This is a genomic window from Pseudoalteromonas sp. EB27 (assembly GCF_001974875.1).
Lineage (GTDB): Bacteria > Pseudomonadota > Gammaproteobacteria > Enterobacterales > Alteromonadaceae > Pseudoalteromonas.
Window position 1 is genome coordinate 115343 of sequence record NZ_MTQD01000007.1, and the last position, 57671, is coordinate 173013.

General features: G+C 38.7%; 55 protein-coding genes (1 of these 55 cut by a window edge). 22 read left to right on the forward strand and 33 right to left on the reverse strand.

The window, feature by feature from the left end:
- Positions 1 to 139: 139 nt before the first annotated feature.
- The 14 genes from BW142_RS09550 to BW142_RS09615 all read right to left on the reverse strand — a co-directional run bounded on the left by BW142_RS09550 (position 140) and on the right by BW142_RS09615 (position 10936).
- Positions 140 to 679, reverse strand: a complete 540-nt coding sequence (locus BW142_RS09550) for a DUF3833 domain-containing protein (RefSeq protein ID WP_024598106.1) — start codon at positions 677 to 679, stop codon at positions 140 to 142.
- 1 nt (position 680) lies between these two features.
- Complete coding sequence (locus BW142_RS09555; RefSeq protein ID WP_076924719.1) at positions 681 to 1169, reverse strand: chalcone isomerase family protein; 489 nt, start codon at positions 1167 to 1169, stop codon at positions 681 to 683.
- Positions 1170 to 1224: 55 nt separating this feature from the next.
- Positions 1225 to 1725 (reverse strand): DUF2878 domain-containing protein, encoded by a 501-nt coding sequence (locus tag BW142_RS09560; RefSeq protein ID WP_076924720.1) that lies wholly within the window; start codon positions 1723 to 1725, stop codon positions 1225 to 1227.
- The gene (locus BW142_RS09565) at positions 1703 to 2965 is read right to left on the reverse strand and encodes a cyclopropane-fatty-acyl-phospholipid synthase family protein (protein WP_076924721.1); all 1263 of its coding nucleotides are present in this window, start codon (positions 2963 to 2965) and stop codon (positions 1703 to 1705) included. Before BW142_RS09565 ends, BW142_RS09560 begins: the two co-directional genes overlap by 23 nt.
- Positions 2966 to 3002: 37 nt before the next feature.
- Positions 3003 to 3740, reverse strand: coding sequence for a DUF1365 domain-containing protein (locus BW142_RS09570; protein ID WP_076924722.1), 738 nt, complete (start codon positions 3738 to 3740; stop codon positions 3003 to 3005).
- On the reverse strand, positions 3733 to 4989 hold the full coding sequence (locus BW142_RS09575) for an FAD-dependent oxidoreductase (RefSeq protein WP_076924723.1): 1257 nt from the start codon (positions 4987 to 4989) through the stop codon (positions 3733 to 3735). Before BW142_RS09575 ends, BW142_RS09570 begins: the two co-directional genes overlap by 8 nt.
- Positions 4986 to 5696, reverse strand: coding sequence for an SDR family NAD(P)-dependent oxidoreductase (locus tag BW142_RS09580; RefSeq protein ID WP_024598112.1), 711 nt, complete (start codon positions 5694 to 5696; stop codon positions 4986 to 4988). The genes BW142_RS09575 and BW142_RS09580 overlap by 4 nt, the downstream gene beginning before the upstream one ends.
- Positions 5697 to 5698: 2 nt before the next feature.
- Positions 5699 to 6127 (reverse strand): nuclear transport factor 2 family protein, encoded by a 429-nt coding sequence (locus BW142_RS09585; protein ID WP_007580706.1) that lies wholly within the window; start codon positions 6125 to 6127, stop codon positions 5699 to 5701.
- Between the two features lies 1 nt (position 6128).
- Complete coding sequence (phrB, locus tag BW142_RS09590) at positions 6129 to 7523, reverse strand: deoxyribodipyrimidine photo-lyase (RefSeq protein WP_076924724.1); 1395 nt, start codon at positions 7521 to 7523, stop codon at positions 6129 to 6131.
- A complete protein-coding gene (locus BW142_RS09595; protein WP_076924725.1) occupies positions 7523 to 8476 on the reverse strand; it encodes a DUF523 and DUF1722 domain-containing protein in 954 nt (317 codons plus the stop codon). The genes phrB and BW142_RS09595 overlap by 1 nt, the downstream gene beginning before the upstream one ends.
- An 8-nt stretch (positions 8477 to 8484) precedes the next feature.
- On the reverse strand, positions 8485 to 9165 hold the full coding sequence (locus tag BW142_RS09600; RefSeq protein ID WP_076924726.1) for a ChrR family anti-sigma-E factor: 681 nt from the start codon (positions 9163 to 9165) through the stop codon (positions 8485 to 8487).
- Positions 9158 to 9781, reverse strand: coding sequence for a sigma-70 family RNA polymerase sigma factor (locus tag BW142_RS09605; RefSeq protein WP_076924727.1), 624 nt, complete (start codon positions 9779 to 9781; stop codon positions 9158 to 9160). Before BW142_RS09605 ends, BW142_RS09600 begins: the two co-directional genes overlap by 8 nt.
- Before the next feature lie 68 nt (positions 9782 to 9849).
- Complete coding sequence (locus BW142_RS09610) at positions 9850 to 10428, reverse strand: LON peptidase substrate-binding domain-containing protein (RefSeq protein ID WP_076924728.1); 579 nt, start codon at positions 10426 to 10428, stop codon at positions 9850 to 9852.
- 235 nt (positions 10429 to 10663) lie between these two features.
- On the reverse strand, positions 10664 to 10936 hold the full coding sequence (locus tag BW142_RS09615) for a hypothetical protein (protein ID WP_076924729.1): 273 nt from the start codon (positions 10934 to 10936) through the stop codon (positions 10664 to 10666).
- 299 nt (positions 10937 to 11235) lie between these two features.
- Here BW142_RS09615 and BW142_RS09620 point away from each other — a divergent pair, with 299 nt between their 5' ends.
- On the forward strand, positions 11236 to 12927 hold the full coding sequence (locus BW142_RS09620) for an alkaline phosphatase D family protein (protein WP_076924730.1): 1692 nt from the start codon (positions 11236 to 11238) through the stop codon (positions 12925 to 12927).
- A gap of 60 nt (positions 12928 to 12987) precedes the next feature.
- Here BW142_RS09620 and BW142_RS09625 read toward each other — a convergent pair whose 3' ends face one another.
- Both BW142_RS09625 and BW142_RS09630 read right to left on the reverse strand, forming a co-directional pair.
- Entirely contained in the window at positions 12988 to 14466 is a 1479-nt protein-coding gene (locus BW142_RS09625; RefSeq protein ID WP_076924731.1) for a cellulase family glycosylhydrolase, read from the reverse strand.
- 399 nt (positions 14467 to 14865) lie between these two features.
- On the reverse strand, positions 14866 to 15216 hold the full coding sequence (locus BW142_RS09630; protein ID WP_076924732.1) for a hypothetical protein: 351 nt from the start codon (positions 15214 to 15216) through the stop codon (positions 14866 to 14868).
- Between the two features lie 185 nt (positions 15217 to 15401).
- On the opposite strand from BW142_RS09630, the gene BW142_RS09635 reads away from it, so the two are divergent.
- From BW142_RS09635 to BW142_RS20720, 4 genes are all read left to right on the forward strand, one after another.
- A complete protein-coding gene (locus BW142_RS09635) occupies positions 15402 to 16031 on the forward strand; it encodes a hemolysin III family protein (RefSeq protein WP_076924733.1) in 630 nt (209 codons plus the stop codon).
- Positions 16032 to 16360: 329 nt separating this feature from the next.
- Complete coding sequence (locus tag BW142_RS09640; protein ID WP_076924734.1) at positions 16361 to 17065, forward strand: toll/interleukin-1 receptor domain-containing protein; 705 nt, start codon at positions 16361 to 16363, stop codon at positions 17063 to 17065.
- A gap of 163 nt (positions 17066 to 17228) precedes the next feature.
- Positions 17229 to 17879, forward strand: a complete 651-nt coding sequence (locus BW142_RS09645; protein WP_143475928.1) for a hypothetical protein — start codon at positions 17229 to 17231, stop codon at positions 17877 to 17879.
- A gap of 448 nt (positions 17880 to 18327) precedes the next feature.
- The gene (locus BW142_RS20720; protein ID WP_165722958.1) at positions 18328 to 18504 is read left to right on the forward strand and encodes a hypothetical protein; all 177 of its coding nucleotides are present in this window, start codon (positions 18328 to 18330) and stop codon (positions 18502 to 18504) included.
- 214 nt (positions 18505 to 18718) lie between these two features.
- Here the strand turns inward: BW142_RS20720 and BW142_RS09650 are convergent, their stop codons facing one another.
- Positions 18719 to 19612, reverse strand: a complete 894-nt coding sequence (locus BW142_RS09650) for a LysR family transcriptional regulator (RefSeq protein WP_054981793.1) — start codon at positions 19610 to 19612, stop codon at positions 18719 to 18721.
- Positions 19613 to 19713: 101 nt separating this feature from the next.
- Between BW142_RS09650 and BW142_RS09655 the strand changes: the two genes are divergently transcribed.
- The 8 genes from BW142_RS09655 to BW142_RS09690 all read left to right on the forward strand — a co-directional run bounded on the left by BW142_RS09655 (position 19714) and on the right by BW142_RS09690 (position 26153).
- Positions 19714 to 20706, forward strand: coding sequence for a zinc-binding dehydrogenase (locus BW142_RS09655; RefSeq protein WP_076924736.1), 993 nt, complete (start codon positions 19714 to 19716; stop codon positions 20704 to 20706).
- An 85-nt stretch (positions 20707 to 20791) separates the two neighbouring features.
- On the forward strand, positions 20792 to 21067 hold the full coding sequence (locus BW142_RS09660) for an antibiotic biosynthesis monooxygenase (protein ID WP_171972321.1): 276 nt from the start codon (positions 20792 to 20794) through the stop codon (positions 21065 to 21067).
- 148 nt (positions 21068 to 21215) lie between these two features.
- Entirely contained in the window at positions 21216 to 21440 is a 225-nt protein-coding gene (locus BW142_RS20925) for a VOC family protein (protein ID WP_347154940.1), read from the forward strand.
- Positions 21441 to 21638: 198 nt separating this feature from the next.
- A complete protein-coding gene (locus tag BW142_RS09670; protein ID WP_216351713.1) occupies positions 21639 to 22268 on the forward strand; it encodes a type 1 glutamine amidotransferase domain-containing protein in 630 nt (209 codons plus the stop codon).
- A gap of 73 nt (positions 22269 to 22341) precedes the next feature.
- Positions 22342 to 22953 carry an NAD(P)H-dependent oxidoreductase gene (locus BW142_RS09675; protein ID WP_076924738.1) on the forward strand — a complete coding sequence of 204 codons (612 nt, stop codon included), beginning with the start codon at positions 22342 to 22344 and terminating at the stop codon, positions 22951 to 22953.
- Positions 22954 to 23387: 434 nt separating this feature from the next.
- Positions 23388 to 23672 carry a hypothetical protein gene (locus BW142_RS09680; RefSeq protein ID WP_076924739.1) on the forward strand — a complete coding sequence of 95 codons (285 nt, stop codon included), beginning with the start codon at positions 23388 to 23390 and terminating at the stop codon, positions 23670 to 23672.
- A gap of 97 nt (positions 23673 to 23769) precedes the next feature.
- Positions 23770 to 24276 (forward strand): hypothetical protein, encoded by a 507-nt coding sequence (locus BW142_RS09685; protein ID WP_076924740.1) that lies wholly within the window; start codon positions 23770 to 23772, stop codon positions 24274 to 24276.
- 977 nt (positions 24277 to 25253) lie between these two features.
- Positions 25254 to 26153 (forward strand): SDR family oxidoreductase, encoded by a 900-nt coding sequence (locus tag BW142_RS09690; protein WP_076924741.1) that lies wholly within the window; start codon positions 25254 to 25256, stop codon positions 26151 to 26153.
- A 293-nt stretch (positions 26154 to 26446) separates the two neighbouring features.
- Here the strand turns inward: BW142_RS09690 and BW142_RS09695 are convergent, their stop codons facing one another.
- From BW142_RS09695 to BW142_RS09705, 3 genes are all read right to left on the reverse strand, one after another.
- Positions 26447 to 26998, reverse strand: coding sequence for a hypothetical protein (locus tag BW142_RS09695; protein WP_029753163.1), 552 nt, complete (start codon positions 26996 to 26998; stop codon positions 26447 to 26449).
- A 554-nt stretch (positions 26999 to 27552) separates the two neighbouring features.
- Positions 27553 to 27864 carry an MGMT family protein gene (locus BW142_RS09700; RefSeq protein WP_076924742.1) on the reverse strand — a complete coding sequence of 104 codons (312 nt, stop codon included), beginning with the start codon at positions 27862 to 27864 and terminating at the stop codon, positions 27553 to 27555.
- Positions 27854 to 28750, reverse strand: coding sequence for a LysR family transcriptional regulator (locus tag BW142_RS09705; protein WP_076924743.1), 897 nt, complete (start codon positions 28748 to 28750; stop codon positions 27854 to 27856). Before BW142_RS09705 ends, BW142_RS09700 begins: the two co-directional genes overlap by 11 nt.
- Before the next feature lie 122 nt (positions 28751 to 28872).
- On the opposite strand from BW142_RS09705, the gene BW142_RS09710 reads away from it, so the two are divergent.
- Positions 28873 to 29955 (forward strand): efflux RND transporter periplasmic adaptor subunit, encoded by a 1083-nt coding sequence (locus tag BW142_RS09710; RefSeq protein ID WP_076924744.1) that lies wholly within the window; start codon positions 28873 to 28875, stop codon positions 29953 to 29955.
- A 2-nt stretch (positions 29956 to 29957) separates the two neighbouring features.
- On the forward strand, positions 29958 to 33026 hold the full coding sequence (locus BW142_RS09715) for an efflux RND transporter permease subunit (protein WP_076924745.1): 3069 nt from the start codon (positions 29958 to 29960) through the stop codon (positions 33024 to 33026).
- A gap of 110 nt (positions 33027 to 33136) precedes the next feature.
- Here the strand turns inward: BW142_RS09715 and BW142_RS09720 are convergent, their stop codons facing one another.
- Positions 33137 to 33469: a PBPRA1643 family SWIM/SEC-C metal-binding motif protein gene (locus BW142_RS09720; RefSeq protein ID WP_010552992.1), complete on the reverse strand. Its 333-nt coding sequence runs from the start codon at positions 33467 to 33469 to the stop codon at positions 33137 to 33139.
- A gap of 242 nt (positions 33470 to 33711) precedes the next feature.
- Here BW142_RS09720 and BW142_RS09725 point away from each other — a divergent pair, with 242 nt between their 5' ends.
- The gene (locus tag BW142_RS09725) at positions 33712 to 33879 is read left to right on the forward strand and encodes a hypothetical protein (RefSeq protein ID WP_253188815.1); all 168 of its coding nucleotides are present in this window, start codon (positions 33712 to 33714) and stop codon (positions 33877 to 33879) included.
- A 135-nt stretch (positions 33880 to 34014) separates the two neighbouring features.
- Complete coding sequence (locus BW142_RS09730; RefSeq protein ID WP_076924746.1) at positions 34015 to 34599, forward strand: hypothetical protein; 585 nt, start codon at positions 34015 to 34017, stop codon at positions 34597 to 34599.
- A gap of 190 nt (positions 34600 to 34789) precedes the next feature.
- Here BW142_RS09730 and rluF read toward each other — a convergent pair whose 3' ends face one another.
- The 10 genes from rluF to BW142_RS09785 all read right to left on the reverse strand — a co-directional run bounded on the left by rluF (position 34790) and on the right by BW142_RS09785 (position 50387).
- Positions 34790 to 35827, reverse strand: coding sequence for a 23S rRNA pseudouridine(2604) synthase RluF (gene rluF, locus BW142_RS09740; protein WP_076924787.1), 1038 nt, complete (start codon positions 35825 to 35827; stop codon positions 34790 to 34792).
- 86 nt (positions 35828 to 35913) lie between these two features.
- On the reverse strand, positions 35914 to 36984 hold the full coding sequence (locus BW142_RS09745) for a DUF418 domain-containing protein (RefSeq protein ID WP_076924748.1): 1071 nt from the start codon (positions 36982 to 36984) through the stop codon (positions 35914 to 35916).
- 30 nt (positions 36985 to 37014) lie between these two features.
- Positions 37015 to 38229: an HDOD domain-containing protein gene (locus BW142_RS09750; RefSeq protein ID WP_076924749.1), complete on the reverse strand. Its 1215-nt coding sequence runs from the start codon at positions 38227 to 38229 to the stop codon at positions 37015 to 37017.
- 89 nt (positions 38230 to 38318) lie between these two features.
- Positions 38319 to 39854, reverse strand: coding sequence for a glycogen/starch synthase (locus BW142_RS09755; protein WP_076924750.1), 1536 nt, complete (start codon positions 39852 to 39854; stop codon positions 38319 to 38321).
- Between the two features lie 83 nt (positions 39855 to 39937).
- Positions 39938 to 41239, reverse strand: coding sequence for a glucose-1-phosphate adenylyltransferase (gene glgC, locus BW142_RS09760; protein WP_024598134.1), 1302 nt, complete (start codon positions 41237 to 41239; stop codon positions 39938 to 39940).
- A gap of 14 nt (positions 41240 to 41253) precedes the next feature.
- Positions 41254 to 43791 (reverse strand): glycogen/starch/alpha-glucan phosphorylase, encoded by a 2538-nt coding sequence (locus BW142_RS09765; RefSeq protein WP_024598135.1) that lies wholly within the window; start codon positions 43789 to 43791, stop codon positions 41254 to 41256.
- The gene (glgX, locus tag BW142_RS09770) at positions 43784 to 45847 is read right to left on the reverse strand and encodes a glycogen debranching protein GlgX (protein ID WP_076924751.1); all 2064 of its coding nucleotides are present in this window, start codon (positions 45845 to 45847) and stop codon (positions 43784 to 43786) included. The genes BW142_RS09765 and glgX overlap by 8 nt, the downstream gene beginning before the upstream one ends.
- A complete protein-coding gene (gene glgB, locus BW142_RS09775) occupies positions 45840 to 48080 on the reverse strand; it encodes a 1,4-alpha-glucan branching protein GlgB (protein ID WP_076924752.1) in 2241 nt (746 codons plus the stop codon). Before glgB ends, glgX begins: the two co-directional genes overlap by 8 nt.
- Positions 48081 to 50075, reverse strand: a complete 1995-nt coding sequence (malQ, locus tag BW142_RS09780; RefSeq protein WP_076924753.1) for a 4-alpha-glucanotransferase — start codon at positions 50073 to 50075, stop codon at positions 48081 to 48083. It abuts the gene before it with no gap.
- Positions 50076 to 50084: 9 nt separating this feature from the next.
- A complete protein-coding gene (locus tag BW142_RS09785) occupies positions 50085 to 50387 on the reverse strand; it encodes an isoamylase early set domain-containing protein (RefSeq protein WP_076924754.1) in 303 nt (100 codons plus the stop codon).
- A gap of 383 nt (positions 50388 to 50770) precedes the next feature.
- Here BW142_RS09785 and BW142_RS09790 point away from each other — a divergent pair, with 383 nt between their 5' ends.
- On the forward strand, positions 50771 to 51715 hold the full coding sequence (locus BW142_RS09790; protein WP_076924755.1) for a hypothetical protein: 945 nt from the start codon (positions 50771 to 50773) through the stop codon (positions 51713 to 51715).
- A gap of 29 nt (positions 51716 to 51744) precedes the next feature.
- Here BW142_RS09790 and BW142_RS09795 read toward each other — a convergent pair whose 3' ends face one another.
- Positions 51745 to 52173: an Lrp/AsnC family transcriptional regulator gene (locus BW142_RS09795; protein ID WP_076924756.1), complete on the reverse strand. Its 429-nt coding sequence runs from the start codon at positions 52171 to 52173 to the stop codon at positions 51745 to 51747.
- A gap of 195 nt (positions 52174 to 52368) precedes the next feature.
- Between BW142_RS09795 and BW142_RS09800 the strand changes: the two genes are divergently transcribed.
- Genes BW142_RS09800 through BW142_RS09815 form a run of 4 tightly spaced genes read left to right on the forward strand, consistent with a single transcriptional unit; the run spans position 52369 to position 56973 of the window.
- Positions 52369 to 53574 (forward strand): aspartate aminotransferase family protein, encoded by a 1206-nt coding sequence (locus tag BW142_RS09800; RefSeq protein WP_024598141.1) that lies wholly within the window; start codon positions 52369 to 52371, stop codon positions 53572 to 53574.
- Between the two features lie 50 nt (positions 53575 to 53624).
- A complete protein-coding gene (gene astA, locus BW142_RS09805) occupies positions 53625 to 54659 on the forward strand; it encodes an arginine N-succinyltransferase (RefSeq protein ID WP_076924757.1) in 1035 nt (344 codons plus the stop codon).
- A 7-nt stretch (positions 54660 to 54666) separates the two neighbouring features.
- Positions 54667 to 56133, forward strand: coding sequence for a succinylglutamate-semialdehyde dehydrogenase (gene astD / locus BW142_RS09810; RefSeq protein ID WP_076924758.1), 1467 nt, complete (start codon positions 54667 to 54669; stop codon positions 56131 to 56133).
- Between the two features lie 36 nt (positions 56134 to 56169).
- Positions 56170 to 56973, forward strand: a complete 804-nt coding sequence (locus BW142_RS09815) for a DUF1338 domain-containing protein (protein ID WP_076924759.1) — start codon at positions 56170 to 56172, stop codon at positions 56971 to 56973.
- Between the two features lie 70 nt (positions 56974 to 57043).
- Here the strand turns inward: BW142_RS09815 and BW142_RS09820 are convergent, their stop codons facing one another.
- A protein-coding gene (locus BW142_RS09820) for a flavohemoglobin expression-modulating QEGLA motif protein (RefSeq protein WP_008169642.1) crosses the window boundary here: on the reverse strand, positions 57044 to 57671 show its 3' end. The gene runs 653 nt beyond the window's last position; 628 of the gene's 1281 nt are visible here — the last part of the coding sequence; its start codon lies beyond the right edge, outside the window; it ends in the stop codon at positions 57044 to 57046.

Genomic DNA, 57671 nt, shown 5'->3' on the forward strand with positions numbered 1-57671 from the left:
CAGCAAATTGCATTTTTTGCTTAAATTCTTAAAAAATGAGTAAAATTTAAATAATTCTCGGTAAAATACAGCATGTTGGGTTAACAAAGACTTAATTTGAGTACAATTTTGGCGCAAGTTAAGCAACTGGGTAAATAAGCTATATTTTTTCGATAACTAAGGTCACTTCCCCGACCTCGACTCCAAACTTAACAATAGACGTGCGGTTTATCAAGCGCGATTGTGTAACCAAGTACATCCAATCGTCAAAATTCACTTCCAAAGTACTGCCATCGTATGGAAGTTCAACATCATAATTCCAGTGAAATACACTGCCATCACTTTTACCTTTTGCAGTACCTATAACATCAGCTGCCGACCCCGTTAAACTATTGTCTTCATTTAACGTTATTTTCCAGATTCGCTTTTGGGTTTCACCATCATCATAAACAAAGTCTTCTTCAATAACGCCCTGGTTACCGTCCCAAGTCGCATTCATATCTACGACAAGCTTTCGGGTCAATTCGCCTTTAAAGTCTTGTACAACACCATAGGCTTTCAAATTTCCGCTAAAAAACGTTTTAAAGTCGAAATTTGGCGATGTATTTTTATAATGTTCAACATTTGGTGCCGAACAGCTAATTAAAAGTAGAGCCGAGACGGTCATTACAGCTGCTTTCAACGTGTTTAATATGTTCATATTAATTCCCTAATAGTTGCTTTCGTAGTTTTGGCTCAGAGGTTTTTTTATCAAGCCAAATGGCTAAAAAGTCACTCGAAAATTGAGGCTCATTAATTTCACCAATTTTTTCATTATTATGATAAAAAGTGCTCATACCTTGCTCATTTGTGATTAACGTTAGCGAGTCACCCTTTTTTATATCAGGCCAAATAGACAACAATTTACTGTCGTATTTGTCAGCTAATTCCTTTTTTCCAAGATGTTGCCACTGCTCATTTGTTGCTTTAACTATTTCTTTAGCTTCAAAGTCGCGTAAATAGGTAAGCTTAAACTTAACAGGATGTGTTCCTGCGCTGTAATTACCTGAAGGGGTAAATAGCACAGCGTCATATACATCCCAAAATAAATACTCCATTCGTGCTTCGCCTACTTTATTAAATTGTGTGTTAGCTAAAACAATTGAAGTTGTAAGCAAATAAAAAGTAACTGCCTTTAGTAAAAATTTCAAAATAAGTTCCCTTTGAATAAGTGAGTAATGTTGCAAAATGTAAATTTGTGGGCGTTCAGCGATTAATAAACAACTTAATTTTTTGGTTTATAAAAAGGATAGCGGTAAACACTGCAGACCATATCGCTCCGTAAACAAGCCAAAATTGCCATAAAGGTAATCCTAGGCTTATTACTTCAAAACGAGCACCTGCCCAATAACTTGCAGGCGCAAAAGCAATACATACCAAAAAGGCCTGCCAAAGTTTTAATCTACTTAAAAAGACCATAGAGGTATTTAAAGAAAGTAATAATGCAGCCCATAAAAAAGCGAGCCATAGGGGGAAGGGATATACTTTAAATTCTAACAAGCCTAGCTTTACCGCTATAAATTCTAATAACAGGGCTAAAGGTAGGGCTTTAATTAATAGTAAGGAGTCTTGTTTTTTCTGCTTTGACAACAAAAACATTAAAACAATAATCAAGCCACTAAAAATTAGCGAATCAGCTTCAAGCAGTAATGATAAAAACCACACTGCTTGAAACAAAACAAAATTAGTAATTGAGCGCAATATCATCGTTATCGCTAATAAAACGTGGTTTACGCGCCATTAAATGCACTGTACTTGTTGCTCTGGCTCTAAATGCACCTTCACAATAAGCAAAATAAAATAACCATAAACGATAAAAACGTTCATCAAATTTAGAGCGGTCCAAATCAGGCCAGCTTTTTATAAAACGAGTACGCCAATCCGCTAATGTTCGTGCGTAGTGAGCGCCAATATCATTAACAGTGTGAATAACCATATCGGTATTATTCTTGATTTGCTCACTCATTTCGTTAAGTGATGGCAAGCACCCACCTGGGAAAATATACTGTTGGATAAAGTCAGAGTTTTTTAAGTAGTGCTTATAACGCTGATCGCCAATAGTAATTGCTTGTATAAGCATTGCGCCGTCGTCTTTTAAGAGCTCACCACACTGAGTGAAGAAGCTAGGTAAATAGTCATGACCAACCGCTTCTATCATTTCAATAGAAACAAGTTTGTCGTATTTACCTTTTAGTAGTCTGTAGTCGAGCTTGAGTAATGTTATTTTACTTTCAAGACCAAGTTCAACAATCTTGTTAGCTACATAATCATGTTGCTCATCAGATATGGTGGTGGTTGTTACATGGCAATCGTAATGTGTGGCTGCGTATATAGCAAAAGCCCCCCACCCTGTACCAATTTCAATTACTGAATCATTTTTTTGAAGCTCAACTTGCTCACAAATGCGTTTAAGCTTGTATTGCTGCGCATCTTCAAGTGTTGCTTCTTTTGTAGGATATACAGCACTTGAGTAAAGCATTTCTTTACTTAAAAATGATTCGTACAAATCATTACCTAAGTCGTAATGAGCAACAATGTTCTTTTTAGAACCCGATTCTGAATTTTTATTTTTTATGTGATTAAATCGGTGTGCGATATTACTAAAAAATGCGAATTTTTTTTCAAACTCATCGAGTTGCTTTTCGTTTATAGCAAATATTTCTATAAATGAAGTTAAGTTGTCACAAGACCAGTGACCCAAAATATACGCTTCACCAGCGCCAACGCTCCCAGATAACGCAAACGCTTTATACATAGCTTTATCGTTAACTGTTACTGTGGCTTTTAACGCAGACGATACATCGCCAAAAACTGTACGCTCATTTCCTTCAATTAAAACAACTTGACCTGTTTCAATTGACGAAAATGCTTTAGTAACTAGTTTTTTATATATATTAGTTAACCAACTAGTGCTTTGTTCGCAATTTAAGCTCGACACTTTATCCATTAAAATACCTATTAATTGTCCTGACTACCTATGTGCTTTATGGCTTACCTGAGTGACCTAAAAAAGGCACTCGTTTTAAAAACAACTTTAATGCTTGATAATAAATACCTTTGAAAATAGACCATGTCATGGCCGGAAAACGTTTAAACAACTTATTAATCTCTTCGTTAGTGAGTTCTTTACGTTTTAAGCGAAGTGTTGCATCAAATAATAACTCTTCATTTCGCTTATTTTCAATGTGTATCAATGTTTTATCAGGCGATTGTTTAACATGCCAATGATAGTTCATATCCAGATTCATAAAAGGTGATACGGAAAAAACCTTCTTAAAGTTCACTTTTTTTTCTAAAGGGACTAAATAATAATGACGTTCGTTCCATGGTGTATTACTCACTTCAGCAATCATATACTTAAAACGAGTATCGTTGTGGCCAAAAAAATAAAAATTAACAGGGCTAAAATACACACCAAAACAACGAAATTGCCCTAGCATGTAAATATGAGAAAAGGTTTCGGTAATACCTAAATTGGCAAGTTGTTCATGTGCACGCTCAATAAGAGGTCGTTTAGCAAGTTGTGAGGTGCCTTTAAGATAATCAGCTTCATTAAATTTTAACGCTTTTAATCCTGACGTACCTATGTGTTTATGCACACCATTTAGTTGTTGAGGATTATTTAAGTCTACCCACATCATATACAATGGATAACTAAAACGATGTTCTTTAACAGCAAAACGGCGATGTTTTACATCGCCTAAATACACTGCACTAGTCAAATTCGACCCCAAGTTGCTTGGCTACATCTACACCACTGTGTACGCCATCTTCATGAAAACCATTGTACCAATAAGCACCACAAAAATAACTATTGTTTTGTCCATCAATACTGTGTTTAAGTTTTTGAGCAGCAATTGACTCTTGGTTAAATACAGGGTGATGATAAGTAAACTCGCGCAAAATTTTACTTTGGCTTATTCCTTCAAGGTGATTAAGCGTTACACAAAACTGTGTATCCGATTGTATACCTTGCAAAATATTCATTTGGTAAGTAACAACAGCTGCTTTATCAGTGTTGTTATTAAGTAGGTAGTTCCAACTTGCCCATGCTGCTTTTCTATCTGGTAAAAGGTTTGTATCGGTGTGCAGCACCACTGAATTCTCAGTGTAAGCTATTGCACCCAATACTGACTTTTCTTGCTCAGTCGCATCACCAAGTAGTGCAAGCGCCTGATCTGAATGACAAGCAAATATTACTTTATCAAACTTACTTTGCTCACCACTGGCAAACTCTATTGTTACTTCATCATTTTGACGTGTAACAGATTTGATGTTTGTATTGAGTTTAATTTTATCGGCAAAGCCTCTTATCAGCGGCTTAATATACTGACGAGAGCCACCTGGTACTACATACCACTGTGGTCTGTTTGTTACATCTAAAAGGCCATGATTAAAGAAGAACTTAACAAAAAATTCAACGCCTACATTTTCCATTTCTTTAATGCTGGTAGACCAAATAGCCGCGCCCATCGGAAGGATATAATGGTATTTAAAAAAGTCATTAAAGTGATTGTCGCTAAGCAACTGCCCTAATGATTGATCAGACTGGTAATCATCTTTTTCATGTAGTGCTTTACACAGTTTGTTAAACCTAACAATGTCGTACAATAATCGCCAAAACTTAGGTCTAAAAATATTACGTCGCTGTGCAAATAGGCTCGTAAATGTATGACCATTGTATTCAAAGCCAGTGGCTTCATTATGAACACTAAAGCTCATTTGCGTTGTCTGTTTATCTACACCAATACGCGATAGTAACTTTTCAAAGTATGGGTAAGTTCTGTCGTTAAATACAATAAAGCCAGTATCTATTGCGTATTTTATGCCGCACACATCAACGTCAACCGTTGCAGTGTGGCCACCTATATAATCATTTTTTTCAAATACGGTTACATCGTAATGTTTGTGAAGCAAATGCCCACATGTTAAACCAGATACACCAGTTCCTATTATTGCTATTTTTTTCAACGGGCTAATCCTTTTGCGATTTTAAGCCAAATTGGGAGTGGTAAAATACGTAATGCTTTTAATATAAGTGTAAAACGGTACGGAAAGTGAACATCTTTTCGGCGCTTATGTATTCCCTTAATCATGTAGTCAGCTGCTTTTTCAGCGGTAACAGCCATAGGCATCGGGAAATCATTTTTATTAGTGAGCGGAGTTTTCACAAAACCAGGGTGAACTAAAGTCACATCAACATCATCTAAATCAACAGCTAAGCTTTTTGCTAAATAACTTACACCCGCTTTTGATGCACCATAAGCTTCTGAACGAGGTAGCGCAAGATAGGTAACACTTGAGCTAACTAAAACAAGCTGGCCGCCTGAATTTATTTTAGGAAGTAGCGCTTCAAGGCAATACCCCATAGAGAGTAAATTCACATTAATTACACGCTCAAACAATGCACTATCAAAATTTCGCGCGTCATCTATGTATTCACAGTTACCCGCGTTTAAAATAACACGGTCAAAATGAGGGAAGCCAATAGTAGACTCTTTAATGTCATGTAGATTAGTCGCATCAAATTTACATGCTTGAATATTGTCGTATTTAGCAAGCTCAGCGAGCTTTTCACTATTACGGCCACAAGCTATAACAGTGTCTCCCAACTGCGCATATTTAATTGCTAACTGCTCACCAATACCTGAAGTAGCACCCGTAATTAATGTGATCATAATTAACCTGCCCTTTTATCAATTAGCTTTATAACACTACCAAGTAAAGGAATATGCTTATATAACAACTCGCCTACATTAAAGTAATCTCTGTGCTTGATAATTTTGCCATTTTCAAAAATAAGCTTACTATGACCTTCTACCGAGATAGTTTTACCTGATGAAAGTTTTGGATGTGCGTAGTGCATAGTCCAATAAATAAAAGCATTGTTTCCGCTATTAAACGAATCACTAATATCAAACTGGCAATGCTTAACATTACTATATAAGTTAGCAAAGTACCTGCGCAATTCTACAATGCCATTAATTTCATGCATCGGGTCTATAAACTGTATGTTGTCACAGTAAATATCACTCAATAAATCAAGGTTTGTGCTATCAAGCTGTTGGTATATTTCAACAAATTTATCTACTGGTAACTGGTTATCCATATCACACCTTAAATGCAGCAAGTGCACGTTCTCGTGCCGCTTTATGATCAACTATTGCTGGCCAGTAACATTCCTTATCTTTACCTATTGCGGCTAAATAAGTGTGTGGAAAATGAATGTGTTTATCTGGCACGTTTTCAAGCTCTGGCAAATACTTACGGATAAACTTGCCAGTTGGATCAAAGCGCTCGCTTTGTCTGATAGGGTTAAAAACTCTAAAGTAAGGCTGAGCATCACACCCGGTACTTGCAGCCCACTGCCAGCCACCATTATTTGAGGCTAAATCGCCATCAATTAGGTGCTGCATAAAAAAGCGCTCACCTTCGCGCCAGTCTATTAACAAATGCTTAGTTAAAAAGCTCGCAACAACCATTCGTAAACGATTATGCATCCAACCGGTTTGCTTTAGTTGTAGCATTGCAGCATCCACTAACGGGTAACCTGTACGCCCTTCACACCATGCTGTAAATTCATTTTCGCTTTTACGCCACACTACGGCGTTATACTTTTCGTTGAAGTTATCACCGCGCGAAAGCTTCGGAAATTCAGCAATTAAATGCCTGTAAAATTCGCGCCAAACAAGCTCGTTAATCCACGTAAACGTTTTACTTTTTGACGTAGTTAAAATATCAGGATAACGCTGCTGAATATTAATAAGCAGCTGTTTTGTGCTTACAATACCCAATGCTAAATACGGGCTTAAACCTGATGTGCCTTTTACGCTAGGTATATCACGCTGATCGTCGTAGCTTGTAAGCTTGTCACATATAAAGTTATCGACCACGGTAGACAGTGTATCGTCGTCAACCGGCCACTTATCTGAGCATCCATCACTTTTTAGTAAGTCGCTTTCATCAAATTTTATTGGATCAGAAGTTAGAGGCCATTGAGGCAAACTAAAATGTGTATCTTGATACTGCTTTAGCCATGCTCGCTTAAATGGAGTAAACACTTTATACATTTCATTACTTTGATTTTTAACCGTTCCAACAGATGCAATCAAATCACCTTCGTACAAAGTAAAAGTAATAGAAAGCTCATCGCATTCGTGCAAAATTGCTTTATCGCGGTTTACTTCATTTAGCTCATATTCTGTATTAGCAATTACGTGTTTTACATCGTTTGATTTACAGAAATCAATAAGCTCACGCGTACAATCGCCAAAGCTTGGCGCTTCAATAACATGTAAAGCAATGCCGTAATCAGCAAGCTGAGATTGAAGGTAAGTAACTCGGCGCTTGAGTAAGTCAATCTGAATAGGCGCAGTTTGGTGTTGTTGCCACTGTTTTTCAGACACAAAAAAAATGGCGTGTTTAGCGCCATTATTTAGCGCTTGAATTAACGCTTCGTTAGAAAAAAGGCGCAAATCGCGCCTAAACCAAAATAATGTATCCATTAAATACCAAATCGTAGTTTTAAATCGTGAGGGTAAGGGTTAAAAAACACTTGTTTTTCAAGGTACTCATTTGGGTGAACCTTCAAATGATGTTTTAGCAAAGTAAGTGGTACATACAATGGCACCAATCCTTCGCGGTATTCATCTATTGCATCACGAAGTTCTTGTTTTTCAACCTTCGATAAAAATGTTTTAAAGTAACCTTGTAAATGCATTAGCGTGTTGCAGTTATTTCTTCGAGAAGCTGGCTTTTTAAGACCCGTCATCAAACCTAAAATATATTCATCAGCAACTGCGCTTATATCGTCGCCTACATATGTTCCCAGCAGGTTACCCAAATCGCGATAAGCTTGATAATTATGAGCCATTAACAAGTACTTATACTGAGAATGAAATTGAGTAAGCTTATGAACCGTAAGCGGCTCTTGTACTAATTTTTGCCAGTTTTTAAATACGTAAATTCTCATTACAAAGTTTTCACGTAAGTGCATGTCATTTAAACGTCCGTTTTCTTCACATGGCAATAATGGGTTGTGCTTCATTATTTGCTCAGCAAAAAAACCAACACCTTCTGAGGTGTTACCTGTTCCTGCTTCATTGTAAATTTTAATGCGCTCCATGCCGCAACTTGGGCTTTTAGCACAAAATACAAATCCACTTAGTTCTTTAGCTTGTTCAGTTGCAACTTTTTTACCATATTCAGTAAGTTGCTGGCCTACTTCACCGGTGCCATCTGGGCGGCATACTTTAATAGTATCGCCCACTTTAACCTGGCGAATAGTTGGACGGGGTATTGGTAAACCTACCGCTACTTCCGGACAAAACCGTGTGTATTCAACGTGTTTACCTAGCTCATCCATGCAAAAATTTGACTTTTTATGTCCTGTGTCAAATCTAACTTTTTCGCCTGCTAAGCAGGCGCTTATGCCTATTTTTATTATATCTGTATGCATATATTCTCTTAGTAAATCAAATTACCTATTGGATTGAGTAACTTGCTGAAGCCCTTATTAAAATGTAGCGCACTACTGACAACTGTAAAGCATAAACATCCATCTTTTGTTAAAGGTGTGTGTTGATGACTACCATCTTGCCAAATAAAGTCGCCTGGTACGTAATTACCATCTTCATCACTAAACTCACCGTCTAGTAGTAAAGTAACTTCAAATCCGGTATGTGTATGCTCAGGAATTTCGCCGCCAGCATCAATATGTAGCAAGCTAGAACGCAGCGCACCGTCATCTAATGCAACACGAGAACGCGCTAACTTACCAACTTGTGTAAACTTACTATGAGAAATACGTGTTAAAGCACGTGGAAGTTGATAGTTATGCTCATTCACTTTAATAGATACAGGCTCTACTTCGTAAACTTCATCAATAGAATCATCAGACATGATCATATCAAGTACATTTAGTTCAAATTCTTCAAGTAAATCAGATTTCTCAGTTTGAGGTTTCTCAAATTGAGCAGGCTCTTCACTAAATAATGCATTTGCATTACTTGTTTCAATTTTAGCTACTTTAGCTTGGCACACAGGGCACATGTCTACGTGAATAGAAACGGCTAAACTCAATGATGTAGCAAGTGATGCATCGCAATACTGTGTCAGTAAAGTTTCACTCGGGTGATGTTTAATCATGCTGATCTCCCATTTCATTACGTAATTTTTGCAAGGCCAAACGTAACCGTGATTTTACCGTGCCTACTGGAATATTAAGTTGATGTGCAAGTTGCTCTTGCGACATGTCTTGGAAATAAACGCCTCTTACCACTTCGCGTTGAGCAATTGGTAATTTGTCTAAGTAGCGCTTAATTTGCTTATCTTCTAAATGATCACTGTATTCGTGATGCGTATCTTGTGAGTCATTTAGTAACGGCCAAATATCTTCGCTTATATTTTCTTCTTTATTACTTTTCATCTTACGAAGCATATCGAACGACGCGTTACGCATAACGGTATAAACCCACGTAGTCGCTGCACCTTTATCACTGTGATACAAATGTGCTTTACGCCAAACAGAGGTTAGCGTTTCTTGCACAAGCTCCATTGCTTGAGCTTCAACACCAAACTGCTTTATTCCAAAGCGTTTAATTTTTGGCGCAAAGTATTCAAATAAATAAGAAAACGCTTTTTTGTCGCGTGATTGCGCAACATCTAAAAGCGCTTGCATGAGCTCTTTACTCGGCGTTTCTGGCATGGCAGTGTACTTACCTGTATTAGGTTCACAACGTGGTGACTGTTGTTGACTTACCATAATAATTTATCCCGTTATTGCTTTTGTATTAAGTAATACGGGCAATAATTAATTTAGGATCATAAAATTTAGGCAAATTCGTTATTAATCACAGTATGGAGGAAATTCAGTAAGTTATCAAAATTCGTTTCAAATGCAAGTTGCTGTTTTTTCTCAATAGAAACAGGTAGGAGTTCAAGCCAACGTGCTGCAATCCAAGGAAGCTTGTCAAAATGAGTTTTCTTGTACAACAAATTAAGTTCCGTATTACCATCAAACACGTTTTTAAGCGCGTCGTGTAATAGGTAATGTTCACCAATTTGATTGTTAGAATCTTTGTACCAATACGGCGTATTACAAGGCGATACTAAGCCGTGACGTAATTCGTCTTCGTCTTGATAAACGTCATTAATTTGCACGTGTTGTGATGCAAATACATCAATTAATAATACATCGTTATCGTCTTGGTCAAAATCAATAATATCAACAAGGCAACCTTGGGCGCTTATATTAAAAGGCGTGTCATGCTCAAACGTACAAAGCACAAACCCTGTATTATTTTTTAATGCGGTTTTAACCATATTTAAATAACGAGGCTCAAATATGCGTAATCGCGTATAACCTTCAGGTAACATAAAAATGGGTAATGGAAAAATCGCACGTTTCATAAAGTCTACTTATTTCAAACACTCTGCCTTTATTTACGTGCGCTTTTGCTAAGTCGATCAGCTTTGTATGAATCGAATTAATTACCAGCTATATAATTGGCTAAAGATTAAACCAACCTCCCATAGCTTTAAACACTTGTACCGAGTAATAAGCGCTAATCATGCTGACTACGGGTGCTAACATTAATGCAAATAATCCAAGTTCACTGCTCATCGTTTTAATCCTTTAAATGATTTATTTTACGTTTTTAATACTAGTGTCAGTACTTTTAAGCGTTGTGCTATCTGTTAAAGCGGGCTCATCTAATAAACTCTCTAAAACAGTTTTGGCATCAAAATAAAGCGTTTCCTTTAATGATTTTTCAAGCTCGATTGAAGTTTGCTTAACATAGCTTGCTACACTTTGAGTTAATATATCAGTTACATCTAGGTCCACCTCTACTGCATGTACTTGCGCAGAACCTAATACTAATAAACTTGCCATAGCGATTTTAATTGAATGTTTCATAATGGTATTCCTTGTTTGTGTATTGTTTAGACGTAATTACATACTCAAGGGTTGTGCCAACATAAAAATAAAATTTAAATAACTGTAATTAAAGAACTTTATACAAATAGCTTTAATTTAAAAAATTCATCTCTTGTTAATTTAACCATTAAATTTAATTTTTTGACTACTTTTTAGTTAATAAATAAAAGAGGTTTAAGTGTATTAATATCGTCACACTAAATACATTTAGCGTTTATAAAAACGTCATATCTAATCGTTAAAGTGCGGACCACTATTAATAATTAAAAAAGTGCAGTATGACTCTTTCATCACGTCGAAATTTTTTAAAAACCTCAGCAGCAAGTATATTTACCGTCGCAGTATCGAGTGCCATTACAGGTTGTGCTCAAACATTAATAAACAAACCTCTATCGGCTATTGAATTTAAACACGGTGTAGCGAGTGGCGACCCGCTTAGCCATGCTTTAATTATTTGGACACGCGCAACCACTGCTCAATCAAATTTTGAAGTTACTGTTGCTTGGGAGTTGGCAAGTGATTCTCAATTTAAAAATATTATTCGTAGTGGGCGAGAACAAACAGATAAAAGCCGCGACTTTACAATAAAAATAGATGTGCAAGACCTTACTCCAAATACAGAATACTTTTATCGGTTTATGGGTTTGAATACACAAAGCCCAATTGGCCGGGCTAAAACACTACCAATAAATAATATTGAACAAATAAAAATGGCTGTTGTTTCGTGCTCAAACTACCCTGCTGGGTACTTTAATGCATACACTGATATCGCTAAGCAAAAAGATTTAGATGTAGTACTGCATTTGGGAGATTATATTTACGAATACCCGATGGGTGGATACGCTACCGAAAATGCTGAAAAAATTGGCCGCCAATTAGCAGCCGATAACAGCGGTGAAATTATTACCCTTAGCGACTATCGCAAGCGCTATGCTATTTACAGAACAGACCAAGGCCTTCAAGCACTTCACGCTGCAGCACCATTTATCGCAATATGGGATGATCACGAAGTTACCAACGATACCTATAAAAGTGGTGCTGAAAATCATACCCCTGATGAAGGTGACTTTTTTAAGCGCCGCGCAGCAGCTATTCAAGCGTATTACGAATGGCTGCCAATTAGACCACCCATGGGCGAGCAAAGCCCGCAAATATACCGTACCTTCGATTTTGGTAATTTAATAAGCTTACACATGCTAGATACTCGCGTAATAGCACGCGATAAACAACTCGCTTACAGCGACTATAAAAACCTAGAGACCAAACAAATGGATGTTGCTCGCTTTGCCAGTGATTTAAATAATCCAAAAAGGCAGTTACTAGGTAACACACAACTTAACTGGCTTACGAGTGCAATAACTAAATCAAATGCAAAGTGGCAAATATTAGGCCAGCAAGTATTGATGACTAAAATGTGGCTACCTACTGAAATATTCTCGCAATCCGATCGCACCAAAATACCCCAGGTATTAAAAGAGCTTGTTGCCATTAAAAAAGCCGTGTTAGCAAATAAAGCGGTAACACCCGCGCAACTTGCACGCGTAAATACTTTAATGCCTTACAATTTAGATGCGTGGGATGGTTACCCAAGCGAGCGCGAAGCATTATACAAAAGCGTTACTGCATTAAATAAAAAGTTAGTCGTGGTTGCAGGTGATACGCACAATGCGTGGCATGGTACATTAAAAAATGCAAAAGGCGAAAGCGTAGGAGTAGAGTTTGCAACACCAGGTGTTACATCCCCGGGTATGGAGCATTATTTAGCGCTTAATACAGCACAAGCAAAGCAAATGGCTGACTCGCTTTCATTGTTAATAAACGACTTAAACTATTGTGACTTATCACACCGTGGATATATGTTACTGACGATTACTAAAGAGCAAATCACAACCGATTGGCGTTATATAGATAACATAAACTCCCCAAGTTATAACATAGTTAACCAGCATCAAAGTGTTTATAAAGGCTAATACTTTTAAAAAGAAGGTAAATGTATTATTTACCTTCTTCGCATATTTTATAAAACGTGCTTAATTACAAGTATAAAGAAGCGTCCACGAAGCATCACTTCCTGGAAGGCTATTTGTATACCAATTTGCGCTGTATGCATTGCCTTGATATTGCATTTTATCGTCGGTGTTATTGTGAGTAAACGGCCCACCTGAGTAATCTTTGTTCACCCAATTAGGGTATGTATTAATGCCATTACAATCGGTTGAACTTACAACACTGCATCCATTTGTATCAACACTTGTACCAGCGGGTGTATCTGGGCACTGATCAATATCATCATTCACACCATCGTTATCCACATCGCTTTGTGGTTCAACTACTTCAACAACACAACCTACATTATTAACAGTTTCACCTGCAGGTGTATTAGGGCATTGATCAACACTATCGCTAATACCATCACCATCGCTGTCAGTTACTGCACAACCAATACTATCAACCGTTGTACCTGCAGGAGTGTTATCGCACTGATCGTTACTATCACTTATACCATCGCCATCAGAGTCTAAAGCAACCGTACTACCACCCCAACCTTGAATGATCTCTTTAACTTTAGTGCCTGACGCGGTTAGTGAATTCCAACTACCGCCTGGAGTAAATAACGATGCACCTTCGTTTTTATCGTTTAAAGCCCAGTTAGCGTGGCTAATATTGTTTGTTTTAAAAAATGCCATCCATGCATCGGTTTCATTAATATTAACACCACCATTGCCATCAGCATTAACTGTTCCCCACTCTGTGGCGAATAGTGCAATACCGTTATCGAGTGCAGTTTGTGCTTTATTTCGATACGATTGACCATGCGTGCCAGCATAAAAATGCAGAGTGTAAGCAATATTGGCGCGATCAATTGGGTTTTGTGATGCCACATCCACATCTTGTGACCACGTAGGCGTACCAACCACAATTAAGTTATCAGGGTCGATTGCTCTAATTTTATCAATAACTGTTTCTGCGTAAGGCTTAATATCGTTAACCCACGAAATTTGTAACGGCTCATTATAAATTTCATAAATAACATTGTCGTACTGCCCATATTTGGTCGCTACGTCTTCAAAAAAGCGAATTGCAGTTGCTTGATCGGTATGTGCTTCATGGCTATGAAAATCAATAATAACGTACATATCTTCGTTAATAGCTGCGTTTACAACAGTATCAAGACGGCTCATATTGCCCTCCCAATCAAAGTTCAAACTACCACCGGTACTCGTACCATGGCCAATAGCTGCACGAATTAATGTTGCATTAAATTCAGTTTTTGCCTTTGCTACTGTTTCTGCGGTGTAAAATTTTTCAGCGCCCCACCCCGTATTACTCCAAAATAGGCTAGGTCCTGCAAAGCTTGTGTTTTCTCCACCCGCAAGAATTTGATTTCCACTCACCGTTAACTTTTCAACAGCGGCATTGGCCATTGTTGAGCATCCTAATAATAAAGCTAACGATAAGCTCGCCACTTTAAAATCCTTTCTTTTGTGATTATTTGAACTGTTATTCATCGTATTTCCTTAAATTGAAATTATCAGTCGTCATTGCTTGACGTAATAAATTGACACCAAACCAATACTTAATAGCTAAACAAAGTTAACTTGGTGAGCAGAAAGTATCATTTATTTATTAACATTAAATGAATAAAAAGGTACAAGGAGAAGGAATTTAATTAACTAAATATCAACAAATGAGCAATTTAACGAGGTTTGAGGATTTTACTGGGTATATACAGGCATTTACACGATGTTTACATGATGCAGGCAAAAAATCTCGGTTACAAAAAATATATATAAAAATGAAAAGGCGGTAATAATAATTATTACCGCCATTAATAATAGCTAAATATCAGGAATAAATATTAGGGAGGCAATTAATAAGCCAACCAAACCTAGCTCTAATTAATTGGCTTATTTTTTTGTGGGAAGTACTTTTCTGCCCAAACGGTATGCATCCATCATGCTCAGCACCCAAATTATAATCATTAAAGGTACATACTTATATTCAGCGAGTTTAGCGCAGGCGTCGGAAGGTTGTTGCGCGGCTTTTAAAATGGCCGTAACCGACATGGGGATTTTACCGTGTACAATTTCATTTGCAGTACACTGTGCAATCGCAAATATATCTTGAAAGGTTAAAATTAAAAAAACAGTAAATACACCCGCAAAAATAGCGCCTATTAGGTGTTTTTTTAGAGAAAAATGCCCCGCTCCAGGATAAACAATGGCGGTAAGTAAAGCAGCTTTTAGATCTTGTTTCATGGTTATTTCAGCTCGTAATATGTATTACACTAGACACCAACATAGTGAATTAATTCTCTTTAAAATCAAGTAAAAGCTAAAGTAGCGTATCAAATAAAGTTATTTAGAATTACTCACAGCTAAGATTGAAACTTTCAGCGTACAGTTGTACACTGAAATTAATTCCAATAGTGGTAGGAACAGTTATGTCGTTAGAAGCGCCTTATTCCCGTAAAGAAGAGAAATTAAACGTAATCAGCCATGCACTCGGTATTATATTTGCCGTATTTGTAATGTGGGATTTATTTAGCCAAGCCACCAGCACTAAAGCATATATTAGTACTGCAATTTACGGCAGCAGCCTATTTGTGCTGTTTTTGTCATCCACTTTGTACCACGCCAGTATTCAACCGCGCTTAAGAGCCTTTTATAAAAAGTGCGATCACTGCGCCATATACTTATTAATTGCAGGCACCTACACTCCCTTTTTATTAATCTCGTTAACCGGTGCTTGGTCATGGGCCACACTTACATTTATTTGGGCGGTGGCACTGGCGGGCGTAGCGTACAAAGTATTTGTAAAAAACGGTAATAAAAAAATATCACTCGCCACCTACTTGCTCATGGGTTGGTTTGCACTGGCTATTGTATATCCGCTTTATTCAAGTGTTGATGTGAAGGCACTTTACTGGCTACTTGCCGGCGGCATTTTTTATAGTTTAGGTACATTATTCTACAGCGCTAAAAGCACCCAATTTAGCCACGCTATCTGGCACTTATTTGTTATTGCTGGGTGTGTTTGCCATTATATTTCAATTAGCAATTATGTTTATTGAGCCTGTATAGCCAATTAGAATGGTCTGGTTTGAGCGATTACCGGTCATTGGGAAAGTTAAATTTATTCCTGTGTTTTGAGTAGAAATCTAATTTTGTCCAATAACATTATTAAACGCCGTTTTGGGGGGAAATAATATGATTAATTTCTAGCAGTTTTAATTACTTGTTTACAAAAGTAATTATTGGTGAAATTATTATGGTATGTAATTTACGCTATTCTGGTGTGTTATAAACCACCAAAATGGTGTTCAATAAGCTGTTAGAGCGTATGCGATGCTTAGCGCATTCCATCAAATTTTAAGAAGTATAAAAAAAGGATATTTTTAACATGGCAAGATGTACAGCACCTAGTAATGGTCATCGTACTGCGAGTGGGGTTGCGAATTGTCCCGCTTGTAGTAGTCGTAGTCGCGGGTATGGCGGTTACTCTTCTTACACCTCACCGTCATATACCTCATATGGTTCTAGTTCTCGTAGTACTAGCACTCGTGGTAGTTCATCAGGCTCTAGTAGACCCAGGTGGTCTAAATCAAGTTCTTCTGTTTCATATACTCCTACACAAATTCAATCACTTACTCCAATTCGTGAAACTGTTGAAGCTAGAGCGGCAGCTCAACCAGATCTTAGAGATGTATTTCTTTGTCACGCATGGGGAGATCGTAAGGAAGCAGCAAAAGAACTAAACGATTTACTTGTGGCGTCAGGTGTAAAAGTTTGGTTTAGCGAGAAAGATCTTGCTCTTGGTATACCAATGATGCGTGCAATAGATAAAGGGTTGGCAAATTCACGAATTGGTCTTGTGCTTGTTACTCCAGCGATGCTTGAGCGCCTTCCTAAAGAGAGTGTTGCCGACAAAGAACTATCTGCGCTTTTGGCAGGTAACCAACTTATTCCTATTATGCATAATGCTACATACGAAGACTTGCGAAATGTCAGCCCATTACTTGCCTCTAGAAGCGGGTTGGATACTGCCGAAGATTCAATGGCAGTAGTTGCGGAGAAAATTGCAGAGCTAGTTAATATTGAGTTTTAGTGAAAATACGCTCTAGTAAGTTGCTTAAATGGACAAAACAACAGCTGGCTTTTTACTCGTTCCTCGTTAATTTTGGCCAGCTACTTTATTGCCGCTTAGCAAACCGTTATGTTTACGGAGATGTTTGGTGAAAAATATACCTAAATTGGTATTCATAATATTAGTGCTAAGTATTTTGTTAATGCTTAAATCGAGTAACGAACCATTTTTATTTAACAGCCAATTTCCTATATTCAATCAATTTCCTATCGGTAATAGTATTGTATTGAATATTTCATTAGGTCTTTTTGTTAGTGCTTTATTTTACTACTTTACAGTGTTTATTCCCGACTACCGTAAACGTAAAATTATTAAGAACAATTACCTAAATCAATACAAACACTTTAAACAGAACATGATTAGTCACTTTTTAAGTGCGTGTGAAACATCTTATCCGTCAGACTTGGTAGACACCTTATTAGACCAAAAAGAATTTAAAAGTTACTTCTCGCTGAAAGCAACAGATTCAGAAGATAAGTGGCATGTTGTTTTGAATAAAATGGATCATGAACTTTTAGAAATTATGCTACTAGAATTTGAGGCTTTTAAAGAAAGTACAGGCTACGTTCTAAATAATATTGAGTTTAATCAACCAGAATCATTTGAATTTTTCCATCACTTTAATAAGCAAATTGTTTTATTAAAAAACATCACTGATGATTACGATGAAATAAAATCATTTAGTAGGTTTTTGTGGTCACTATTCGCAGGTTGGTGCTGGATTGAAGGTTATGCTGAAAAAGATAGATTTCAAGAAATGATAGACAGCATATAAGAAAACATAATAAGGCATTTAAACAGAAGTTGCTCCTCACCCGTTTTAGTGGACACCTCCTCAACATTTTAGCCAACATTTTTTTGCCCATTATTAGGGCGTTACCACTGTCTGCAATTGGCACTTAGCAGCCATAAATATGCGAATCAAACATCAACAAAAAGGTAAGCAAATGAGGTCGCCTTTGCTAATTTCTATTTAAATGACAGCAAGTCGCACTTTGCTGAAGCGTGCTGTGAGCGAGAACCAGTCATTGAGTGAGTAATTAATTAATGACTACTTCCCCCCTTTTTTATATGTTCAAATAACCCATCATAAGCATAATATATATAGCTAGCAATAACTTATGCTTTTTGCTATTAATAGAAGCTAATAAAATAAGGACGTTTTCGCTTAAAAATAGAGAAAGAGTCCTCTGATAAAGCATTTATATTTAAAGGAGTGTTACATGGAGTATAAGTTTATTGCAGTTTCTCAAATCTGGGCTACAGGTGGTATGTTAAATAGAGCAAACGCTAAAGCAAACGAGTTGGCAAGAGATGGGTGGGTGTTATCAAAAATGGAAAAAGGCTTTAGTGGTTTTTTATTTGCAACTTTATATCTAGCCTTTGAGCGTAAAATTTAAATATAACAAGCGACTAAGGTTTCGATTATCCGATCATGGCACATAGCCCCCTTCGGATATAAAGTATTTTATCCACTAAACACATACTCCAAACCACTATAAAGTGTAATTTATATCTTGCTCTTTTTTAAAGTTTGGTAAATGGCTCTAGGTGGAGTTAGCTAATTTGCTACCAGATGAAGTTAACTGTAGTGAAAACCCTAAGAAGTTAAGTCTATTTTGAAAGGGGATTGCTTTTTATCCATTCTTTCAAGTGGTCAATGAAGTTCCTAACTATTATCGATTGGTTTTTCCTAGACGGATATAATAGGTTAATTGAAATTGATGGGTCACACTCCCAATCTTCTAAAATAACCTTTAAGCGCCCTTTTTCAACACGTTCTTTAATATGCCAATCTGACAAGAGTGCAATACCATGATCTAATTCCACCATACCCAAAACGCTGTCCCCTAAGCTAGAAGAAAAGCTGGGGTTTAACTTAACTGTTTTTCGTTCACTTTCTCTAATGAATGACCAGTTAGTTTCATTCCCAACGGTTAATAAACTATGATCAGTTAAATATTCAGGTGATTGTGGTACTCCTTTTTTTTCTAAATAACTCGGCGTTGCACATAATATTCTCTTTGTATCAGATAGCTTTTGACCAATTAATGATGAATCTCGCGAAGGGCCATGTCTAATTGCCAAATCAACACCTTGTTCAGTTAAATTAACTAAACTATCTGTAGAAATGATTTCAATATTAACTTGCGGGTAACTTTCTAAAAAGCTGCTAATCACAGGTAATAGATAGCTTTGTGTAAAAGAAGCTGACGCAGTTATTTTTATTTTTCCTTTTAACGTATTTGTTGGGTCGAGGTCATGTTCAATCTCATCGCTAATACTTAAAAGTCTTTGCGCATGGTTATATAGCTTCTCACCCGTAAATGTCGGACTAAGGGTCCGTGTTGTTCTATAAAATAATTTAGCACTCAGTCTGTTTTCGAGCGCTATCAACCTTTTACTCACTGCTGCAGCCGTTAGGTTGTGAGCATCAGCAGCCATTCGAATAGATTTAAGTTCAAAAATCGTACTGAATATCTTTAGTTCTTCTATTGAATCAATCAAATTATCAACCTTTTGGAATTAATCATTAAACTTTTAGTGTGTTTTTGGTTGTTAATTATGTTGATAACATCACTTTCGTCAATAACAAAGAGGAAATTATTATGAAAGCAATAGCTATTAATGGTCATGGTAACGTTAATGTTTTACATGAAATCGAAGTTGATGCGCCAAAATCAAAACGCGGTCACGTCGTAATAGATGTAAAAGCGACAAGTGTTAACCCTGTTGATACTAAAATCCGTCAAGGCAGTGAAGGCACTGCTGGTATGACTTATCCAGCAATCCTTCACATGGATGTATCGGGCGTAATCAGTGAAGTAGGTGAAGGTGTAACTAACTTTAAAATTGGTGATGAAGTATACGGTTGTGTCGGCGGTATCGTTGGCATTCCGGGTACTCTTGCAGATAAGGTTGAAGCTGACGCTGTATTATTAGCACATAAACCTAAAACGCTTAGCTTTGGTGAGGCGGCTAGCTTGCCTTTAGTAGCAATTACTGCATGGGAAGCAATTATTGGTCGAGCTGAAATCCAGCCGAGCGATAGAGTGTTGGTTCATGGTGGTACAGGTGGCGTAGGCCACATTGGCCTTCAGCTTGCAAAAGCACTAGGTGCACATGTTACAACGACTGTTGCAGATGAAGCTCGCGCAGAAATTGCAAAACAATTAGGCGCAGATGAAACGGTTCTATTCCCTACAGAAGAGCCAAAGGAATATGTTGAACGACTAACCAATGGTCAAGGCTTCGATACGGTATTTGATACAGTGGGCGGGCCCGTTTTACAAAACTCATTAATCGCTGCAAAACTGAAGGGGCATGTTATCTCTACAATTGGTTATGCTGATTATAACTTAACTGAAATGCACTTTAAGGCTCTAAGATTAGACCTAGTATTTATGGCGATTTCAATTATTCATAACATCGATAGAGAGACTCACGGTGACATTCTACGCCGACTTGCTGGGCTTGTAGATAAAGGTCAAGTTAAACCTCTTATCGATAGTGTTTTCCCTTTAACTTTACAAGGAGTTAAAGATGCTCACACTCGTCTAGAGTCAGGGTTAGCCACAGGTAAAATCGTAATCGAGCGTTAAATTTCTGCTATTTAATTAAAGGCTGTGTAAGCAGCCTTATAAACCAAGATAAAGGTTAAAAATGGACAATGAAGTAATGATTGTTGTGGATATTCTATGTGAAACACAACATTACAGCACCGTATTAAATGCAATTTATGAATGTTCGAGTGACAGTATTCTTGAAGATGGATGCGAGCGTTATGATGTTTTCCCTGATGTTAATGGGTCACAAAGAATCACATTAATTGAAATGTGGCGTGACATAGATACTTTAGAGCAACATAAGATACTGCCTCATTATCTTCAATTACAAACGTCTTTAGAAGGTAGAGTGCTATCAGTCGATATTAAAGCAGCTCGTGTGTTTGAGGGCTTGTGATAAATGAAATATCTTCGCATATCAGATATTAAAGCAAACTAAGATTTTGCTATGAGGGTCTAGGGTTGAAAGCTCTAAAAAGGAAAGGCTACTTTGAAGCAAAGTTTTCTCTTATCTTTTAGCTGCGCAAGGTGATGAAAGCGCTCAAATTGAACTTACTTATAACTGGGAGCCTGAGTATCTAAATACAGGGAGAAACCTCGGTCATATAGCCTACAGAGTTGAAAATATATACGAGACATGCGCTCATTTACAGGAACTAGGCATTGAAGTAAATCGACTTCCTCAAGACGGTCAAATGGTTTTTTTACGCTCTGCGGATAATATTTCCGTCGAGTTGTTACATGCAGGTGAGCCGCTACCAAAAAACTGAGACTTGAGCTCCAATGCCTAACAATGAAAGTTTGTAGCTTATTTTACAAGTAACCGACAAATCGGTTGGTTTAATTTATATGAGAAAGATAGTATGAAAATTTTATTATTAATGACACTAGTTTTCGCGGCTCCAAGTTTTGCTGCGGATAAAATCCTTTTCGTACTGACTAGCCACAATAAAATGGGTTCGTTAGATATGAAAACTGGCTTTTGGTTAGGTGAGTTAACACATCCTTATTACGTCCTTGCTGATGCAGGCTTTGAAGTTGATGTTGCTAGTATTGATGGTGGAATGGCCCCAATAGACCCTAAAAGTCTAGATTTTTCAGATGAAAACAATGCTAGGTTTATAAATGATAAAAAGCTCATGGCTTCAATTATAAATACTAAAGCGATGGAAGATGTAAACAGTGAAGATTATCAAGCAGTAGTTTATGTAGGCGGTCACGGTACCATGTGGGACTTCTCGAACAATGAACGTATCAATAAATTAACTGTTTCAATATATGAGCGAGGCGGTATTGTAAGCGCGATTTGTCATGGCCCAGCAGCTCTTACAGACGTAAAGCTTAGTAACGGACAATACCTCGTTAAAGGAAAAAAATTAGCTGCATTTACTAACGAGGAAGAGTCAAATGTAGGGCTAACAGAAGTTGTTCCTTTCTCACTACAGGATACATTAATGTCCAAAGGTGCAAAGCACATTTATGGTGCTGCATGGACGGTAAACGTTGTGAATGATAGGCGAGTTATTACTGGTCAAAACCCGCAATCAGCTCGTAAAGTGGGCGAAGAGATTCTAACTGGATTAAAAGGCATCAAATAGGCATTTAATGTCAGACACTTATCAATTCAAGGTTTTTAAGTGAATTTCAATAAAGAATGGGTAGTAGTACATAGTGAAAAATATCTTAATTTTAAATGGCGGTAAATGTTTCGCTCACTCTAAAGGTGAGCTTAACAATTCGCTCACAGCCTTTGCTGAAAGCTTCTTTGTACAAAGTAACTGTAATGTTCGTAACACAACTATTGATAAAGGATATGATGTCGATGAAGAAATTTCTAAATGGCTGTGGGCTGACTTGGTAATCTTTCAAATGCCCGCATGGTGGATGGGGCCTCCTTGGACTGTGAAAAAGTACATGGATGAGGTGTTTACCAAAGGGCACGGTAAGTTATATGAAAGCGACGGTAGGTCTAGAAGTGATATTTCAAAGCAGTATGGATCTGGAGGCTTACTTCACGGTAAAAAATACATGCTTTCTGTCACGTGGAATGCCCCAATAAATGCGTTCATTGATAGTGAGCAGTTTTTTGAGGGGACTGGGGTAGATGGTGTGTATTTACCCGTGCATAAAGCAAATCAGTTTTTAGGAATGAAGCCACTAGAAACTTTTGTTTGTAGCGATGTTATAAAAAATCCCCAAATAAAAGCCGATATGGAGCGATATAAACTACATTTAGGGGCAGCCTTAAGATCTGATTTATCATTGTTAAGTATTTGTATATAGCTCTACTCTATGGACCTTATGCCTCATAAAAACACCTTGTTCTTACGTACATGGTGTTTTACCTAGATAGTCAGCTGATTACAGCTCTGTTGAAGGTTACCAATGGCCGCCCAATAACTTTCAGAAAGAGTAAAAGAAGGTTTTGCTTTAAAAAAACGTGGGGTGTAAGCGAGTGCTATGTGAATGTCCGCTTCTGGCACTGAGCCGAACTTTGGCACAGAGCGATAACCGACCATTCAGGTGAGTCGTCATTAACTTAGTAAGAATAAGTGAAAACCTCCCTCTTTTTCACATAGTAAAATAACCTTTCCTAAGCTTAATATTTATAGCTGGCAATAACTTACACTATTTGCTATTAATAGAAACTCATACAATAAGGACGTTTTCGCGCTAAAAAAGGGAAAGTGTCCTCTGATAGAGTTGTTAGGTTGCATATGAGCACTGAGATTGAACCAATGTATGTTGATTGTGGCGAACATGGTAAGCGAGTTGCAGCCGTCGTCTGTTGCCATTTGTTGAAACCAGAAGGTGTACCTGTAGGCTTTATTGGAAACTCTAGCGAACCTAATGACCTTCAAGCGTGGTGTTCCAAATGTGAAGCCTTGTTTGATGAAGAAGATGGTATGACTGAGAAGTTTCGAGCCTTTAATAAAATGTCAGTTGTGTGTGTCAATTGTTATGAAACATCAGCTGATTATCACAGCGTCGAGGCTCAATAGTGTTTGTTGTAGACCAGCAACCTAACAAGCCAAGTCAGCGGGAATTTTACTCGCTGAAAAACGCTCTTAAAATCCCCTGCTTGGGGCGTTAGCAGCCATGAAGATCCCAGCATTTTTAGTTATTTTTTTCTTCTCTATGGAAATTAGTGCGGAAAAATTTGGGAATTGGGAATATTTTATTCCTCAGAATAGCCGCTTTTCGCTCAATCCCATTGATAACGGGTTATATCTGCAATTTTTCGGAGAGATTACTTTCAATGCTAAAATCGTCGCAACGATAAATGAAAATGGCGAAGCTTATATTCTGGCGGCGATTCCACCTGACGAAATAATCCGGTTGTTGCCGTCAAGGAAAATTGGAAATATTCAGTTGCCTAAATATATTCAATTGTTAAATAACGAAGAAATGTTATCGTCTCTGAACATGATTAAATATGAAAACGCAAAAAATTCAAAAATCATTATAGGTAGCGCAAAAGTTACAATAACTAGTTTACAAAGTGGAGCTGATTGTGGTGTCGCCAATTTTTTTGCCTTTAATAATTCAATCACCAATCTCGAGTATTACAAAAGCTATGAGGTTGTTAAAAGCCCGAGCTACTAACAAAACGATGAAGACGGATTTGTCAGAAGAGCGCTACCAAACCGCTTATCGTAAGTTTTACCACCGTCCGCTCATGGCACTGAGCCGAACTTTGGCACAGAGCCATGAGTAGCCACTCAAAAACTGTAATGTAAGAAATCAAGATTCTTCCTTTTTTAATTGATTTATCTTCAACCTAGGCTCTGCGGTGTTCGTAAGACCTACCTGTAAAGTGGTCTTCGCCTCATAAAAAAAGCACGGTGCACGCACAGTGATAAAAAGTAATAATATTTTGTATTAAACAAACTTACTTGACGTTTTACTGCAATTACCCTGAAACTCCAGTTTGTTTTTTAAACTAAAGAAAAGCTGACGTCGAAAAGTACAAAATTTAATTCGAGTGCCACGCTTACTTGCGATAGGTGAAAATTTTATATTTGGCTTCTATAATTTTCGGGGGGATTAGCATATCACTTAATGATACATTTTAACGTACTGCTATTTTCTGGCTTAATTATAAGCCCATCAGTGTAGCAATAAACGCACCTTCCCAACTTGATTGGCTTAATGAACGGTGTGTAATATTTTCGGTACTAATATCCACTTTTTACCCGTCATCCGCTCTTATATTTTCTCCAGTTTAAATATAAACACTTTAAAATAAGTAACATAGCTTAATATTTAAAAAGCACCTCTGTGGCATATCTATTGCTTTTTATAAAGAAGGCGGTGTACGTAAACAGCTAAAATGTAAATTTTAAAGGAGAGAAAGAGTGGGAGCATTACAAGCTAACTATAATATTGCTATTCGTGCTAAATCAGTTAGTCGCTCTTTAGCTTCGACATTTTACAACCACACACGCCTCTTATGTTTTTTACATCACCCAATTCACGCTAAGCAAAGAGAAGTAACAGCATTGCTGTGCTGTCTGAGATTACGCTCTTTGTGATTACATGCAATTAATCGAACTTATACTTTACGTTGAGGAGACTTTGATATGCCAACTAATCAATTTACTATGCAAGATCCTAGAAGCCAATATCAGATGGGACGTACCGAAAAAGACAGTAATCAACCGGACCCAGGGCTAGATGAAATTTTAAAACCTAAAGCAGATCATGGCGAAGACACCTATGAGGGCCACGACAGGTTAAAAGGCCGTAAAGCTTTGATCACAGGCGGCGACTCTGGGATTGGAAGAGCCGTAGCCATCGCATTTGCAAGAGAAGGTGCGGAAGTTGTTATTAATTACTTACCCAGCGAAGAAACCGATGCGAAAGAAACACTCGATATACTAAAAGCCAGCGGTAACAAGGCTTGGGGTATTGCAGGTGACATATCTGATGAAGATTTCTGTAACAGCCTTGTCGCTCAAAGCGTTGAATACTTGGGGTCAATTGACATACTAGTTAATAATGCTGGTAAGCAACAATTTGTCGCCGAGTTAGAAGATTTATCTACCGAGCAATTTTGCCAAACATATGCAACAAACGTATTTGCTATGTTTTGGATAACAAAGGCCGCAGTAAAGCATATGCCACCCGGGGCAAGTATTATTAACACAACCTCTATCCAATGTTACCAGCCTTCTGCTGGACTTCTTGATTACGCATCAACTAAAGGCGCAATTACTAGCTTTACTAAAAGTTTAGCAAAAATGGTAATAGATAAAGGCATTCGGGTTAATGGTGTTGCTCCAGGGCCAATTTGGACTCCGCTACAACAAAGTGGCGGCCAACCGGCGAAAAAACTTCCCGAATTTGGTGATAACGTGCCGCTAGGTAGACCAGGCCAACCTGCCGAACTAGCCCCAACATATGTATACTTAGCTTCGCAAGAGTCAAGTTACATTACCGCTGAAATAATGGGCGTGACAGGTGGGCAACATCTACCTTAATCATAATGACTAACACATTAGTTAATCTCAACAGATGACTTTAAACAACATAATAGCGGCGAGAATACGCCGCTTTTATTACCTATTCTTTTCGCATCACATCTAAACGAAGTCCACTAAGTATTCGTGAAACTGTGGTTATAAACACCCTAAAAGCCTGAGCTACCCACTGCACTATTTGACTTAGTACGAGGTTGAGTGACCCTATTTAAGCACGCATAAACAAACTGCTTAAACAACTAGAGCTGCTTAAGCAGTCAACTTAGGCTTTATACCTATTTATCGAACTGGCTTTATGCGTTGTCTTTTTTAGCACGTATACCGCGAATGAACTCTTCTAAATAAGGCATAAACTCTAGCACGAGTGATATAAATAGCACTGTTATCAAGTAAGTTATTGGTATAGGTGACTCTTTTAATTGGAGCGTAAATTCAGGAGGAAAGCCCCCGGGAGTAAATAATGCTGTAAATTGCTCCCAGTGCCGCGCAATAATTAACACTAAAGCCAACAGCGGTATCATTTCTAAAAAGCTATGTATATGCTGCTCTATTGGCCCTACTCTACGTTTACTTACCGCGTAAGTTACATCCCACATTGCTGTAAGTTCATGAATAAAAAACAACAAGATACTAATAGCAATAATCAAGCTATTAACTTCAAAAATTAAAACAAGAATTAACGGTATACCCACTTCGGCAAACATTAATAGATGAATAAACGACTCTTTTGCACCACTTGTTGTAGAAATATTACTACGTCGATGACAAAACCAATCCGCAATGCCAGCTACAAGCCAAATAGGGATCACAAAGTACATTAAAATAACTAAAGTAGGGTCAGTCATATTTGGTTAGTCCTTAAAATCAAGTTTTTAAAAATTGTCACACTCAAAACTAAATATATACGCTTGGTCATTTCGATAATTAATAACGTACCGATAAGCATAAACCGTGTTCTTCAAACACGTTCTTAGCCACTTTTATTATAGCTTTAAGAATTTTTTTACTTAGCTGTATATGAGATACCTTTTGAAGCGAGCTCTTGAACCACCACGGGTATGCTCATTATTTTCTACGACAGATTGTTACTTCAAGTGGTATGCCAAACTTTTATTTTTAGTGGATTGCATGAAAACGCAGGTATAAGTAGGTGTGGAAGAGTTTTAGGCTCATCTCTTTGTATTTTTGATGGCTAGAAAGTAGAAAATATGCCCCTTTTTTGTAACTTTTTCATTTATCGATAATCTAGGTTAGTAAGGAGCTTGTATTGAAGATAAAACTAAATGCTCAAATATCAGGTTATTTATATGTATTGCTAAACTTCATAAATAAAAAAGTGGTCAACATGCTTGGCTTGGTAACAATGCTTAAATACTATTATTAAGCCATTCCTTGTCTTCTACTGCCACCGGCACTCGCGCATATTCACTTTGTCGTTTTTAAACAATACGCCTTCTGATAATAGCTTTTCGCGCTGTTCTTGGTATTTTTCGCTACCCGCTGGAAACGATATTTTACCTTGGCTATTCACTACCCTGTGCCAAGGTATAACCGAGTCGTTTGGCATCATTTTTAATAAGCGCCCCACCAATCGTGAGTTTTGCGGATAGCCCGCAAGAGCTGCAACTTGCCCGTAGCTTACCACTTTACCTATTGGTATGCCTGCGATAACAGTATAAATAAGTGTTTCTTTATCAATATCAGCGTTCATTTAAATACGCCTCACTAAGTACTTTAAATTGCTCCCAAATAGTACGCGCTACAGGGCCGTGGTGCATTGCATGCTGCCTAAAGGCTCTAATTTGCGCGCTAAACTTATGCTCTCGGTCAGTTATGTGTATTTCTTGAAGTAAGCCAGCTTTTATTTCAGAGTCGCAGTGCTCTAGGCTCATCATTGCCCAACCCGCGCCTGAGAGTAAAAACGACTTTAAAGTTGATACATCATCAATTTTCATCATGGCGGAGCCTTTTGAGTACGATAGCCTGTCGCTGTCGATACTCAAGTCACTTTCAAACATGGCTAAACACGGATACGTTTGCAGTTCGCTATAGGTGAGCTTTTGAGGGAGTACGCCTTTAGCGCTCACAATGCCAATAGCAAGCTTACCAATTGGTACACTTTCTAAATCGCCTGTTGCATGAAATAAGTCAAACCACGGGCCAATGCCTAATTCGGCTTGTCCGCTATTTACTTGCTCTAATGAAATAAAGCGTTTTCCGCTTGTTAAGCTAAATTCGGTGCTAGTAAATAACCTAAAAGTATTACTTATGATCTCGTTGTAACTTTGCATATGGCACAGTTGTTCGTAACAAATTCTAAATTGAGGCTCATTGCCTAATGCTAATTCTTCAGCAAGTTGTGCCAGCTCGTCGTTGGCATGCAGGAGCTGCTTCGCTTCGCGGTGAAAAATACGCCCTTTTTCAGTGAGCTGTAATCGGTATTTACTTCTGTCTAGTAACTCAAATCCTATTTTAGCTTCTAAATTTTTAATGGCGAGAGTAAGCGCGGGCTGCGTTTTATGTAGCTTTAGTGCTGCTCCGCTTAAGCTTGCGCTTTGCACTATGGCATCTAAAATTATTAATTGATTCAGCTTCATATACCGCTCTGCAACATTATAAGTAAAACTTATTGAGTTTCTAAAATTTAATGATTTTTATTTTATATGTTTGCAGCGTATGCTGCACTTAATTATTTTTCCATCATTGCAACGGAGAAGACATGAAACTCTTTCGTCTATGTTTATTAACAACGACCTTACTTAGCTTAATAGCCTGTTCTGAGCCAGAACAACAAGTTAAAGAAGAGCCTATTCGCCCTGTTAAATTATTCAACATAGGTCATGATACGCAAATTAACATTCGTAGTTTTCCTGCTGAAGTTGTTGCAAACCAAGGCTCTTACCTAGCTTTCAGGGTAAACGGCGAACTTGTTAAGTTTCCTGTGCTTGCTGGTGAACACGTTGAAAAAGGTGATTTATTAGCAAAACTAGACCCAGAAGATTTTCAGTTACAGTTTGACGAACGAAAAGCACGCTTTGAATTGGCAAAATCACAACTTGGCCGTATTGAGCAATTGTTTGAGAAAAAAATCACTAGCCAATCAGAATTAGATGAAGCCACTGCTAATATGCAAATTGCTGAGTCTGCATTTAAAATTGCACAAACAAACCTTGAGTACAGCGAGCTGCGCGCGCCATTTTCAGGCACGGTCGCAAAAGTATTTGTTAAAAACTTTGAAAATATTCAAGCAAAGCAAAATATATTACGCTTAGAAACACGCGATTTAATGGACGTAGAAATTCAGGTTCCTGAAAAAATAGTCGCTCGCTTTAAAAAAGGCACTGATTACCACCCTACTGTAAAGTTTGATGGCTTTAACGACAAAGAGTACATACTTGATATTAAAGAGTGGGATACCCAAGCAGATCCTGCAACACTTACTTATAAGGTTGTATTTTCGCTACCAGTACCTGAGGACTTTAATTTACTCGCAGGTATGACGGGTAGCGTGCTTATTGATTTAAGCAAAGTAACGCGCTCGCAAGTTGCCTACACAATTTTACCTATCGAGTCGGTGTTTTCTGAGCCGCAAGAATCAATTGAAGATAACGCCTACGTATGGCTTTTTGATTCAAAAACTAGCCAAGTGCATAAACAAGCTGTAAAGGTTGGCCAGTTGCACCGCGATGGTATTGAAGTGTTAAGTGGTATTAAAGAAGGCCAAATTGTAGTTTCGGCCGGTGTGCATTCACTAAAAGAAGGCATGAAAGTAAGAGCATGGAATAAAGAGCGAGGCTTATAATTATGAGCTTTGCACAACTCTCCATAGAGAAAAAAGTAATCAGTTGGATGTTTACGCTGCTGCTATTAATTGGCGGTAGTGTGTCGTACTTTGATTTAGGGCAACTAGAAGACCCTGAGTTTACGCTTAAAAAAGCCATGGTTATTACCATGTACCCTGGCGCTTCGCCGCAGCAAGTTGAAGAAGAAGTTACTTTTCCGATTGAAAACGCGATTCAGCAACTCCCTTATGTTGATTACGTTACCTCCATTTCATCTAACGGTAAATCGCAAATTTCAGTAGAAATGAAAAGCAATTATCGTAAAGAGCAGCTTCGCCAAATTTGGGATGAAATGCGCCGTAAAATTAACGACCTTTCTCCGTCGTTACCCAGTGGTGTTTACCCAAGTACTATTTTGGATGACTTTGCCGATGTTTACGGTGTTATGTATTCGGTAACTGGTGATGGCTACTCGTATGACGAGCTTAAAGATTACGTCGATTTTTTAAAGCGTGAGCTGGTATTGGTTAAAGGCGTTAGTAAAGTAACCGTTGCGGGGCAACAACAAGCGCAAGTAATGGTTGAAGTTTCTACGCGTAAGCTTGCTCAATTAGGTATTGCGCCAAGCCATATATTCCAGTTATTACAATCGCAAAACACGGTATCTAACGCGGGTAAAATTCGTGTTGGCGATGAGTCAATTCGCTTGCACCCTACTGGCGAATTTAAAGATGTAAAAGAGCTCGAAACCTTATTAATTTCAAAATCAGGTGCCAATGAGCTTATTTACTTAGGCGATGTAGCCAAGGTTTACAGAGAGTACGCAGAAGTACCAAATAACATTATTCGTTATAACTCTCAGCAAGCTTTACTTATTGGCGTATCGTTTATGTCGGGTGTTAACGTGGTTGATGTGGGTAAAAACATAGACGAGCATTTAGCATCACTTGAATATCAACGCCCTCATGGTATTCATATAAATTCTGTATACAACCAACCACAAGAGGTTCAAAAATCGGTTGATGGTTTTATTATCAGCTTACTTGAAGCCATTGCGATTGTTATTGTTGTACTGCTGTTATTTATGGGCTTAAAAAGCGGCATTTTAATTGGTGGTATTTTACTGCTTACCGTACTGGGTACGTTTATATTTATGAAGTTGTTTGCTATCGACTTGCAACGTATATCGCTTGGAGCACTTATTATTGCTCTTGGTATGCTAGTTGATAACGCAATAGTCGTCACCGAAGGCATATTGATAAATCTTAAACGTGGCCAAACAAAACTAAAAGCGGCTGTTAATATTGTTGAGCAAACAAAATGGCCCTTACTTGGAGCTACAGTAATTGCAGTCACTGCCTTTGCGCCAATTGGTTTAAGCTCTGATGCCAGTGGTGAATTTGCCGGTAGCTTGTTTTGGGTGTTGTTTATTTCGCTTTTATTAAGCTGGATAACAGCCATAACATTAACGCCATTTTTTGCCAATTTAATGTTTAAAGAAAACGAATTTAAAAACGAAGAAGGCCAAGAAGATGAAGACCCGTACAAAGGTTTTATTTTTAATGGTTACAAAGCGATTTTAGATTTAGCGCTGCACTTTAGAAAAACCACGCTTATATTAATGGTTGTTTTGCTGTGTACTGCGGTTGTTGGTTTTGGCTCTGTAAAACAGTCGTTTTTTCCTGCCTCTAATACACCTATGTTTTATGTAGATTATTGGCAAGAGCAAGGCTCTGATATTCGCTCAACCCTTGAGGGCGTTAAAAAACTTGAAGAGTTTTTGCAAAAAGAAGACCTTGTTGAAGAAGTGACAAGTACTACGGGCCAAGGTGCACCGCGCTTTATGCTTACCTACGCGCCTGAAAAATCATATCCCGCGTACGGGCAATTAATTATTCGTGTTGCCGACAGAGAAGCTGTAGCAACTGTAATGCAAACAGTCCGTGATTACTCTAGCAATCATGCACTCTCTGCACAGCTTAAAATTAAACCGATGGAAATTGGCCCTTCTACTGATGCAAAAATAGAAGCACGCTTTTCGGGCCCTGATCCTGTTATTTTAAGACAACTAGCCGCTAAAGCCGAAGAGCTGATTGGTGAAGACGAAGGCGCATATAATATTCGTGATGACTGGCGCGCACGTACCAAAATGATTCGTCCGCAGTTTAACGAGCAAAAAGCACGTCGATTAGGTATTAGTAAATCAGACTTAGATAATGTGTTGCTAACGAGCTTATCGGGTAAACAAGTGGGCGTATATCGCGATGGTACACAGTTACTACCTATTATTGCTCGCTCTCCTGCTAACGAGCGCTTAAACGTAGAAAGCGTACACGACCTTCAAATATACAGCCCAGTTCTTGGTGTATTTATACCAGTGACTCAAGTTGTAGACGAATTTGATGTGCAGTGGGAAGACAGCCTAATAATGCGCCGCGATCGCAAACGAACTATTACAGTAATGGCCGATCACAATGTATTAGGGGACGAAACACCCGCTAAATTATTTGCACGTATTCGCAGCCCAATAGAGAACATGGAACTACCACGTGGTTACCAACTAGAATGGGGCGGCGAGTTTGAGTCATCAAGCAAAGCGCAAAAAGCAATATTTGGCTCATTACCACTGGGCTATTTAGCTATGTTTGCAGTAACCGTACTACTTTTTAACTCGCTCAAACAGCCACTTGTTATTTGGGCAACTGTGCCTTTGGCTATTATTGGTGTAAGTGCGGGATTGTTAGCGATGAATGCTCCGTTTAGCTTTATGGGGCTACTTGGTTTGTTAAGCTTAAGCGGTATGCTAATTAAAAACGGTATTGTATTAGTTGATCAAATAAATCTTGAATTAAGGGAAGGTAAATCGCCCTATGAAGCCGTGTTTGACTCTGGTGTGAGCCGTGTACGACCAGTTGCAATGGCAGCTATAACTACTATTTTGGGTATGATCCCGCTGTTATTTGACGTATTTTTTCAGTCAATGGCGGTAACAATTATGTTTGGTTTGGGCTTTGCTACAATTTTGACTCTAATTGTAGTGCCGGTACTGTACACCGTGATATTTAGAATTGATTACGAGCCTCGTAAGTAATTCAACATATAGTCGGTTAACATTAAAAAATGCCACAAGTTCAAAATCCTGTGGCATTTTTATTTAATACCGATGAAAAAAGAAAGGCTACATATTTAGTTGTTAAGAAACTAACCGCAACACTTTTTATATTTTTTGCCACTACCACATACACAAGGTGCGTTACGCTCTGGTACTTTATCAAATACTTGTGGTGTTGATTTACTAAGCGCAAAGTCTAGTTCGCGAATATCTTCTGGTACGTCTGCTTTAACTTCAATTGAAGCAAACAGCGAATGCTCTTCTAATATGGCTTCTATTTCTGATTGTCGTTCAGCTGAGTTTACAATTAGCGTTAACGGGTGTAACTCTGTGCCTACCTTTGCGGTGCGATTTGGCGCAAACCCATTACTGTTATTTTTACCCATTATGTCGGGCTTACCCATAAAGAAAAATTTTGACATGTTACTTCTATAACCTTTCTGCATTATTAAGACGGCGCATCTTAACAGCTTACCCAACATATAACTAAGGTGTACTTGCTAATGCACAATATAAATCAAGCTTTAGCGTATATACGCCTAATATAGCGACATAATGAGGACATTTAATGGATTTAGGCAAAATTTGAATTCGAAATATAGTAAAATTATACTAGCTAGACTCAGTGGCGTTTTAATATCTAACTCAATATTATGGAAAAGCCTTGGAAAACTTTAAAATTGCAGTACTAATAGCGGGCAGCCTTTTTATACTTTTTGGTTATTTACGTTTTATAACTGACGATAATGGTAACGTAAACTTAAACAACTACCGATTTACAGGGGCATATTACTGGTTATTTCCGGTATGGTTGATGGCACACACGCCCTAATTAAGCGCCTGCGCTCTAAAAACGCATTATCTGCGATTGCAATTTATTTAGGTATACTCTTATTTTACATCGGTTTTAGCACTTAAGAGCTAATTGAGGCTTCATACAAAGCAACACTTTATAAGCGGATAACCTGTGACCTTTAAACAACTATTCAATAGCGCCCTGCTACTTTTAGCAACGGCTCCCCCACTGGCTTTACTTGCATGGGATGAACAAGCCGATCTCGCTTTTATCCCCAATGGTATGTATGACACTTTAACGTTTACGTTATTTCCTATAATGACGATAGTGCTGTCGGTAGTTTTATTTAGGCACTTATATAAAAAGTATAATAGTAACTTTGAATTTAAACATACGGTCAAAGATTATATTAATGTACATGGGAAGTTCCGCAGCGCATTTATACCACTGTTTTTGCCTATTTTAATTTACTTATGGTTGTGGACGTCGGTGTGTATTTCAGCAAAGTTACTTGCCAATAAATACAGCGACAATATATGGCAGCAAGAATATCAATTACTTGAAGTAGGTACTTGCCCAACTGATTATGAATACAGTTGCTCAAAACTGACTGTGCTTGACTTAAAAAGCTACAGGAAACACAGTTTTAGATGGTATTTAGATAAGAGTAAGTTGGTGAGTTTGCAAAATAACAACGTAAATTTAGTGGGCGTTACAAGCCCACTGGGTAATATAGTACAAGAAATACAGTGGTAGTGATAAATACCAATCCGCAATAATACTTGATCAATTTGAGGGCTTAAACCTGACGCTAACTGTGTTAAAAATTTCTTATATAGAACAACTAAATAACGAAATTTTTGCCTTGTTATCGACACGGTTTTCTTACCTCAAAATAGCTCAATTAATTAAGCAGATTGGTATAATACAATCATTTAGCTGCACACTATTTTTTTAGGCTGAGAATACGGCCTGAGCTTGGTTTTGAGTCTGATTTAGCATTAGACGATTTGTTTTCTTTAATGCTTTTTGGCTTACCCACATACGTTGTAGAGCGCTTTTGGTAAGGAGTATTAGTTCGCTCATTTTTGCGCTCTCCGTTAGCATTGCTACGCTCAGAGTTACGATTTGTGTTTCGCTCATTACTACGCTCACTATTTCGATCACCATTATTAAAGCGTCGTGGGTTTTCGCCCTGAAAATCACGTTTTTTAGGTGCTAAAGGTGCATTATTTTCTGATTGCTTATTAGCATCAAGCGAGTGCTCTTGGGTTTTACCTGAGTCAGAAATCGAATCGTTTATTTGCGCCATTTCAATATCTGATAGATGACGCCACTGCCCTACTTTTAAACCTTTAAGTGTTACGTTCATTATGCGCGTACGTTTTAAGGTTACAACTTCGTAGCCTAAGTATTCACACATGCGGCGTATTTGACGGTTTAAGCCTTGGGTAAGTACTATTTTAAATTCTTTGGGGCCGCTTTGCGTTACTTTACATTCTTTAGTGACGGTATCTAAAATAGGCACACCATTCGCCATTTTTGTAACAAACTGACGATTAAGCGGTTTATCTACCGTAACAACGTATTCTTTTTCGTGATTATTGCCAGCACGCAAAATTTTATTAACGATGTCGCCTTCGTTGGTTAAAAATATAAGCCCTTCAGACGGTCTATCTAAGCGCCCTATTGGGAATATGCGCGTTGGATAGTTAACTGCTCGTATAATATTACTTTGAATTTTACTTTCGGTAGTACACGTGATGCCAACGGGTTTATTGTAGGCAATGTAAACGCGCTTCGGCGTGGCTTTAAGAGGCTTACCATCAATTAATACAACATCGGTAGCGGCAACTTTTACGCCCATTTCTGGCGAGTAGCCATTAACGCTGACACGACCTTGCTCAATATATTTATCGGCTTCGCGGCGTGAACAAAATCCTGTTTCACTAATAAATTTATTTAAACGTTTTAATTCGGTCATGGCACTTATAGCGTAGTAATTTTTAAGGCGAGTAGTGTAAACCACCCACACTATTTTTTCGCCCCTAATTTACTATTTATAGGTGTTTAAGCATTAATTTTTGCTTTCGTTAATTTACGCCATACAAATTCAAGCGGGCCTTGATTAAAATAGCGACTGTATAAAAAGGTAAATATGAGCTGCAGCGCAACTAATGCCGATGCAACTAACCAATAGTCAATACGATCAAAACTGAGCACCCAATGCGTAAATAGCACTTTATATAACAATAATTGCACGAGAGTTTGGCTAATATATAAAGTAAATGCTAAGCGCCCTGCTTGTTGAATAAGTGTGCCAACGTGTGCGCTGTTACTGCAAAATTTAACAATTAGATGAATATACAGCGTAGCCATAGTCAGGGCTGCAAACATATTTACAAACTCTTGCACCCCATACCCTAAGCTGCCATTAAGCTGTGATGCATAAAGCCTGATTCCACAAAAAGCAAGGGTCATTACACCGCAAACTATTAATTGCTGAGTCGTTAAGCCTTTACTAAAAACGTCTTGTTTATATAAATAAATGCCAATGAGCATAAGACCCACGCACATCCACATTGTCATTATTGGCACCATAACAAGCATCAATGTGTTCATAGCTAGGTTACTAATAAAGTAATCAATATAGTGTGGGTTATATAAATCTATAAACTGTGCTGAATCGCGGTAAATCACTTCATCGGGTACGCTAGATACTATAAGAAAAGTAGCTACCCCCGATAACAAAATAAACTCAAGTCCTCTTTTTAAAAGTACGCTGTTATCACTCTCTAAATATTTAATAACAAACCAGCCAGATACACCGTAAACAAATAAAATATCACCTGCCCAAAGTAAAAAACCATGTGCTAACCCAAAGAGGATTAACCAATAAAGTCTGCTTTTTAACTGCAATTCAGACTTATAACGTTGCCACTGAATGTAAAGCCCGGCACCAAAAAGCAAACTAAACAGCGTTCTAAAACGCCCGTCTACAAAAACGCTGCTAAAGGTATGAATAATTGAGTCGCTAACAGGAGGATTAGTTAAGGAGGTATATCCGTATTCAAAAAGGCCGAAGGCGTAAGCATTCATGTAAACTAGGCCAAGCACGGCAACGCCGCGAATAAAGTCCATATTATAATTGCGCATTAAAGCTATTATCCGTTAAATATTGTTCTTATAACTGTCAGCCCAATCGACCGACTGCTGGTAAAGTGGAGGTAGTATAGCACTATCTATATTTAGCAAAAGTACAGCTTGCTCAAGTGCCCACCAGCTTCCTGTTTCGTATGCTTTAACAACATTTAAAATATAATACAGTGTGTTTTTGTCCCCTAATAATGCCGTTTTTATTTCATCAGGAAAAGGTAGTTTTTCAACAAGCAAGCTCATAGGTTGATCAAGGATTGCATCGAGCAACGAAAATAACCCAGTTAAAAATGCTTCGCCTGACTGGCTCTTATTAACCTTTTTTGCCAAAAGCTCACAAAAACGAGCACGTACAACACACACTTGCATTAGCTCTGCAGGTTTTTTACCTGCGGTATGAGCAGTAACAATAAGGCTGACAAACTTTTTAAGGCGTTCATGCCCTAAATACACAAGCGCTTGCTTCAATGACGATATTTGGCTTTGTATAGGAAAAACGCCACTGTTAATTAAACGCAGCAATTTATATGCAAGTGCAGCATCAAGCTCAAATAGTCCAGATATAGTTTTTATATCTGGACTTGTTTTCATTATTTCGGCGTAAATAGCGACAACTAAACCATAGTCATAGTCAATGTCGTTTTGTTTTATCATGGTGGGTTTTGCAAAAAAATAGCCTTGAAAATAATCAAACCCCATATCAAAGGCTAGCTTATAGTCATCTTGTGTTTCTATTTTTTCGGCAAGTATTTTTATTTGTTTATGCGTTTGTAACTTATTAATTATGGGTTGTATTTCACTAAGAGGTGTAATTGCAATATCAAATTTAATGAGCTTCACAAGCTTTAAAAAACGATCCCACTGTGGTTTATACACAAAGTCATCGAGTGCGAGCTTATAGTTACTGTGAAATAAGCCTCGGCATAGTTCATAGTTGTCGTCGGTAGGTTCAATGCTTTCGAGCAACTCAATAACAACATCTTGGCATGGTAAAAAAGCACATAAATCGAGTTTTAATGATTCAGGCCCTATATTAATAAGTGCCTTTTTGCCTGATGTAATATGACGTGTACCTAAATTTAATTGATTTTCCATAATAAGCCTTGCTGTTGCTTGGCCTTCGGCAATATCTGGAAAATAATTTTTAGGACTATCACGAAAAAGTAGCTCATAGGCTACTACTTTTTTTCTTCGATTGAATATTGCTTGCCTTGCAACAAATACAGACACATTACCTACTTCTTAGTTTTTATATAATACTAAGTAATTAAACCCTAAGCAGGCACAATTGTCACTAAACTTTGCAATACAGTAACGATTTACCGGTATAAGGTTGTTATATAATCAGCTGCCACTTGCGGCCACGAAAAACGCATTTGCTCTGCGCTGTGCTTAATTTTATGCCACTTTTTAGGATTCTGCTTTTTAATTAAGAGAGTTTCGACTAAACAGCTAATTAAATTACTCGTTTGTGTTGCTAACGTGTCGCCATTAAAGCTAAAACCATTTTCATGATGTTTTACCGTGTCTTTTAATCCGCCAACACTGTGTACTAAACAGGGTTGCCCGGCACGCATTGCTAGCATTTGGCTAATGCCACAAGGTTCAAACGAGCTTGGCATTAAAAATAAGTCACCTAGTTGATACATTAAATCGCCAACACCTTGACCATAACCCTTCAAAAATAAAAGATTAGAATTACGCGCCATTGCTTTGGTAAATATGCTTTCGAGTTCTTTGTCACCCGAACCTAAAACAATGAGTCTGCCGTTATATTCATTAATAACTTGGCACACTTTATCAATAGCTAAAGCGCCATTAACTTGCTGGCACAATAACAACACTTTTTGCTCTGTAAGTCGGCCAACGCTTGTGACTAATGGGCCATTATTAATCGTTGCTTTAAATTGCTGTAGTCGTTGGTGGGCAATATAGTAGCCGCTTTGTAACTGCTCGCTATTTGCCATCCAAGTAAATAAAGTGTTCTCGGCTTGGCTATAAAAATCGGCGAGAGTTGCTCCTTCAAGTGCATTGCTTGGATATTCACATCCGTTTAAAATACCGACAAGCTTACCTTGGCTTGCTGCATTTTGCAGATCTTGCTCAAGCCCTTCGCCACCAAAAAAACCATACTCGTAATTACTAGGTTCAAGAACCTCTTGGCTGTAGGTTGGTGATACAACATGTATTTTATCGCACAGATTTATTGCACTGCGCATAGGGTTAAAGCAATGCGGATAACGAGGGTCACATAGTTGCTGGCCATTATAACTAAGTGACGGAAACCACGCCTCTAAGCTTGAATCATCATGTTTAAAGGGTCTTATACCTTGTAGTGCAATATTATGCACTGTGTAGGCAATGGGTAAGGTATTAAGTGAGCTATAACGTGGCTCAAACTTAAGTAAAACTGCAACGCAGGCGCTGTGCCAATCATGTAAATGTAGCGCTGTAGGGCGCTTTAATACACCTTGTAATAATGCTTCGCAGACGGCCGCATTAAATAAAGCAAATTTTGTCGCATCAGTTGCAAAAGGCCTCCCCGGTGCATCATTACAATATACACTGCCTGATTCACTAAATAGCGGGTGGCTAATAACAATTTGGCTTACATTATTTTGGGGTTGTTGTACTTTAAAAACTGTTAATACATGCGGTTGAGCATTAAATGCAACGGTTACTTCACCTATATAAATACGCTCAAGCGGCTCAAACCCGTAGTCAGGAATAACAACGTCAACCGTTATACCTTGCTTTGCGAGCGCCCTTGGGGCATCGCGTACTACATCTGCCACACCGCCTACTTTTGCGCCTGGTAACGCGTCATTTTCTGCTGCAACCATTAATACATGCATTAATTTACTACTTCCTTTAAACCTGTGTGGGCTTGCTCATGAATGAGCAAGCTTTGTTGTCGTGCTTAATATTTAACTTATTGTTACGCTAGTTTTTTATTCTCACGCGCTTGGCGCTCTAACTTTTTTGCAAGCTCAGTGAGCATATCACGAGTAACAAGAACGATGCCTTTCTTAGATACCCTAAAGCCGTTTTCTTCATCTGTTTTAGGGTCAAAGCCTATTTCAAGGCCTGCAGGTATTTCACAGCTTCTGTCTATTATCGCACGCTTAATTTTACAGCCTCGGTTTATAACTGCACCGGGTAAAATTACCGACTGCTCAATGGTACAAAATGAGCGAACATGCACATTAGAAAACAAGAGGGATTTTCTAACTGCGGAGCCCGAAATAATACACCCACCCGACACGGTTGAGTCCAAGGCCATACCGCGTCTATCATCGTCATCAAAAATAAACTTAGCAGGTGGTAGCTGCTCTTGATATGTCCATATTGGCCACGTGGGATCGTATAAATCAAGTTGTGGCTCTGGCATTACTAATTCCATATTAGCTTCCCAAAATGAATCTAGCGTACCTACATCGCGCCAATAAGGTTGCCCTTCTTGATTTGGATCTCTAAATGGGAACGCAAATACATTATGCTCTTCTATAATCGCGGGGATAATATCGTGACCAAAATCTCGGCCAGAACCTTCATTTTCAGAATCTTTCTTAAGTTGCTCAAACAAAAATTCAGTATTAAAAATGTAGTTTCCCATTGATGCTAAACATGTACCTGGCTTGCCAGGTACAGAACTCGGCATTGCTGGTTTTTCATCAAAACGACACACTCTATTTTCTTCATCAACGGTCATTACACCAAATGTGTCTGCAGCTTCTTCAACAGGCACTTCAATACAACATACCGTCATATCAGCCCCTTTTTGCACATGTTCAGCCAATAAAGCCCCATAGTCCATGCGGTACACATGATCTCCAGACAAAATCATCACATATTTAGGCAGTTCGTGGCGAATAATATCTATGTTTTGAAAAACAGCATCGGCGGTGCCACAGTACCAATCATCACCTTGGCGCTGAGATGCAGGTAGTATTTCAACCGACTCACCCAGCTCTTTTTTAAAGTGGCCCCACGCGCGGTTTACATGGCGAATTAATGAATGCGATTTATATTGTGTGGCAATACCAACGCGTCTCACGCCCGAGTTAATGCAGTTTGATAGTGGAAAATCGATAATTCGATGTTTACCACCAAAGTAAACTGCTGGCTTTGCTCGCCAATCGGTTAGCTCATGCAGGCGAGAACCGCGTCCGCCTGCCAGTATTAACGCGTAAGTTTCTCTGGTTAGGCTACTTATGTAGCGATTTGCATAATTGGGCATAATACTCTCTCCATTTAGTCTAGGCTGTTAGTGGCATGGCTTTTAGTTGTCGTTAAGTCTGTTTCACTAATATTGAGGGGTTCTAAATGCCAAATGTCTTCACTGTATTGGCTTATGGTTCTATCACTTGAAAACATTCCACTGGCTGCCGTATTTAAAATACTCATTTGTGTCCAGTAGGTTTGATCTGCGTAAGCTTTATCAACTTCTTTTTGAGCTGCTACATAACTTTCAAAATCGTGCGCAACAAGCCATGGATCGTGCGGGCTCTTAATTGCATTTGTTATATCGTCAAATAAGCATGGTTCAAACAAGTTAAAATGGCCGCTTTCGAGTAAGTGCATTACATTATTTAAATCGCTATTTTGTGCGATTAAGTGCTCAGGATTGTAACGCGATTTAATATCATCAATTTGATGCGCTTGTGCCCCAAACAAAAAGAAGTTGTCTGCACCAACGGCATCTCTAATTTCAATGTTTGCACCATCGAGCGTGCCTATCGTCAATGCACCATTCATCATAAACTTCATGTTGCCAGTACCCGACGCTTCTTTGCCTGCAGTAGATACTTGCTCTGACAAATCGGTTGCAGGGCAAATAACTTCCATAGCGGTTACGTTGTAATTAGGTAAAAAGGCGACGCGTAAATACGGGGCTGCTAACGGATCTTTATTTATAACCTCTGCCACGTTATTAATAAGCTTAATAATTTTTTTAGCCATGTAATAACCCGGTGCCGCTTTACCACCTAATAAAACACAGCGAGGAACAAGCCCTTGGGTATCACCACGGCGAATGCGGTCATATAAATGAATCACATGAAGTATGTTTAATAGCTGACGTTTGTATTCATGAATACGCTTTACTTGTACGTCAAACATCATCGATACGTCAAAATCAACATCGCAGCGCGCTTTAACTAAATCAACTAAACGCTGTTTGTTTTCGCGTTTAGCATTTTGCCACTGCCCATGAAATGCTTTGTCATCGTAAAAACGACGTAGGTCGCTAATTGTTGAAAAGTTTTTAACCCAGTCATGACCAATTTTTTCGCTGATTAATTTACTTAAAACAGGATTACAATGTGCAAGCCAACGTCTTGGTGTAACACCATTTGTTTTGTTATTAAACTTATCAGGCCACAGCGCGTAAAACTCTTTAAATAGGCCCGCTTTTAACAGTTCGGTATGCAGTGCTGCCACGCCATTTACAGAGTAACTACCTACAATGGCTAAGTAAGCCATACGAATTTGCGGCTCATCGCCCTCTTCAATCAACGACAATGCACGCTGTTTATTAACATCACCCGGCCATTGCTGTGCAACTTGTGCTAAAAAGCGTGCGTTTATCTCGTAAACTATTTCTAAAATGCGTGGTAATAATTTTGAAAACAACGAAACAGACCACTTTTCAAGCGCTTCAGGAAGTAGCGTATGATTTGTGTAGGCCATCGTTTTGGTGGTGATTTGCCACGCATCGTTCCAATCAAGTTCGTAATCATCAATTAAAATACGCATCAGCTCTGCAACAGCAATACTTGGGTGCGTGTCGTTTAACTGAAAAACATGAAAGTCAGCAAAGTCGCTAAAGCTCTCGCCATGTTGGGAAACCCACTGATCAACTACGTCTTGAATACTTGCAGATGATAAAAAGTATTGTTGGCGCAATCTAAGCTCTTTTCCATTTTCGCTGCTGTCGTTTGGATACAGCACCATGGTAATTTGTTCAGCTAGGTTTTTTTGTGCGACGGCTTCTGAGTAACTGCCTGCATTAAATTCGGTCAAATTAAATTCGTCTGTCGCTTCTGATTTCCATAAGCGTAGCGTATTTACAATATTGTTTTTATAACCTGGGACAGGGACATCGTAAGGTACAGCTAATACATCTTGTGAACTCATCCATTGGCGATGCTCTCGGCCAAATTTATCTGTGTAACTTTGCACATAACCGCCAAATTTCACACGTTTTGCATGCTCTGGCGCGCTTAGCTCCCATGGGTGCCCTTCGCGCAGCCAGTTATCTGGTTGCTCAATTTGGTTGCCATCTTTGATTGATTGGTTAAACATGCCGTATTCGTAACGAAGACCATAACCAATTACCGGTAACGCAAGACTTGCACAGCTATCTAAAAAACAAGCAGCTAGGCGGCCCAAACCACCGTTACCTAGGCCTGCGTCGTGCTCGGCATCTTCAAGCGTTTCTACTGTTGTGCAGTATTCTTGTAATGCAGCAGCAACTTGGTCGTCTAAATCTAGGTTTAGTATTGCATTACCCAGCGCACGTCCCATTAAAAATTCAAGAGAAAGGTAAGCCGTTTTGCGGCGTTTCTCTTGCTTAATTTGTTGATTCGTTTCTCTGCAGCGGGCAACAAGTCTGTCGCGAATAGTCAGCGCTAAAGCATGGTATAAATACAGTCTTGATTCGCCGACCTTATCGCGACCTAGGGTATAATAAAAATGCCGTGTTAAGTCATCTTTAAGCGTACTTTCATCTATAACAGGACCTTCTTGCCAGCCCTTTACTACACACACTTGTTCACTTTGTTTAGCCATGACTTACATCCTCTAAATTAGCACTAAAAACCCAACTACTTTGTGCTGAAATTTCAACCATCGCATCTTCATTACTACTCACAGATGCATTATTTACACTTGATAAAACCATTTGCCACGGCGCATTAATAGGCGAAGGCGGCATTTGGCAAAAAACTGTTTTTTTACTGGCATTAAATACCATCAGTAATGCATGATTGTTTTGCTTATCAAGTAAGCTATACATTAAAAACTGTCTGGTATCTTCATGCCAATGAGCGTCGGTCATGGTTTTACCTTGTTCGGTAAACCACTTAACGGTAAAACGCTCGTCTATATCATCTAAAAATACACTGTGTTTGAACGCACTGTGCGCGCGTCTAATTTTTAAAGCATCATCAATAAATCGTGTTAGCGAATGATTAAGTTGAGAATCTTTCCAGGCAAGCCAGCTAGTGCGATTATTTTGGCAATAAGCATTGTTATTACCCCCTTGAGAGTGCGCCATTTCGCTGCCAGCGGCAATCATGGGTACACCTTTTGAGAGTATCAAAGTAAGTAAAAAGTTCTTTTGTTGCTGCAAACGCAGTGCGTTTATTTTTGAGTCACTAGTAAAGCCTTCTACTCCACAGTTGAACGAATGATTTGCGCTGTGTCCATCTCTGCTTTGCTCACCATTAGCTTCGTTATGCTTTTCCTCATAACTCACTAAATCGGCAAGCGTGAAACCATCATGACTCGTTATAAAGTTAATGCTATTAAGTGGTCCACGTTGGCTGTGCTCAAAAATATCAAACGATCCATGCAAACGTTTTGCAACGTTGGCAATAATGCCCGTTTCACTTTGCCAAAAACGTCTAATTACATCGCGATATTGATCGTTCCATTCTCGCCATGGCGGCGGAAATGCACCCAACTGATAGCCACCAGGACCTATATCCCAAGGCTCACTTATTAACTTAACCTTATTAAGCACAGGGTCTTGAGCTACCACTTGTAAAAAAGTATGTGCAGAGCTAAAGCCTGCTTTTGAACGCCCTAAAATCGTCGCTAAATCAAACCTAAAACCATCAACCCCCATTACCTCAACCCAATAACGAAGGCTATCAAGAACAAGTTGTAGTGTTTTAGGGTGATCAATATTTATAGTATTTCCACAGCCGGTATCGTTTATATATACATTAGGCTGACCCTCTACTGTGCGGTAATACGCTAAGTTATCAAAGCCTCTTAGCGATAATATTGGGCCATCGGCCCCTGCCTCTGCTGTATGGTTATAAACAACGTCTAAAATAACTTCTATGTCGGCAGCATGAAGCTCGCGCACCATTTGCTTAAACTCGTTTATATCGTCGTTTACCAAATAGTCTTTATGGGGGGTAAAAAAGTTAAGCGTGTTATAACCCCAATAGTTTTGCAGCCCTTTTCCTGTTAAAAATTGCTCACTAATAAAAGAATGAACAGGTAAAAGCTCAACTGCTGTAACGCCAAAGCTTTGTAAGTGCTCAATAAAGCTTGGGTGGCTTAACCCTAAAAACTTCCCTTGTAGAGATTTAGGTATTTTAGGATGACGACACGTTGTTCCCTTAACATGGCACTCGTAAATAACCGTGTTTGACCAAAGGTGGTTTGGCTTTTTATGCGCGAACAACGTAGGAGCAGCTACTTTTGATTTAGGTATATCAATCGCATTATTTACGGTGCTTTTAGTACCAATTGGCATTTGCCCATAATGGCGTTCACTCCATGTGAACTCACCAAACAAGTCCTTTGCATATGGATCTATAAGTAGCTTATTTTCGTTAAACAGTTGGCCATTTTTAGGGTTATATTCACCCTCGACTCTAAAACCATAAAGTGCGCCGGCGTTTAATGGCGAAATATGAATACTCCAAATGCCACCTTCGTTAATATTCATCGCCATTTTTAGGATTTCTGAATGGCCACTTTTATCAAACAAACACACATAAGCTTGGCTTGCACCTGGCGCATAAAGCGCGAAGTTAACTCCATTATTGATAACACTAGAGCCTAGCGGTTCTACATTACCGGGGGCTACATCAAATCGGTTACTCATCATCAACCTTTTGTAAGTAAATAGTTGTTAAGCCACCAATGGCAATTGAAATACTGTGTTTAAAGCCATGATTTGATTCATTTGTAGCGTGAACTATCTGCGATGAATCTTTAGTTACCTCAACGCCAGAGCCAAAAAACTGAGTATTGTCTGTATTTAAGATAACCTTGTAACGCCCTTTACTCGGTACGCCAATAACATAATTTTCATATGACGCGGGGGTAAAATTAGCAATAACAACCACAAAGTCTTTTGCGTTTTTAGCATAGCGGACAAAACTTAAAATACTCTGCTGATTATTATTGTTATCTATCCAGGTAAAGCCAGCCGCACTCGAATCTAACTCATACAACGCGGGTTGGTTTTTATAAACAGTATTTAGCGCTATTACGGTTTGCTTTATACCGTTATGACTTTGGTGCTCAAGTAAATGCCAATCGATAGAATGATCGTGCCCCCACTCTTTTCTCTGAGCAATTTCACCGCCCATAAACAAGAGTTTTTTACCCGGGTGTGCCCACATAAATGCGTAGTAAGCGCGTAAATTTGCAAATTTCTGCCAATCATCGCCTGGCATTTTTTCAATTAACGAGCCTTTACCGTGTACTACTTCATCGTGGCTTAATGGCAATATATAGTTTTCGCTAAAAGCGTATACCATCGAAAAAGTCATTTCGTGATGATGATGCTGACGATAAAGAGGGTCGTGCTGCATGTAATGCAAACTATCGTTCATCCAACCCATATTCCACTTATAGCCAAAGCCTAAACCGTTGTGCTCAACACTTTGGGTGACACCCGGCCACGCTGTTGACTCCTCAGCCACCATCATAATGCCGGGGTTGTTTTTATAACTGCGCATATTGACTTGCTTTAGACACTCAATTGCACCTAAGTTTTCGCGCCCGCCATAACAATTAGCAACCCACTCGCCTTCTTTTCGGCTGTAATCTAAATACAACATAGAGGCTACGGCATCTACACGCAGACCATCTAATCCAAATTGATGTAACCAATACATAGCATTTGAAATCAAAAAGCTTTTAACTTCAGGGCGGTCGTAGTTATAAATGTAGGTATTCCAATCAGGATGAAAACCTTGGCGCTTATCGGCATGCTCATATAAATGAGTGCCATCAAATCGGTGCAAACCATGCGGATCACTAGGAAAATGCCCTGGTACCCAATCAAGTAAAATACCCAAATTCGCTTTATGGCACTGCTCTACAAAGTATTTAAAGCTGTTGTAGTCGCCAAAACGGCTAGTAGGAGCAAATAAACCAACAGGCTGATACCCCCACGAACCATCAAACGGGTATTCACTTATTGGCATAAGTTGTAAGTGAGTAAAATTCATTTCAAGGGCGTAGCTAACGAGTTTGTCAGCAAGCTCTGTGTAACTTAAATAACGGTTGTTTTCAGCGCGTTGCCATGAGCCTAAATGCACTTCATAAATACTAATTGGCGCATCAATATGATTGCGTTTTTGCCTGTTTTGAAGTGCCTTTTCGCCAAGCTTTATAGGTTCCGGTTTATACTGAAGAACACTTGCAGTACCCGGTGCTTGTTGCATTTTAAAGGCATAGGGGTCGGCTTTTTCGAGTACTTCTCCACTTTGCGCGGTAATTGCAAATTTGTAGCACATGTCGGCTTTAAGACCCGGTACAAATAACTCCCATACACCACTTGCAGGATGAAAACGCATAAAGTGGCGATTAGCTTGCCAAAAATTAAACTCACCAATAATAGAAACACTTGCTGCATTGGGTGCCCATACACAAAAGCGCACACCCTCTACGTTTTGTTGAGTACTAAAATGTGCACCAAAATGAGAGTAAGCATGTTCAAGGCTGCCTTCGTTAAATAAATACATTGCCTCTGCATCAAGTGTGCTTTCAAAACTATATTCATCATAAAAGGTAGTGCTGCTATTTGTGTACTTAGCAATGCATTGATAAGGCGCGGTGGGTAGAGCATCAACTTTAGCTATAAATAAGTCACTTTGTTGGTAGCGCTGCGCCTCAATGCTTTTATTATTTAATGTAACACTTACGTTTATTGCACAAGGTAAGTAAAGACGGATTTCAACTTCGGCATCTGTTTTATGTGCCCCTAAAAAGCTAAATGGGTCTTTAAATCGTCCTGTATTTAATGCATGTACTTGTGCATCATAGCTATTTTCTTCTACTGAGCTGTCCTGTGCTGACGATTTTTTATTAATTGTACTGCTCATTTAACTTTTCCTTATTGAATCGATAGCAGCTAAAAGTGAGCCATTTTTAGTAAATATTTCTTCACTGGTATGCGTTAATACACGTCGCCAATTAGGATATTCTTTATCTGTCCCGGGGATATTAACCGGGTATTTCTGCTCATCTAAATCGTCTATTTGAATTGCAAATAGACGCGATTGAGAACCTGCCAAACACAATGCTAGTGCGTTATATACTTCGACTGAATTACTATCTAATAAAAGCTCGGTCGTATTGGTATGGCGATTAATAAATCGGAGTATCCTATGCTGCTCTTCTATTCGTTGTTGCTTTAATTGCTCGTATTCACTGCAAGTTATAAGCTTGTATTGTTGCTTAATATTTAAATCAGCATGCTGCCACCAACCTGTAAAAGGAGGTACATCATGATTGGCTATCATTAACAAACACTGTGCTGCTAGCTCATCTGTCGCTAAAAACTCTCCACTGTGTTGTTTTTCAAAATAAAATAAGCTGTTAGAAAATATACCGCTTGAAGCTAGAGCCTGCCTTACCTCTGGCGGCACAACGCCTAAATCTTCTCCAATAACAATACTCTGATTAATATGTGATTCAATTTTTAAAATGGCGAGTAAGTGCTCAAACGGGTAGTAAACATAACAGCCACCTTGTTCGCCATTATTTTCAAAGCACCACCATAAGCGCCTAATAGCCATTACGTGGTCAATTCTAAGTCCACCTACATTTTGCATGTTTGCGCGAATGAGCGAGCGATAATATTGGTAGTGATTATTACTAAGACTTCGAGGATTTAGTGCTGGAAGCCCCCAATTTTGGCCAGCTTCGGCCCATGGATCAGGTGGAGCACCTACACTTGCACCTTGGCTAAACAGTGGCTTTTGATTTTTAAATTCAGCCCCATCACCCGCACAGCCAACGGCTAAGTCGTTAATTAAGCCAATTGCCATACCTAGCTCTGCACAACTTTTTTGACACAATGCCAATTGCATATGCGCTTGCCACTGCAAGTAATAATCAAATGTTAAGTTATCTGATTCGAGGGTCTTTAACGTAGTTGAATGAGTATCATAAAAATCTGTAAATGCACGGCGACGCTCATCACTTGCCGTTAATTCAAACTGATTATAAAGCGCCTCAAATAACGCATACTTTATACGGCTTACATTTTCATAATCTATAAATTGATCATTACTTTTTATAAGTGTAATTACATCGTCTCGTTGCATGAGGTCATGCAACGCTGCGTTATTTTGTGCGTCTTCGCTTAATACTATAGAAATATAAAGAGGGTTTAATAAAGCGCGACTATTAGGACTATAAGGGCTGGCGCGTTCTGGCATATCTGCAAATAACAAATGCAGTGGATTAAGTAATATATAATCCATATTTTGCGAGCTACATAATTTTGTAAGCGTTAGTAAATCGTCAAAGTCGCCAATACCTAAATGCGCTTTATTTTTTAATGTGTAAAGCTGAATAGATAACCCAGTGCGCTTTTTGTCTTCAACTTGGTAAACTTGCTCAGGCACATACCAAAGTTGCGTAATTGCATGCTGCTCACCTACTTGAACGTTAGCGTCATGATAGCCAATTGGCATCGTTTTTAAAGGCAGTGCAAGCTCAACATAGCGAACGCCATGTAAGTAATATTCACCTGTAACCGCCAAATTATAAAGATTTTCAAGAGCTATATTCATCCCAAGAGAAGGGACATTAATATTAGCGGCTAAATACTGCTGACGTTCATCTATACGAAGCTTTAACACACATGCTTTTTGCTCAACTAAACTCACACTGGGTACTAAATCCAGCCAAAGCGATGCATCTAAATCATAAGTGAGTTGAGTTATTTCAGCTTCGTTATTTGTATCAACACCACAACATTGCAAAGCACGTTTACGCGTGTCTTCGCTAAAAAACACTTGTTCACCTGTATACTTAGTGAATTCAAAGCCAATACCATGCAGGTAAAACAACTGCGAGAGAGCATCCATTGAATCGCCTTAATTAGTGCGTTGAGTATTTACTATGCTATTTTCTGTGCCAAATGTATTGCCGATATAACCGTCAGCTTGGTGGTCGTTATCCCAAATGTCTCCATTTATTAAATAACGAAAGTGAAATTGTTTATCGATAGGTAAGCGTTGCTTAAATCTAAACACACCTTGTTTTTTATTAAGCTTCATTGGCACAGGTTGCCAATCATTAAATTCACCTAGTAAGCAAACTTCTTCAGCCTCAGGATGAGAGAATTCAAAGGTTACTTCAGCTTCATCTTTTGTTTTAAAAAAACGTTTATTCAACATAGCAGGCTCCAACTAAACCAAAAAGGGTACTTAATCTTTGCCACAGGCCATACAACTAAACAAAAAGGCGATGTGGATTCCATTCAAAATCATTAAACACGTTTTAAGTTAACCAAAACTTTATTTACGCATTATTACAGTGCAACAATTCATTTTTTCTGCACCTAAAAAGTGCGGTTAGTATATAAACAATCTTTTTTAAAAAGCTCATTAGTACAGAGCAATATTTGAACCAACTAAGCGTACATCACATATTATTTATTTAACTGAATTTAACGTGAAATAATCCAAAAGTATTGCCTAAATTTATAAAACCCTTTTGTTATGTACTTTCATCAGTGATAATACACAGCATCTTAATACTCTGAAATATCATAATTTTCATGTTGAAAAAAAGCATTTTAATAACTATAGCAATCGCCTTTTTAATAATAGCCACACTTGTTGGTTCTTCAATCTATACCCTTTATAGTAAAAAAGAAATCTCAGTTGATCCTAAATTAAAAGAAATCTCAGGTATTGAATTTGATAAACAAAAACGTTTATGGGCGATAAACGACGGAGGCAATGAACCCAAGCTTTACCGCCTTAATCAAGATGGCTCTATCGCCAAAGAAATACTAGTTGAAAACGCTAAAAATATTGACTGGGAAGATATGACCCAAAATAAATTTGGGCACTTTTTTCTAGGGGATTTTGGCAATAACAAAAACGACCGTAGATGGCTCACTATTTATAAAATAGAAAACCCGATAGATATAAAAACAGATACAACCCAAGCCGAAATAATCAAGTTCACCTACCCCGAAATGGATGGCAGTCCAATAAAACCTAATAACCGTAATTTTGATTTAGAGGCATTTGTAGCACTAGGTCGTCACTTATATTTATTTACCAAAAACCGTACTGAGCCTTTCGATGGTATTACTAAAGTGTATAAAGTAGGCGATCATGCGGCTAATTTTAAGGCTGAGTTAATCGACTCTTTTAAAACATGTACCACGCTTGAAAAACTATGCTGGATAACCTCTGCAGCGCTTAGCCCTGATCGTAAAAAATTAGTCTTACTTGATTCAACCAGTCTTTGGTTATTTGAAAACTTTGAAGGTGATAAATTTTTCTCTGGTGATGTTTCAAAAATAGATTTAGGAATTGTTACACAAAAAGAAGCGGTCACCTTTTTTGATGACAACACCATTGTATTTACAGATGAAGAGTTTAAAGGAATTGGCGGTAATGCTTATTTTATAAAATTAGATGAAGCAACCAAAGAAGTGATTAAAAGAGCAAAAACAACACCTATCACAATCAATGCAGCAACAAAGTAATTTGCTGCTGGGATCATAAATGCTCTGGTTCATCGCTTAAATTTAGTCTCTAAAATAACCGATGACGTTGTGCGCTCTACTCCATTAAGATTTCCTATATCGTCAAGTAAATGGCTTAATTGCTCTAAATTTTGAGCCTGTACCACAGCAATTAAGTCAAACTCACCACTTATGGCATAGAGCTGCGAAATTGCATCAATTTGCTTAAGCTCAATATTTGTTTTAGTTGTTAATTTTTGCTTAACTTTAATAGACACATGAGCTGATACCATTTTACTGAGGTAGTCATCTCCATAATCTACGCTATACCCTTTAATTACACCCGTTTCTTCTAATTTAAGCATACGGCTTTGTACCGTTGAACGAGATAAATCAAGCATGCGAGCAAGGTCTGAAATACTGGCTCTTGCGTTTGTTTTTAATACAGATAGTAGCTTTTCATCTTGTGGTGTTATCATAATGCTTATTTATTTCGTCATTTTGACTTTTATTTTAATCATTTTTCACAAAATAGCACTGCAATTTTAACAGCTAACCTTCGATAATGACGCCCTACAAGAAATAATAACGTGTTTGCTGAAGAATAAAGGCTATATTCTTCTTTGATTTAGCAACTAATCTTTTATCTAAGCCCTTCAATTTAGGTGTACAAAATGCAAGTAACAAGAGACTTATTTAACGACGTAATGGTACCAAACTACAATCCTTCTGCTGTTATCCCAGTTCGCGGTGAAGGCTCACGCGTGTGGGATCAAAATAATAACGAGTTTATCGATTTTGCTGGTGGTATTGCCGTTAACTGTTTGGGTCACTGTCATCCTGCATTAGTTAAAGCATTAAAAGAGCAAGGCGAAAAAATTTGGCATTTATCGAATGTTATGACTAATGAACCAGCACTTCGTTTAGCTCAAAAAATGGTTGAAGCCACATTTGCTGATAAAGTTTACTTTGCAAACTCAGGCGCAGAAGCAAACGAAGCGGCGCTTAAGCTAGCCCGTCGTTTTGCACTTGATGTTTACGGCGCTGAAAAAACGCAAATAATTGCATTTAATAAAGGTTTCCACGGCCGTACTTTTTTCACCGTAACCGTTGGCGGACAAGCCGCTTACTCAGATGGCTTTGGTCCAAAACCTGCTGACATAGTACATTGTGACTTTAATGACATTGCTGCATTTGAAGCGCTGATCAGCGATAAAACATGTGCAGTTATGATGGAACCATTGCAAGGTGAAGGCGGTATTATTTCACCAACAGATGGTTTTGCCAAAAAAGTACGTGAACTTTGTACTAAACACAATGCGCTACTTATTTTTGATGAAGTGCAAACAGGTGTTGGCCGCACAGGCGATTTATACGCTTACGAAGGCTTAGAGGTTGTACCTGACATTTTAACAACGGCAAAAGCATTAGGCGGTGGTTTTCCTATTGGCGCTATGATCACTCGCACACACATTGCTGAGCACTTAAAAATTGGTACGCATGGCTCTACTTACGGTGGTAACCCACTTGCATGTGCTGTTGCAGAAGCTGCATTTGATACAGTAAATACACCAGATGTACTAAACGGTGTTAAAGAGCGCGAGCAATTATTCCGTGACGGATTAAACGCAATTAACGAAAAATACAACGTGTTTAGTGAAGTGCGTGGTAAAGGCTTATTAATTGGCGCAGTATTAAATGACAAATTTGAAGGCCGTGCACGCGACTTTTTAGTAGCAAGTGCTAATAATGGTTTAATGAACCTTGTAGCTGGCATGAATGTAATTCGCTTTACACCGTCTTTAGTTATTCCGTTTGAAGATATTAAAGAAGGCTTAGCGCGCTTTGAAAAAGCGGTTAGCGATGTAGTAAACGGTTAATATAGTTTAAATTAGCACGCCTACTGGCGTGCTATTGGAGCAAGCAATAAATGCAAGTATTACGTCCTATTACTGCCAATGATTTTGAAGCGCTTAAACAAATAGCAATTGAGTCAGGCCATGGGTTTACCTCTTTGCCTGTGGACGATGCACAGCTTAAAGAAAAAATTGAACGTACTGAAAAAAGCTTTGCCAAAAACATTAACCAGCCACTTGATGAAAGCTATTTATTTGTTTTAGAAGACAGCGAAACAGGTGACGTTATTGGTACAACCGCTATAGAAGCTGCGGTAGGTTTATCGGTGCCTTTATATCATTATCATTTAGGTAAAACAGTACACCACTCACCTACTTTAAATGTATATAACACCGTTGATATTTTAAGCATGTGTAACGACTACACAGGCTGCTCTGAAATATGCACATTATTTTTGCGCGAAAATAGTCGTCAAGGCCTAACGGGTCGATTTTTATCGCGTTCACGCTTTTTGTTTATGGCTCAGCATAGCGAGCGTTTCGCCGATACTGTTATCGCAGAAATGCGCGGTGTTAGCGACGAAGACGGCCATTCTCCTTTTTGGCAATGGCTGCAAGAACACTTTTTTAGTATCGAATTTCCAGAAGCGGATCACTTAGTGGGCTTAGGCGATAAGGTATTTATTAGCGAGTTAATGCCTAAATACCCTATTTATGTGAACTTGCTTAGCAAAAAAGCCCAAGCTGTTATTGGCCATGTCCATGAAAAAACAAAACCTGCGCTAAAATTATTAGAAAAAGAAGGTTTTGAGCACAGAGGCTACGTTGACTTATTTGACGCAGGCCCAACGGTTGAAGCAAAGCTTGGTAATATTCGCAGCATTCGCGACTCTCAAGTTTGCCCTATTACTATTGGTGAGCTTGATCACATATCACAAAATAGCTCAGATACGCTGGCTGTATGTAATCAAGGCGTAAGTGGCTTTAGAGCAACATTTACCAAAGACGCACATTACAATCATGCGAAACATACTCTCGTCATTAGCCAAGATGTGGCTAAGGCGCTTAATTTAAGCCAAGGAGACGCAGCGCGATTTTTCCGCCTGTAAATAATTTATGAATACACACCTAATTAATAACCAGTGGCATACAGGCCTTGGCCCAGTATTTGAGTCAATCAATCCAAGTAATGGCGATGTGGTATGGCAAGGTAATGGCGCAAACGCCCAGCAAGTAGATTCGGCTATAAAAGCAGCCAGAGCTGCGCAATTACAATGGGCTGACAAACCACTTGAAGAGCGTATAGTCATTCTTGAAAGCTTCGCAGCACAATTAAAAGAACACAGCGAAGAATTTGCGACCATAATTGCACGCGAAACAGGAAAGCCATTATGGGAAACCCGCACCGAAGTAGGCGCAATGACAGGTAAAGTAGCTATATCTGTAAAAGCCTACCATGAGCGTACCGGTACAACCGAAAACCCAATGCCCGGTGCTAAAGCGTTTATTAGACACAAACCGCATGGCGTTGTGGCTATTTTTGGCCCGTATAACTTTCCTGGGCATTTACCAAACGGACATATTGTTCCTGCAATTCTAGCTGGCAACACCGTGGTATTTAAGCCATCAGAACTGACGCCGCACGTGGCAGAATTTACCCTCTCACTTTGGCTAAAAGCGGGCTTACCTGCAGGCGTTATTAACCTTGTGCAAGGTGAAATTGAAACAGGTAAAGCACTTGCCTCTCATAAAGATATAGATGGCTTGTTTTTTACCGGTAGCTCGAACACAGGTCACTTACTACATAAACAGTTTGCTGGACACCCCGGTAAGATTTTAGCGCTTGAAATGGGCGGTAATAATCCACTAATTGTAAAAGATGTGAGTGATGTAAGCGCTGCTGTGCACGATATTATTCAATCAGGCTTTATTACCTCAGGTCAGCGCTGTACGTGTGCACGCCGCTTATTTATTGAAAAATCAGCCAACGGCGATGCTATTTTAGAAAAGCTAATAAGCGCAACTAAATATATAGTTGTAGATGACAGCTTTGCTACAGAGCAGCCTTTTATGGGTGCAATGATAAGCGAAAAAGCAGCATTAGGCATGGTTGCTGCGCAAAGTGAATTAGTATCAAAAGGCGCGCAAATCCTTGTTGAGCTTAAGCAATTAAAACCAGGCACAGGTTTTGTAAGCCCGGGTATTATTGATGTAACACACGTTACCGACATGCCAGATGAAGAGCATTTTGGACCGTTGATTAAAGTATATCGCTTTGACGATTTTGACAGCGCCATTGCTGAAGCCAACAACACAAGCTTTGGCTTATCCGCTGGTTTACTTAGCGATAGTGAAGATGATTACACTCACTTTTTAAAGCGTATTCGCGCCGGTATTGTTAACTGGAATCGCCCTATTACGGGTGCCTCAAGCGCAGCTCCATTTGGCGGTATTGGCGCCAGTGGTAATCACAGAGCAAGTGCCTATTACGCCGCTGATTACTGCGCATACCCTGTAGCGTCTGTTGAATCAGACAAAGTGAGCTTACCGCAAACCCTAGCGCCGGGCTTAATAATTGAATAAGCAATAAAACCAAATTTTAAGATTTAAGGATTTGATATGCATACTGATGTAAACACATTATTTAATAACCTTTGGGAAAATTACTTAAACGTAACTCCATCGGCAGACAAAATTCATGACCTTTTAGGGTCAACGCAAAAAGATGACATTATTAACGATCATATTGCACTGCGTACATTTAATATTGAAAAGGTCGGCCTTGAAAAACTCGCGGCTCACTTTTTAGCGATTGGTTACAAAGAATGTGGTGAATACCACTTTGAAGCTAAAAAACTCTACGCAAAGCACTACGAGCATAGCGATCCTAATCAGCCAAAAGTGTTTATTTCTGAGCTATTAGTTGAAAAATGCTCGCCTGAGTTACAAGCCATCGTAACCGACATGGTTGACAAAATTGATGAAAGCGCAGTAACAGCTGATAACTTTTTGTATTCAGGCACGCATTGGCAAGTAAGCACCGATACTTATAAGCAGCTGCTAGCTGAAAGCGAATATGCAGCGTGGATGTCGGCGTGGGGCTACCGCGCCAATCACTTTACCGTAAATATTAATACGCTTGCTAAGTTTGATAACATTCATGATGTTAACCAAGCCCTAAAAGACGCTGGCTTTTCGCTTAATACGTCAGGCGGCGAAGTTAAAGGCTCACCAGAGGTGTTACTAGAGCAATCGTCAACACTTGCTGATGAATACTCTGTTACCTTTAGTGACGGTGATATGAGCATCCCTAGCTGTTTTTATGAGTTTGCTATTCGTTACCCTAAAGCCGACGGTGAGCTTTATACTGGTTTTGTTGCAGCCTCAGCTGACAAAATATTTGAAAGCACCAACGCTCGATAGCAAAACCTAAAGTACTTTATTTTAAAAGCCCGTTATGGGCTTTTTTATGTCGCTAAGTTATGTTGATTAATTATAAAAATAACGGTTTATAATCGTTTTCTAACTTTTCAAACGATAAGTCGCCAATAAAGCGGCCAAAGCTCAACCACGTTGCCAAACCACGTAAGTCTTTAAAGTGTGGTGGCACAAATTGTGGGCTCTCTATCACACCTAAATCATGAAGCTGCGATATTAACCTAAAATCATCTATCGATATTTTACCCACCAGTAATAAAGGAAGCCTATCGATTCGACCTAGCTGTATTGCTACGCGAATTAAGTTATATACCAGTACAAAGCCTTTAATGTAGGCAATGTCTTTTGTAAAAGGCAGACCTGTTGGCGTGCTCCCTCTAAATACACGCTGCGCGAGTGTGTAACTGTCATCTTTTGATAAACCTTGCGCTACGTAATCACGGTAAATATCTACAAACTCGGCACCATCAATTACCTTTGTAACCGCTTGAATACGATTTACTAATTTAGATAAACGCCTTGGGGTCGATTTTAATGTAATAATTTCGGTAAGTACCGCTAAACCTTCTTGGGTAATAGTGGAGCTTGGCGTGCCTTTACTTAAACATGTTAAATACGGCTGTGCTAAACCATTTTGAGTGGTGCCCACGTGTATCCAGCCTTCGTGAACTTCTAAAATATCC

What these genes read in the sequence shown, in the direction of transcription:
- BW142_RS09550 (WP_024598106.1), bottom strand. Translation starts at nt 679, where the DNA reads ATGAACATATTAAACACGTTGAAAGCAGCTGTAATGACCGTCTCGGCT.
- BW142_RS09560 (WP_076924720.1), bottom strand. Translation starts at nt 1,725, where the DNA reads ATGATATTGCGCTCAATTACTAATTTTGTTTTGTTTCAAGCAGTGTGG.
- BW142_RS09565 (WP_076924721.1), bottom strand. Translation starts at nt 2,965, where the DNA reads ATGGATAAAGTGTCGAGCTTAAATTGCGAACAAAGCACTAGTTGGTTA.
- BW142_RS09580 (WP_024598112.1), bottom strand. Translation starts at nt 5,696, where the DNA reads ATGATCACATTAATTACGGGTGCTACTTCAGGTATTGGTGAGCAGTTA.
- BW142_RS09585 (WP_007580706.1), bottom strand. Translation starts at nt 6,127, where the DNA reads ATGGATAACCAGTTACCAGTAGATAAATTTGTTGAAATATACCAACAG.
- phrB (WP_076924724.1), bottom strand. Translation starts at nt 7,523, where the DNA reads ATGGATACATTATTTTGGTTTAGGCGCGATTTGCGCCTTTTTTCTAAC.
- BW142_RS09595 (WP_076924725.1), bottom strand. Translation starts at nt 8,476, where the DNA reads ATGCATACAGATATAATAAAAATAGGCATAAGCGCCTGCTTAGCAGGC.
- BW142_RS09600 (WP_076924726.1), bottom strand. Translation starts at nt 9,165, where the DNA reads ATGATTAAACATCACCCGAGTGAAACTTTACTGACACAGTATTGCGAT.
- BW142_RS09605 (WP_076924727.1), bottom strand. Translation starts at nt 9,781, where the DNA reads ATGGTAAGTCAACAACAGTCACCACGTTGTGAACCTAATACAGGTAAG.
- BW142_RS09610 (WP_076924728.1), bottom strand. Translation starts at nt 10,428, where the DNA reads ATGAAACGTGCGATTTTTCCATTACCCATTTTTATGTTACCTGAAGGT.
- BW142_RS09615 (WP_076924729.1), bottom strand. Translation starts at nt 10,936, where the DNA reads ATGAAACATTCAATTAAAATCGCTATGGCAAGTTTATTAGTATTAGGT.
- BW142_RS09620 (WP_076924730.1), top strand. Translation starts at nt 11,236, where the DNA reads ATGACTCTTTCATCACGTCGAAATTTTTTAAAAACCTCAGCAGCAAGT.
- BW142_RS09625 (WP_076924731.1), bottom strand. Translation starts at nt 14,466, where the DNA reads ATGAATAACAGTTCAAATAATCACAAAAGAAAGGATTTTAAAGTGGCG.
- BW142_RS09630 (WP_076924732.1), bottom strand. Translation starts at nt 15,216, where the DNA reads ATGAAACAAGATCTAAAAGCTGCTTTACTTACCGCCATTGTTTATCCT.
- BW142_RS09635 (WP_076924733.1), top strand. Translation starts at nt 15,402, where the DNA reads ATGTCGTTAGAAGCGCCTTATTCCCGTAAAGAAGAGAAATTAAACGTA.
- BW142_RS09640 (WP_076924734.1), top strand. Translation starts at nt 16,361, where the DNA reads ATGGCAAGATGTACAGCACCTAGTAATGGTCATCGTACTGCGAGTGGG.
- BW142_RS20720 (WP_165722958.1), top strand. Translation starts at nt 18,328, where the DNA reads ATGGAGTATAAGTTTATTGCAGTTTCTCAAATCTGGGCTACAGGTGGT.
- BW142_RS09655 (WP_076924736.1), top strand. Translation starts at nt 19,714, where the DNA reads ATGAAAGCAATAGCTATTAATGGTCATGGTAACGTTAATGTTTTACAT.
- BW142_RS09670 (WP_216351713.1), top strand. Translation starts at nt 21,639, where the DNA reads ATGAAAACTGGCTTTTGGTTAGGTGAGTTAACACATCCTTATTACGTC.
- BW142_RS09680 (WP_076924739.1), top strand. Translation starts at nt 23,388, where the DNA reads ATGAGCACTGAGATTGAACCAATGTATGTTGATTGTGGCGAACATGGT.
- BW142_RS09685 (WP_076924740.1), top strand. Translation starts at nt 23,770, where the DNA reads ATGAAGATCCCAGCATTTTTAGTTATTTTTTTCTTCTCTATGGAAATT.
- BW142_RS09690 (WP_076924741.1), top strand. Translation starts at nt 25,254, where the DNA reads ATGCCAACTAATCAATTTACTATGCAAGATCCTAGAAGCCAATATCAG.
- BW142_RS09695 (WP_029753163.1), bottom strand. Translation starts at nt 26,998, where the DNA reads ATGACTGACCCTACTTTAGTTATTTTAATGTACTTTGTGATCCCTATT.
- BW142_RS09700 (WP_076924742.1), bottom strand. Translation starts at nt 27,864, where the DNA reads ATGAACGCTGATATTGATAAAGAAACACTTATTTATACTGTTATCGCA.
- BW142_RS09705 (WP_076924743.1), bottom strand. Translation starts at nt 28,750, where the DNA reads ATGAAGCTGAATCAATTAATAATTTTAGATGCCATAGTGCAAAGCGCA.
- BW142_RS09710 (WP_076924744.1), top strand. Translation starts at nt 28,873, where the DNA reads ATGAAACTCTTTCGTCTATGTTTATTAACAACGACCTTACTTAGCTTA.
- BW142_RS09715 (WP_076924745.1), top strand. Translation starts at nt 29,958, where the DNA reads ATGAGCTTTGCACAACTCTCCATAGAGAAAAAAGTAATCAGTTGGATG.
- BW142_RS09720 (WP_010552992.1), bottom strand. Translation starts at nt 33,469, where the DNA reads ATGTCAAAATTTTTCTTTATGGGTAAGCCCGACATAATGGGTAAAAAT.
- rluF (WP_076924787.1), bottom strand. Translation starts at nt 35,827, where the DNA reads ATGACCGAATTAAAACGTTTAAATAAATTTATTAGTGAAACAGGATTT.
- BW142_RS09745 (WP_076924748.1), bottom strand. Translation starts at nt 36,984, where the DNA reads ATGGACTTTATTCGCGGCGTTGCCGTGCTTGGCCTAGTTTACATGAAT.
- BW142_RS09755 (WP_076924750.1), bottom strand. Translation starts at nt 39,854, where the DNA reads ATGCATGTATTAATGGTTGCAGCAGAAAATGACGCGTTACCAGGCGCA.
- glgC (WP_024598134.1), bottom strand. Translation starts at nt 41,239, where the DNA reads ATGCCCAATTATGCAAATCGCTACATAAGTAGCCTAACCAGAGAAACT.
- BW142_RS09765 (WP_024598135.1), bottom strand. Translation starts at nt 43,791, where the DNA reads ATGGCTAAACAAAGTGAACAAGTGTGTGTAGTAAAGGGCTGGCAAGAA.
- glgX (WP_076924751.1), bottom strand. Translation starts at nt 45,847, where the DNA reads ATGAGTAACCGATTTGATGTAGCCCCCGGTAATGTAGAACCGCTAGGC.
- glgB (WP_076924752.1), bottom strand. Translation starts at nt 48,080, where the DNA reads ATGAGCAGTACAATTAATAAAAAATCGTCAGCACAGGACAGCTCAGTA.
- malQ (WP_076924753.1), bottom strand. Translation starts at nt 50,075, where the DNA reads ATGGATGCTCTCTCGCAGTTGTTTTACCTGCATGGTATTGGCTTTGAA.
- BW142_RS09785 (WP_076924754.1), bottom strand. Translation starts at nt 50,387, where the DNA reads ATGTTGAATAAACGTTTTTTTAAAACAAAAGATGAAGCTGAAGTAACC.
- BW142_RS09790 (WP_076924755.1), top strand. Translation starts at nt 50,771, where the DNA reads ATGTTGAAAAAAAGCATTTTAATAACTATAGCAATCGCCTTTTTAATA.
- BW142_RS09795 (WP_076924756.1), bottom strand. Translation starts at nt 52,173, where the DNA reads ATGATAACACCACAAGATGAAAAGCTACTATCTGTATTAAAAACAAAC.
- BW142_RS09800 (WP_024598141.1), top strand. Translation starts at nt 52,369, where the DNA reads ATGCAAGTAACAAGAGACTTATTTAACGACGTAATGGTACCAAACTAC.
- astA (WP_076924757.1), top strand. Translation starts at nt 53,625, where the DNA reads ATGCAAGTATTACGTCCTATTACTGCCAATGATTTTGAAGCGCTTAAA.
- astD (WP_076924758.1), top strand. Translation starts at nt 54,667, where the DNA reads ATGAATACACACCTAATTAATAACCAGTGGCATACAGGCCTTGGCCCA.
- BW142_RS09815 (WP_076924759.1), top strand. Translation starts at nt 56,170, where the DNA reads ATGCATACTGATGTAAACACATTATTTAATAACCTTTGGGAAAATTAC.